This window comes from Synechococcus sp. CC9605 (genome assembly GCF_000012625.1).
In the GTDB taxonomy this organism is placed as follows: domain Bacteria; phylum Cyanobacteriota; class Cyanobacteriia; order PCC-6307; family Cyanobiaceae; genus Parasynechococcus.
This window is the reverse complement of record NC_007516.1, coordinates 2,398,812-2,454,443: the sequence shown is the minus strand read 5'-3', so window position 1 is coordinate 2,454,443 and position 55,632 is coordinate 2,398,812. Positions and strand designations below refer to the sequence as shown.

General features: G+C 58.8%; 56 protein-coding genes, 1 tRNA gene and 2 pseudogenes (1 of these 59 cut by a window edge). 27 read left to right on the top strand and 32 right to left on the bottom strand.

Going from position 1 to position 55,632, the window contains the following annotated elements:
• Positions 1-1,247, bottom strand: partial view of a NarK family nitrate/nitrite MFS transporter gene (locus SYNCC9605_RS13125; protein WP_011365562.1) — the 5' portion only. It extends 295 nt beyond the left edge of the window; the window shows 1,247 of its 1,542 coding nt (coding positions 1-1,247); its start codon is at positions 1,245-1,247; its stop codon lies off the left edge, out of view.
• A 298-nt stretch (positions 1,248-1,545) separates the two neighbouring features.
• Here SYNCC9605_RS13125 and SYNCC9605_RS13120 point away from each other — a divergent pair, with 298 nt between their 5' ends.
• From SYNCC9605_RS13120 to SYNCC9605_RS13110, 3 genes are all read left to right on the top strand, one after another.
• Positions 1,546-2,106 carry a molybdenum cofactor guanylyltransferase gene (locus SYNCC9605_RS13120; RefSeq protein WP_011365561.1) on the top strand — a complete coding sequence of 187 codons (561 nt, stop codon included), beginning with the start codon at positions 1,546-1,548 and terminating at the stop codon, positions 2,104-2,106.
• The gene (locus SYNCC9605_RS13115) at positions 2,103-3,146 is read left to right on the top strand and encodes a GTP 3',8-cyclase MoaA (protein ID WP_011365560.1); all 1,044 of its coding nucleotides are present in this window, start codon (positions 2,103-2,105) and stop codon (positions 3,144-3,146) included. The genes SYNCC9605_RS13120 and SYNCC9605_RS13115 overlap by 4 nt, the downstream gene beginning before the upstream one ends.
• Before the next feature lie 79 nt (positions 3,147-3,225).
• Positions 3,226-3,717 carry a hypothetical protein gene (locus SYNCC9605_RS13110; RefSeq protein ID WP_025362579.1) on the top strand — a complete coding sequence of 164 codons (492 nt, stop codon included), beginning with the start codon at positions 3,226-3,228 and terminating at the stop codon, positions 3,715-3,717.
• On the opposite strand, the gene SYNCC9605_RS13105 is transcribed toward SYNCC9605_RS13110, so the two are convergent.
• The 3 genes from SYNCC9605_RS13105 to SYNCC9605_RS13095 are packed head-to-tail and all read right to left on the bottom strand — an operon-like array spanning position 3,705 to position 7,041.
• Positions 3,705-4,604 (bottom strand): transglutaminase family protein, encoded by a 900-nt coding sequence (locus SYNCC9605_RS13105; protein WP_011365558.1) that lies wholly within the window; start codon positions 4,602-4,604, stop codon positions 3,705-3,707. The genes SYNCC9605_RS13110 and SYNCC9605_RS13105 overlap by 13 nt on opposite strands.
• Positions 4,577-5,572, bottom strand: coding sequence for an alpha-E domain-containing protein (locus SYNCC9605_RS13100; protein ID WP_011365557.1), 996 nt, complete (start codon positions 5,570-5,572; stop codon positions 4,577-4,579). Before SYNCC9605_RS13100 ends, SYNCC9605_RS13105 begins: the two co-directional genes overlap by 28 nt.
• A complete protein-coding gene (locus SYNCC9605_RS13095; protein WP_041435326.1) occupies positions 5,566-7,041 on the bottom strand; it encodes a circularly permuted type 2 ATP-grasp protein in 1,476 nt (491 codons plus the stop codon). Before SYNCC9605_RS13095 ends, SYNCC9605_RS13100 begins: the two co-directional genes overlap by 7 nt.
• A 201-nt stretch (positions 7,042-7,242) precedes the next feature.
• On the opposite strand from SYNCC9605_RS13095, the gene SYNCC9605_RS15660 reads away from it, so the two are divergent.
• The 7 genes from SYNCC9605_RS15660 to SYNCC9605_RS13070 all read left to right on the top strand — a co-directional run bounded on the left by SYNCC9605_RS15660 (position 7,243) and on the right by SYNCC9605_RS13070 (position 14,300).
• Positions 7,243-7,368, top strand: a complete 126-nt coding sequence (locus SYNCC9605_RS15660; protein WP_257929598.1) for a hypothetical protein — start codon at positions 7,243-7,245, stop codon at positions 7,366-7,368.
• Positions 7,358-8,788: a sodium:solute symporter family protein gene (locus SYNCC9605_RS13090; RefSeq protein ID WP_011365555.1), complete on the top strand. Its 1,431-nt coding sequence runs from the start codon at positions 7,358-7,360 to the stop codon at positions 8,786-8,788. The genes SYNCC9605_RS15660 and SYNCC9605_RS13090 overlap by 11 nt, the downstream gene beginning before the upstream one ends.
• Positions 8,785-8,934, top strand: a complete 150-nt coding sequence (locus SYNCC9605_RS15655; protein ID WP_257929596.1) for a hypothetical protein — start codon at positions 8,785-8,787, stop codon at positions 8,932-8,934. The genes SYNCC9605_RS13090 and SYNCC9605_RS15655 overlap by 4 nt, the downstream gene beginning before the upstream one ends.
• 161 nt (positions 8,935-9,095) lie before the next feature.
• Complete coding sequence (locus SYNCC9605_RS13085; protein WP_041435324.1) at positions 9,096-10,211, top strand: aspartate/ornithine carbamoyltransferase family protein; 1,116 nt, start codon at positions 9,096-9,098, stop codon at positions 10,209-10,211.
• A 9-nt stretch (positions 10,212-10,220) separates the two neighbouring features.
• Complete coding sequence (gene asnB, locus SYNCC9605_RS13080) at positions 10,221-12,245, top strand: asparagine synthase (glutamine-hydrolyzing) (RefSeq protein WP_011365553.1); 2,025 nt, start codon at positions 10,221-10,223, stop codon at positions 12,243-12,245.
• A gap of 94 nt (positions 12,246-12,339) precedes the next feature.
• A complete protein-coding gene (locus SYNCC9605_RS13075; protein ID WP_011365552.1) occupies positions 12,340-13,629 on the top strand; it encodes a Zn-dependent hydrolase in 1,290 nt (429 codons plus the stop codon).
• Positions 13,626-14,300: a DUF1028 domain-containing protein gene (locus SYNCC9605_RS13070; RefSeq protein ID WP_011365551.1), complete on the top strand. Its 675-nt coding sequence runs from the start codon at positions 13,626-13,628 to the stop codon at positions 14,298-14,300. The genes SYNCC9605_RS13075 and SYNCC9605_RS13070 overlap by 4 nt, the downstream gene beginning before the upstream one ends.
• A gap of 82 nt (positions 14,301-14,382) precedes the next feature.
• On the opposite strand, the gene SYNCC9605_RS13065 is transcribed toward SYNCC9605_RS13070, so the two are convergent.
• The 7 genes from SYNCC9605_RS13065 to SYNCC9605_RS13040 all read right to left on the bottom strand — a co-directional run bounded on the left by SYNCC9605_RS13065 (position 14,383) and on the right by SYNCC9605_RS13040 (position 19,096).
• Positions 14,383-14,601: a hypothetical protein gene (locus tag SYNCC9605_RS13065; RefSeq protein WP_011365550.1), complete on the bottom strand. Its 219-nt coding sequence runs from the start codon at positions 14,599-14,601 to the stop codon at positions 14,383-14,385.
• Between the two features lie 80 nt (positions 14,602-14,681).
• Complete coding sequence (locus SYNCC9605_RS14200) at positions 14,682-14,849, bottom strand: DUF4278 domain-containing protein (RefSeq protein WP_011365549.1); 168 nt, start codon at positions 14,847-14,849, stop codon at positions 14,682-14,684.
• A gap of 191 nt (positions 14,850-15,040) precedes the next feature.
• Positions 15,041-15,799, bottom strand: a complete 759-nt coding sequence (locus SYNCC9605_RS13060; RefSeq protein ID WP_011365548.1) for a type 1 glutamine amidotransferase — start codon at positions 15,797-15,799, stop codon at positions 15,041-15,043.
• Positions 15,796-17,505, bottom strand: a complete 1,710-nt coding sequence (gene ureC / locus SYNCC9605_RS13055; RefSeq protein WP_011365547.1) for an urease subunit alpha — start codon at positions 17,503-17,505, stop codon at positions 15,796-15,798. Before ureC ends, SYNCC9605_RS13060 begins: the two co-directional genes overlap by 4 nt.
• A gap of 3 nt (positions 17,506-17,508) precedes the next feature.
• Entirely contained in the window at positions 17,509-17,829 is a 321-nt protein-coding gene (locus tag SYNCC9605_RS13050) for an urease subunit beta (RefSeq protein ID WP_011365546.1), read from the bottom strand.
• Positions 17,830-17,839: 10 nt separating this feature from the next.
• The gene (locus SYNCC9605_RS13045; protein ID WP_011365545.1) at positions 17,840-18,142 is read right to left on the bottom strand and encodes an urease subunit gamma; all 303 of its coding nucleotides are present in this window, start codon (positions 18,140-18,142) and stop codon (positions 17,840-17,842) included.
• 18 nt (positions 18,143-18,160) lie between these two features.
• Positions 18,161-19,096 carry an urease accessory protein UreD gene (locus tag SYNCC9605_RS13040; protein WP_041435898.1) on the bottom strand — a complete coding sequence of 312 codons (936 nt, stop codon included), beginning with the start codon at positions 19,094-19,096 and terminating at the stop codon, positions 18,161-18,163.
• A gap of 108 nt (positions 19,097-19,204) precedes the next feature.
• On the opposite strand from SYNCC9605_RS13040, the gene ureE reads away from it, so the two are divergent.
• The 8 genes from ureE (at position 19,205) to urtE (ending at position 26,305) form a co-directional block, all read left to right on the top strand.
• Entirely contained in the window at positions 19,205-19,654 is a 450-nt protein-coding gene (gene ureE / locus SYNCC9605_RS13035; RefSeq protein WP_011365543.1) for an urease accessory protein UreE, read from the top strand.
• Positions 19,651-20,322 (top strand): urease accessory protein UreF, encoded by a 672-nt coding sequence (locus tag SYNCC9605_RS13030; protein ID WP_011365542.1) that lies wholly within the window; start codon positions 19,651-19,653, stop codon positions 20,320-20,322. Before ureE ends, SYNCC9605_RS13030 begins: the two co-directional genes overlap by 4 nt.
• Positions 20,322-20,927 carry an urease accessory protein UreG gene (gene ureG, locus SYNCC9605_RS13025; RefSeq protein WP_011365541.1) on the top strand — a complete coding sequence of 202 codons (606 nt, stop codon included), beginning with the start codon at positions 20,322-20,324 and terminating at the stop codon, positions 20,925-20,927. Before SYNCC9605_RS13030 ends, ureG begins: the two co-directional genes overlap by 1 nt.
• A gap of 117 nt (positions 20,928-21,044) precedes the next feature.
• Positions 21,045-22,343, top strand: coding sequence for an urea ABC transporter substrate-binding protein (gene urtA, locus SYNCC9605_RS13020; protein ID WP_011365540.1), 1,299 nt, complete (start codon positions 21,045-21,047; stop codon positions 22,341-22,343).
• 73 nt (positions 22,344-22,416) lie between these two features.
• Positions 22,417-23,577, top strand: a complete 1,161-nt coding sequence (gene urtB / locus SYNCC9605_RS13015; protein ID WP_011365539.1) for an urea ABC transporter permease subunit UrtB — start codon at positions 22,417-22,419, stop codon at positions 23,575-23,577.
• 21 nt (positions 23,578-23,598) lie between these two features.
• Positions 23,599-24,747 carry an urea ABC transporter permease subunit UrtC gene (gene urtC / locus SYNCC9605_RS13010; RefSeq protein WP_011365538.1) on the top strand — a complete coding sequence of 383 codons (1,149 nt, stop codon included), beginning with the start codon at positions 23,599-23,601 and terminating at the stop codon, positions 24,745-24,747.
• A gap of 31 nt (positions 24,748-24,778) precedes the next feature.
• A complete protein-coding gene (gene urtD, locus SYNCC9605_RS13005; RefSeq protein ID WP_011365537.1) occupies positions 24,779-25,528 on the top strand; it encodes an urea ABC transporter ATP-binding protein UrtD in 750 nt (249 codons plus the stop codon).
• 51 nt (positions 25,529-25,579) lie between these two features.
• Positions 25,580-26,305 (top strand): urea ABC transporter ATP-binding subunit UrtE, encoded by a 726-nt coding sequence (gene urtE, locus SYNCC9605_RS13000; protein ID WP_041435320.1) that lies wholly within the window; start codon positions 25,580-25,582, stop codon positions 26,303-26,305.
• A 65-nt stretch (positions 26,306-26,370) separates the two neighbouring features.
• On the opposite strand, the gene SYNCC9605_RS14195 is transcribed toward urtE, so the two are convergent.
• The 4 genes and pseudogenes from SYNCC9605_RS14195 to SYNCC9605_RS12980 form a co-directional block, all read right to left on the bottom strand.
• On the bottom strand, positions 26,371-26,646 hold the full coding sequence (locus tag SYNCC9605_RS14195) for an FmdB family zinc ribbon protein (protein WP_011365535.1): 276 nt from the start codon (positions 26,644-26,646) through the stop codon (positions 26,371-26,373).
• A 75-nt stretch (positions 26,647-26,721) separates the two neighbouring features.
• A pseudogene (fmdA, locus tag SYNCC9605_RS12990) lies at positions 26,722-27,927 on the bottom strand (formamidase).
• Between the two features lie 178 nt (positions 27,928-28,105).
• A complete protein-coding gene (locus SYNCC9605_RS12985; protein ID WP_011365533.1) occupies positions 28,106-29,155 on the bottom strand; it encodes a formamidase in 1,050 nt (349 codons plus the stop codon).
• Positions 29,156-29,273: 118 nt separating this feature from the next.
• Entirely contained in the window at positions 29,274-29,753 is a 480-nt protein-coding gene (locus tag SYNCC9605_RS12980) for a hypothetical protein (protein WP_011365532.1), read from the bottom strand.
• Positions 29,754-29,975: 222 nt separating this feature from the next.
• On the opposite strand from SYNCC9605_RS12980, the gene SYNCC9605_RS12975 reads away from it, so the two are divergent.
• Entirely contained in the window at positions 29,976-30,392 is a 417-nt protein-coding gene (locus SYNCC9605_RS12975) for a hypothetical protein (protein ID WP_011365531.1), read from the top strand.
• Between the two features lie 28 nt (positions 30,393-30,420).
• On the opposite strand, the gene SYNCC9605_RS12970 is transcribed toward SYNCC9605_RS12975, so the two are convergent.
• A complete protein-coding gene (locus tag SYNCC9605_RS12970) occupies positions 30,421-30,675 on the bottom strand; it encodes a DUF1830 domain-containing protein (protein WP_011365530.1) in 255 nt (84 codons plus the stop codon).
• A 316-nt stretch (positions 30,676-30,991) separates the two neighbouring features.
• Between SYNCC9605_RS12970 and SYNCC9605_RS12965 the strand changes: the two genes are divergently transcribed.
• Entirely contained in the window at positions 30,992-31,123 is a 132-nt protein-coding gene (locus SYNCC9605_RS12965) for a hypothetical protein (RefSeq protein WP_257929579.1), read from the top strand.
• A gap of 9 nt (positions 31,124-31,132) precedes the next feature.
• Here the strand turns inward: SYNCC9605_RS12965 and SYNCC9605_RS12960 are convergent, their stop codons facing one another.
• On the bottom strand, positions 31,133-32,383 hold the full coding sequence (locus tag SYNCC9605_RS12960; protein ID WP_041435886.1) for a glycosyl transferase: 1,251 nt from the start codon (positions 32,381-32,383) through the stop codon (positions 31,133-31,135).
• Positions 32,384-32,452: 69 nt separating this feature from the next.
• On the opposite strand from SYNCC9605_RS12960, the gene SYNCC9605_RS12955 reads away from it, so the two are divergent.
• Positions 32,453-34,180 (top strand): alpha-amylase family glycosyl hydrolase, encoded by a 1,728-nt coding sequence (locus tag SYNCC9605_RS12955; RefSeq protein ID WP_011365528.1) that lies wholly within the window; start codon positions 32,453-32,455, stop codon positions 34,178-34,180.
• Entirely contained in the window at positions 34,177-34,968 is a 792-nt protein-coding gene (locus SYNCC9605_RS12950; RefSeq protein ID WP_011365527.1) for an HAD-IIB family hydrolase, read from the top strand. Before SYNCC9605_RS12955 ends, SYNCC9605_RS12950 begins: the two co-directional genes overlap by 4 nt.
• A gap of 19 nt (positions 34,969-34,987) precedes the next feature.
• On the opposite strand, the gene SYNCC9605_RS12945 is transcribed toward SYNCC9605_RS12950, so the two are convergent.
• From SYNCC9605_RS12945 to gcvT, 11 genes and pseudogenes are all read right to left on the bottom strand, one after another.
• Positions 34,988-35,800, bottom strand: a complete 813-nt coding sequence (locus SYNCC9605_RS12945) for an aminotransferase class IV (protein ID WP_011365526.1) — start codon at positions 35,798-35,800, stop codon at positions 34,988-34,990.
• Positions 35,797-37,095 carry an anthranilate synthase component I family protein gene (locus SYNCC9605_RS12940; RefSeq protein ID WP_011365525.1) on the bottom strand — a complete coding sequence of 433 codons (1,299 nt, stop codon included), beginning with the start codon at positions 37,093-37,095 and terminating at the stop codon, positions 35,797-35,799. Before SYNCC9605_RS12940 ends, SYNCC9605_RS12945 begins: the two co-directional genes overlap by 4 nt.
• The gene (gene queC / locus SYNCC9605_RS12935; protein WP_011365524.1) at positions 37,092-37,772 is read right to left on the bottom strand and encodes a 7-cyano-7-deazaguanine synthase QueC; all 681 of its coding nucleotides are present in this window, start codon (positions 37,770-37,772) and stop codon (positions 37,092-37,094) included. Before queC ends, SYNCC9605_RS12940 begins: the two co-directional genes overlap by 4 nt.
• Entirely contained in the window at positions 37,769-38,623 is an 855-nt protein-coding gene (locus SYNCC9605_RS12930; RefSeq protein ID WP_011365523.1) for an NAD(P)-dependent oxidoreductase, read from the bottom strand. The genes queC and SYNCC9605_RS12930 overlap by 4 nt, the downstream gene beginning before the upstream one ends.
• Before the next feature lie 17 nt (positions 38,624-38,640).
• Entirely contained in the window at positions 38,641-42,588 is a 3,948-nt protein-coding gene (locus tag SYNCC9605_RS13500) for a S8 family serine peptidase (protein WP_011365522.1), read from the bottom strand.
• 250 nt (positions 42,589-42,838) lie between these two features.
• A complete protein-coding gene (locus SYNCC9605_RS12920) occupies positions 42,839-43,456 on the bottom strand; it encodes a 7-carboxy-7-deazaguanine synthase QueE (protein WP_011365521.1) in 618 nt (205 codons plus the stop codon).
• A 9-nt stretch (positions 43,457-43,465) separates the two neighbouring features.
• Positions 43,466-45,115 carry a CTP synthase gene (locus SYNCC9605_RS12915; protein WP_011365520.1) on the bottom strand — a complete coding sequence of 550 codons (1,650 nt, stop codon included), beginning with the start codon at positions 45,113-45,115 and terminating at the stop codon, positions 43,466-43,468.
• Between the two features lie 69 nt (positions 45,116-45,184).
• Positions 45,185-45,313: pseudogene (locus SYNCC9605_RS14190) on the bottom strand (DNA starvation/stationary phase protection protein); the annotation flags it as partial.
• Between the two features lie 49 nt (positions 45,314-45,362).
• Entirely contained in the window at positions 45,363-46,496 is a 1,134-nt protein-coding gene (locus tag SYNCC9605_RS12910) for an RpoD/SigA family RNA polymerase sigma factor (RefSeq protein WP_011365519.1), read from the bottom strand.
• A gap of 103 nt (positions 46,497-46,599) precedes the next feature.
• Entirely contained in the window at positions 46,600-48,429 is a 1,830-nt protein-coding gene (aspS, locus tag SYNCC9605_RS12905; RefSeq protein WP_011365518.1) for an aspartate--tRNA ligase, read from the bottom strand.
• A 49-nt stretch (positions 48,430-48,478) separates the two neighbouring features.
• The gene (gene gcvT, locus SYNCC9605_RS12900) at positions 48,479-49,582 is read right to left on the bottom strand and encodes a glycine cleavage system aminomethyltransferase GcvT (RefSeq protein WP_041435315.1); all 1,104 of its coding nucleotides are present in this window, start codon (positions 49,580-49,582) and stop codon (positions 48,479-48,481) included.
• A 130-nt stretch (positions 49,583-49,712) separates the two neighbouring features.
• On the opposite strand from gcvT, the gene SYNCC9605_RS12895 reads away from it, so the two are divergent.
• Positions 49,713-49,925 (top strand): hypothetical protein, encoded by a 213-nt coding sequence (locus tag SYNCC9605_RS12895; RefSeq protein ID WP_011365516.1) that lies wholly within the window; start codon positions 49,713-49,715, stop codon positions 49,923-49,925.
• 84 nt (positions 49,926-50,009) lie between these two features.
• Positions 50,010-50,405 (top strand): Crp/Fnr family transcriptional regulator, encoded by a 396-nt coding sequence (locus tag SYNCC9605_RS12890; protein WP_011365515.1) that lies wholly within the window; start codon positions 50,010-50,012, stop codon positions 50,403-50,405.
• On the opposite strand, the gene speB is transcribed toward SYNCC9605_RS12890, so the two are convergent.
• Both speB and speE read right to left on the bottom strand, forming a co-directional pair.
• Positions 50,402-51,277 carry an agmatinase gene (speB, locus tag SYNCC9605_RS12885; RefSeq protein WP_011365514.1) on the bottom strand — a complete coding sequence of 292 codons (876 nt, stop codon included), beginning with the start codon at positions 51,275-51,277 and terminating at the stop codon, positions 50,402-50,404. The genes SYNCC9605_RS12890 and speB overlap by 4 nt on opposite strands.
• Entirely contained in the window at positions 51,274-52,116 is an 843-nt protein-coding gene (gene speE / locus SYNCC9605_RS12880; RefSeq protein ID WP_011365513.1) for a polyamine aminopropyltransferase, read from the bottom strand. The genes speB and speE overlap by 4 nt, the downstream gene beginning before the upstream one ends.
• A gap of 269 nt (positions 52,117-52,385) precedes the next feature.
• Here speE and arfB point away from each other — a divergent pair, with 269 nt between their 5' ends.
• Positions 52,386-52,817, top strand: coding sequence for an alternative ribosome rescue aminoacyl-tRNA hydrolase ArfB (arfB, locus tag SYNCC9605_RS12875; RefSeq protein ID WP_011365512.1), 432 nt, complete (start codon positions 52,386-52,388; stop codon positions 52,815-52,817).
• Here the strand turns inward: arfB and mazG are convergent.
• Positions 52,814-53,647 carry a nucleoside triphosphate pyrophosphohydrolase gene (gene mazG / locus SYNCC9605_RS12870; protein WP_011365511.1) on the bottom strand — a complete coding sequence of 278 codons (834 nt, stop codon included), beginning with the start codon at positions 53,645-53,647 and terminating at the stop codon, positions 52,814-52,816. The genes arfB and mazG overlap by 4 nt on opposite strands.
• A gap of 33 nt (positions 53,648-53,680) precedes the next feature.
• Positions 53,681-54,190: a metal-binding protein gene (locus tag SYNCC9605_RS12865; RefSeq protein ID WP_011365510.1), complete on the bottom strand. Its 510-nt coding sequence runs from the start codon at positions 54,188-54,190 to the stop codon at positions 53,681-53,683.
• A 31-nt stretch (positions 54,191-54,221) separates the two neighbouring features.
• Between SYNCC9605_RS12865 and SYNCC9605_RS12860 the strand changes: the two genes are divergently transcribed.
• Positions 54,222-54,293, top strand: a tRNA-Val gene (locus SYNCC9605_RS12860).
• 161 nt (positions 54,294-54,454) lie between these two features.
• Positions 54,455-54,820, top strand: coding sequence for a hypothetical protein (locus SYNCC9605_RS12855; RefSeq protein ID WP_011365509.1), 366 nt, complete (start codon positions 54,455-54,457; stop codon positions 54,818-54,820).
• The last annotated feature ends 812 nt before the right edge of the window (positions 54,821-55,632 follow it).

The window sequence follows — 55,632 nt, the reverse complement described above, 5'->3', positions numbered from 1 at the left end:
TCACCGGACTGCACGAAGAAGGAGGCGAGCATGGTGATCACCACGGCAACAGCGATGCCGGTGGTGCCGGTAAAGGTGCCCGGCTTGATCATGCTCATTACCAGGTAGCCCACGCCGAGACCGGCGGTGAGGAAGCCCATGGTGTTCTTACGGCTGCCGACGCTGTCGGAGATAAGACCACCAGCAGGGCGGGCGACCAGGTTCACGAAAGCGAAGCAGGACGCAAGGATTCCGGCGGTGGCCTTCGGCAGATCGAAGGTGGTTTCAAAGAAGGTGGGCAGCATCGAAACCACGGCCAGTTCGGAGCCGAAATTCACGATGTAAGTGAGCTCGAGGATCGCAACCTGGCGGAACTCGTAGCGGTCTTCCTTGGGATAAACCTTGTTGCCGAGGATCAGGTCGCGGTTGGTACGAATGATTCCCCAGGTCTGGAAGGCAAACCAGACGGCAACAGCACCGAGTGCCAATGGATAGGTGCTTGGAGTGAGGAAGCCCACCTTGCCAAGACGCCAGCAGAGCACGCAGAGAATGGCTGCGAAGGGCACGTTCATGCCCAGCAGTCCCCAGAAGTCGCGCATGGAGGTGACTTCCAGACCTGCGGTTTTCTCAGGGCGCTGGTACGTCTTGCCAGGCGGGGTGTCGGTGACGTTGAAGAAGTAGAAGAGGCCGTAGACGGCGGAGACGATGCCGGTCAGGGCGATGGCACCGCGCCAGTTCAGAACAGCGCCGGTGGGCAGCTCGAAGCCGCCGGAGAAGGAGAGGAAGCCAGCGAGGGCCACCATGGTGAGGGCGGAGAAGGCGGAGCCGAAGTTCCCCCAGCCGCCGTAAATTCCTTCAGCCAGGCCGATTTCCTTGGGCGGGAACCACTCGGCCACCATGCGGATGCCGATCACGAAGCCGGCGCCAACGATGGAGAGCAGCAAACGTGCCACCACCAGCTGGTTGAAGTCCTGAGCGGACGCAAACAGCAGGCAGGGAATCGCCGAGAACACCAGGATCGAGGAGTAGGTGATCCGGGGTCCGAATTTGTCCAGGAGCATGCCGATCAGCACGCGGGCCGGAATGGTGAGAGCCACGTTGCAAATGGCCACGGTGCGGATCTGACCAACGGTCAGACCCAGGTCCGTTTTCACGGTGGTGGCCAGAGGGGCCAGGTTGAACCAGACCACGAAGGTCAGGAAGAAGGCGATCCAGGTCAGGTGAAGGGTTCGGTACCTGCCCTGGAACGACCAGAGGTCGCCAAGCATGGATGAGAAGAGAAGGAACCTCGGGCTTCAAAAGGAAAGGTGCCCGGGGATGGCAAAACGGTCGAAAAGAGAATCCGTTTGACCCGCGCAGTTAATCAATTCACCGGCCCCTTGTTTGGTCAGATTGGTTACCGATTTGCATTTTTGTGTTGCCAAGCAAACATCAATGGGGCTGATTGATCGGATCAGGTGATCTTGTGCCGCAGCGATTTGGTAGCGATTGCAACTTTTGCGGGTTGTTGGACTTCGCTGGTTCAGATTGTTGGTCGGCGATGTGAATCAAGGCTTGCGGGTTTGTTTGCTCAGTGGCGGAAGCAGCCGTCGCATGGGGCGTGACAAGGCTCTTTTGCCGCATCCCTCCGGTGGTGTCTGGCTCACGGCCCTGGTCGACCAGTTGTTGCCGCTCGGTTATCCGGTGCAGGTGTTGAGTCGTCATGCCGCCCACGCAGAACTCCTGGCCCACCGGCCGGGATGTTCCGTGGTGCTGGAGCCACCTCCCTGGAATGGCCCCCTGCAGGCGCTGGCCAGGCTGTTGCCGTCCCAACCTGGGGAGGCCTTGTTGGTGCTGCCGGTGGACATGCCCTGTTTGAACACCGCCGTTGTCCGGCGACTCATCGCAGCCTGGAAGCGTGCCCCGGAGCAGGCAGCGGTGGCCCATGACGGTCAACGGCTGCAGCCGTTGCTGGCGGTGATCCCCTCCGGTTCTCCCTTCCGCTCTTGCCTTGATCAGCAACTGCAACGCGGAGAGTTGCGCTGGATGGATTGGTTGGCCCGCGTTCCCCATCAGGCGGTGCGCTTGCCTGCAGAGGCGTTGGTGAATGCCAACTGCCCTGCAGATCTGGCAGCGTTGGAGGGATGAGCACGTCGCTGCCGCTTGCTGACCGCCTCAACCGGCCTATCGGGGTGCTGCGGTTGTCGCTCACGGCCCGTTGCAATCTCGCCTGTCCGTACTGCTGTCCGGATGTGGAGGAGCCCCCTGGCCTGCTCACCCTTGAGCAGCAGATTCGCGTTATTCGTGTGGCCACGCGCCTGGGGGTACAAACGTTGAGGCTCACCGGTGGAGAGCCGTTGTTGAGCCGGCGTTTGTTGCCTTTGCTGGAGGCGGTGGCGCAGGCCCGGCGGGATCGCTCGGATCCGATGGCCGGTTTACAGGCCGTGGCGCTCACCAGCAACGGGGTGCTGTTGTCGGAACCGATGGGGCGGGCGTTGCGTGCCGCAGGGCTGGATCGCATCACCATCAGCCTGGATGCAGCGGAAGGGGAAGCTGCGGCGCGCATGGCTGGTCTTCAGGGTGGTGCCGTGGCTGGGGAACGCCTGGTGCGCCAGGTGCAGGACGGCATCGCGGCGGCCTTCGCCGCTGGCTTTGACCCCTCACGCGGTGAGCTCAAGCTCAATGCCGTGATCCAACGGGGGATCAATGACGATCAGCTGTTGCCCTTGGCCGCTTTGGCGCGGCAGCGGGGGATGGAGCTGCGTTTGATCGAATATATGGATGTGGGCAACCGCAACCAGTGGACGCTGGACCAGGTGCTCCCGGCGGCGCAGATGGTGGAGCGTATTAATGCCCGTTGGCCTCTTGAACCGCTGGGTCGACCGCGGGGTGGGACGGCCCGGCGTTGGCGCTATGGCGATGGCGCCGGATCCATCGGTGTGATCTCTTCCATCAGCGAGCCGTTCTGCGGGGATTGCAACCGTTTGCGTGTCACCGCAGATGGGCAGGCGTTCACCTGCCTGTTCTCGGCTGAAGGCACCGATCTGAAGCCCGCACTCGCGTCGGATCTTCAGCTTGAGCAGGCCATGCGCCAGCTCTGGCAGCGGCGTCAAGACCGCTACAGCGAGGAGCGTGATCCAGCCGCCGCTGCGTCAACCCATGCGGAAATGGCGTATCTGGGGGGCTGAACCGTCGTGATCGTCACCGTTTTTGCGTGATGCCCTCGGTACAACGGGGCAGCTGAAGGGTCTCGCTGGATCCATCGACATGTTTGAACTGCTGGCTTACGAGCGCTTCCGCGACACCCCGTCGGTTCGTTTTTTCGACGTCACCGTGGACACCTCGAACGCGCGCGATCTGGTGATTCACAGCGGCCCGGCGGTGTCGCCCCCCAACGATCCGGAGAGCGGAGCCTGGCAGTTCTATCTGCATCCTCATCAAGAAGATAATCTGCTCGCGGCCAGTGGCGGCAGAACCTTCTTCCTCGTAAACCTGGCCTGGGAACAGCCGTTCCACATCGTCAGGCTCGAGAGCGGTGGTGACATCCTTCGCATCCCTCCTGGCACCTTCCACCGTTCGATCTCCGATCCCGATGGTTCCGTCGTTCTGAACCAGGCGGTTCGTGAGGAGGGCGCTTCTCTGGTGCGTGAATTCCGCGTCTACAACAGCGCCGAGATCCCGGCCTTGATGGCAGCCACCCACAGCTCGGCGCCGAAGCCCCAGTTGCACGGGGTGGAACCGTTGCTTCAGGCGGCCTGAACCAGGTTGTGTGGGGAGGCCTCCGTTGCCGAGGCTTCCTCGCTGATCTGAATCTCCCAGGTCAATTCACTGTTTGTTCCCGGGGGGCCGTTGAAGCTGCCGCTCACGGCTGCTGTGAGTTCCGGCTTGGAGGAGGTGGCCAGCACCACATAGCGCTCGTTGACCTCCATCCCGGCACTGGGGTCAAAGCCGCGCCAGCCCGCTCCCGGCAGGTAAACCTCCGCCCAGGCATGCAGGTCGTAATCCTTCGGGGGAGGCTGCTGCAGTTGATAGCCACTCACGAAGCGGGCGGGGAGACCCACGACACGGCAGCAGGCCACCATCAGCATGGCCAGATCACGGCAGGAGCCGATCCGTTCGCGCAGGGTTCGACCAGCCGGCCAAGCGGGGCCCACATGGCGTTGGGTGTATTTCACCCGCTCTTGAATCAGCTCAATCAGTTGCTTTAGAAAAGCCAGGGTTTGCTGGTTGCTGCCCATCAGTGCTTCCTGGGTGAGGTCGATGGCCGCGGGTTCGTGCTGGCCGTTGGGCAACCAGCCCTCCAGGGCCCCCTGAAGGTCGCTGTTGAGTTGGCCGCGTGGGTAGGGCAGGGGTGGTTCCAATCCGTTGAAGCAGCTTTCCAGCGGTGGTGCCGGTCGGGTCTCCACCAGGCTGCGAGCTTCAAAGATCAGTTCCTCAGTGCTGCCGAGAAAGCGAAGCCGTTGGATTTCATCGCCGCTGGCGGCCACCAGTTCCCGACGTTGCTCCGGTTCCGGCAGCACGCTGAGCTGATGTTCCACCAGGGTCTGAAACCCCTGCCCCCGGGGCCTCAGACACAGGCGATGTTCCCCGAGGAAAACAGGGGCGTCATACCGATACGTCAGGCGGTGAACGATGAGAGCACGCATGCAGGATCGGTGGGGATGGAACGGAGGTCGGCGCTGGTGAAGTAGCGGGTCTGGATCAGGTTGTGGAGTTGGTTGAGGTCCTGCTGAAGCTGGTCAATGGCTTCATGCAGACCGGCTTCGATCAGGTTGTCGATCCGCACATAGCTCCAGCGGGCCAGGAGTTGTCCGCGCAAACAGTCGAGGTCATCCGGTGTGTCTTGGTTTGGCTGTCGCTGGATCTGTTGCAAGGTGTCGCTGATGCCCTGTAGGCAGTAACGCACCGAGCGAGGAAAGGTGGGGTCCAGCAGCAAAAATCGGGCCACGGAGGCAGGGCTGATCGCGTGCTGCATGCTCTGGCGGTACATCTGATAAGCCCCCGCTGTGCGTAGCAGGGTGATCCATTGCAGTTCATCCAGCACGCCGCCCACCTCTTCAGGGGAGGGCAGCAGCAGGAAATATTTGACGTCGAGGATGCGGGAGGTTTTGTCGGCCCGTTCGATCAAACGCCCCAGCTGACTGAACAGCCAACTCAGATCACGGCTCAAGGTGGTGTCGGTGATCCCGTACACGAGCTGGCAGCCGCGGCGGATGATCCGCAGTTGCTCCTGCACCGGTTCCCGCCAGATGTCTTCGTCGTCCTGGAGGCTCCAGTGCAGATCATTGATCTGCTCCCACATTTCCGTGGTGATCACATCCCTGATCTGCCGTGCGTTTTCCCGCGCCATCGCAATGCAACTCACGATGCTGTTGGGATTGCTGCGGTCCAACAGCAGGAAGCGCACCACCTGTTTGGGCGTGGCACCGGGGTAGGCCCTATCGAAGCGGTGGCGATCTCCCGTCACCTCCACCAGCGGCAGCCACGGTTCGGCGCTGCCCGGAGGACAGTCCAATGCCATCGCTTCACTCACCTCCAGAAAGCGCGAGATGTTTTCGGCGCGTTCCAGATAGCGGTTGATCCAGTAGAGCGAATCGGCAACGCGACTCAGCACGGCACAGCCTCCTGGGCTTGCGGTGCTGCCATCGTTTGGTCGTCGACGATCCAGGTGTCCTTGCAGCCGCCGCCCTGGGACGAATTCACCACCAGCGAGCCCCGCTTGAGGGCCACGCGGGTCAGTCCGCCTGGGCTGACCCAGTTGCTTGCGCCGCGCAGCACGTAGGGGCGCAGATCCACGTGGCAGGGGTAGAGCTCACCGTCACTGAGGGATGGCACGGTGGAGAGTTGCAGCGTGGGCTGCGCGATGAAGTTGCGGGGATTCGCACGGATCTTCGTGTCGAAGTCCGCCAGCTCCGATCGGGTGGCTTGGGGGCCGATCAGCATTCCGTAGCCGCCGGCTTCCGCCACTGATTTCACCACCAGTTGCTCGAGGTGTTCCAGCACATAGCGCTGATCGTCTGGCCGGGCACAGAGGTAGGTGGGAACGTTCTCGATGATCGGCTCCTCATCGAGGTAGTAGCGGATCATCGCCGGCACGTGTGCATAGATCAGTTTGTCGTCGGCGATGCCGGTGCCAGGGGCGTTGGCGATGGCGACCCGTCCTTGCCGCAGCACGTCGATCAGGCCCGGCACCCCCAGCATCGAGTCCTTGCGGAACACGGTGGGGTCAAGGAAATCATCGTCGATGCGGCGGTAGATCACATCCACGGGTTCCAGGCCATTGGTGCTGCGCATCCACACCCGGCCGCCTTCGCACACCAGATCGCGCCCCTCAACCAGGTGAATGCCCATTTCTTGGGCCAGGTAGCTGTGTTCGAAATAGGCGCTGTTGAACACCCCGGGCGTCAGGATCGCCACGCGGGGGGTGTCACTCCAGGGCGCCAGGTCTTGAAGGGTGCGCAGCAGATGGGAGGGATAGTCGTCGATCGGTTGAACGGCACGGCCTTCGAACAGGCCAGAGAACAATCGCTTCATCACCCGACGGTTCTCGAGGAAGTAGGCCACCCCTGAAGGACAGCGCAGGTTGTCCTCCAGCACCCGCCATGTGCCCTTGCCGTCGCGGATCAGGTCGAGCCCGGAGATGTGGCACCAGCGGTTGAGGGGCAGGCTGATGCCCTGCATCTGAGGTCGCCAACCGGAGGAACTTTCAACGTCTTCCCGTGGGATCACACCGTCGTTGAGGATCTGCTGGGGGCCATAGATGTCAGCGAGGAAGCGGTCGATGGCTTCCAGGCGTTGCAGCAGTCCCTGCTCCAGGGTGATCCAGTCGCTGCGGCCGATCAGCCGAGGCAAGGGATCGAAGGGGAGAATTCGTTCGCTGCCTTTGAGCCCGGAATCGTTGAGGCGGAAGGTGGCGCCGAGGCGACGCAGCAGCTGGCTGGCTGAGGCATGGCTGCGGTTGAGCTCGGGCAAGCCCATCTGCCCCAGTGATGCAAGTAGTGGGGCCAGATCGGCGCGTGGTTTGGCCGTTTCACGGCAGAAATATTCGTCGAAGCCGACCGTCGGTTTGTAGTCGGTGAACATCCTGATCGCACAAGCGGGGCGCATCCAAGGCGTCGCCCCACTCCACTTTGGGTGGTGGTTGCTACACATTCCGCAATTTCAGGCAAGAGGACGCCGATCGCCTGTTGTTTGGGTATCCGTAGGCACCTGAATGGAGGGCACAGGGCCAGGGCAGGGTGCCTCCTTTGCTTATCTGTTTCTGGAGTTCAAACGCACTTCGCCTTGGATGAATTGCTCTGGGCGCGTCTGATCTTTGCCCTTGGTGCCGTTGTGACTGCGGCGACGGTGGTGATGATTCTGCGCGGACACCTGTATTGGAACCGCAGGGGGTCGAGGGATGTCCGCTGACTCGGTTCCCTTCCTTCAGCCCGGGATCGCCTGGGCGTTGGTGGTGCTGTTCTCTGTTCTCTGGGTGTCGCTGGGGATTGCCTGGGGCCGGCGCGGTCAAGGCAATGCCGACGACTACATGCTTGCGGGGCGCAACATCGGGCTGGCTCTAAGTACGGCCACGTTGATGGCCTCCTGGGTCACCGGCAACACCACCCTGCTCGCCCCTGAATTCGGTTACAAAACCGGCCTCTGGGGCATGTTCAGCTATGCCCTGGCCGGGCTTGGCCTGATTCTGTTCGCCCCCCTGGCCTCGCGGATCAAGCAGTTGATGCCCAACGGGCGCACCAGTGGCGACTTCATTCGCCTGCGCTACGGGCGTCTGGCCTGGTGGGTGTTCATGCTGATCACCGCGATCTATACCCTGGGCTTTCTGATGACCCAGGCGATGGGTGCTGGCCTGCTGCTGCAGGCCCTTTCAGGCTTTGATTACCACGTGGGAATGATGGTGGTGATTGGTGTTGCCACCTTCTACACCCTGTTCGGCGGAATGCGGGCCGTGATCGGCACCGATTTCATCCAGTCGCTGTTGATCATGGTGTTGCTGGCGGTGGTGGCGGTGCTCGCCTTCCGCCAATTCCCGATGCCCGAGGTGCATGCCTCATTGCTGGCCAGGCATCCCGATCGGCTTGATCTGCTGCTGCCGGCGGGCTTGTTGATCGCCTGGAATTCCGCCCTCTTTTCGATGGGCGAGGTGTTTCACAACAACATCTGGTGGTCCCGGGTCTTCGCCAGTCGGCGCTCGGTGGTGATGGCCTCTTTTGTTTTGGGGGGCATCGCCTGGATGAGCGTGCCGATGGTGACGGGCTCCATCGGCCTGGTGGCCCTGGCACGTGAGCTGCCTCTCGAGCAGGTGAACATGGTCTTCCCCGTGATGGCCGCTGATCTGCTCGGGGCCGGCGGCGCGGCCCTGGTGTTTGTGGTGGTGTTTGCCTCGCTCACCTCTACCTTGGATTCGTTGCTGGCATCCACCGCCGATCTGTTGGCGGAGGATGTGTACTTTCGCCTGTTGCGGCCTCAGGCCAGCGACCTGCAGCTCAAGCAGGCGGCGCGGCTGATGGTGGTGGGACTTGCCGTCGTCACCCTTGCGTTGTCCTGGCCGCGGCTTGATTCGCTGGCGTCGGTGCTGTTCTTCACCGGTGCCCTGGTGGCCTCCACGGTCTGGCCTGTGGCGTGTGGTCTCTACTGGCGCACAGCCAACCGCACGGCTGCCATTGCGGCCATGCTCGCCGGCAGCGTTGTGGGCCTGCTCGCCTATGTGCTGATCGCGCCCTATTGCGCTGCTGTGTTTTCGGCGGCCGTGTCGGCGGTTGTGATGCTGATGGGCAGTCGGATCTGGCCGGAACGCTTCGACTTCACCTTGTTGCAGGAGGAGGGATGATTCAAATGCTTCCTTTGATGGCCGGCCTTGTTGGTCTGTCTGGCTTTCAGTTTTTGCTGGTGGCCAGTCAGTTAGCCCTGGTGCTGTCGGTGCTCGTGTTGCTGCTGATCTGGTGGGTGGAGTGGCGCAATGGCCGGGTTTGGTGATGTCTCCTTTAGCCGTACACCCCAGCACAATCCTTTCCGGATCTTTGCTTAAGAAGCTGCTTCTTCGTGGACGCAGCAGTGTGGTTGTTGTTACCGGTGAAAGATGTAGTTCCTGGCTTTAGCACTCGGTTTGGCAAACAGAGTGTTGATCCGATCCCGCTATGGCACAGGCCAAAACAGCAGTTGTGGACGCGTCTTCGGTTCAGATTCGGTTTGAGCCGATGGGGCCTGATGTCTACGGGCAGAATCAACCCCAGGAGCTGCTGGCTGCCATTGCTGAAGATGTTGAACCTTTGAAGGATTTGGTGGATCAGCACGTGGTGTCGATCCAACCGTTTCGCCCCGAGGTTTTGTTGCAGGTGTTTCGCCTGGCGGCGAAGTTTGAGAGCAATCCAGATCGCTATTGCCGTCACAACACGCCACTCACCGGCAAGATTCTGATCAACGCGTTTTACGAACCAAGCACGCGCACCCGGCTGTCCTTTGACAGTGCCTGGCACCGACTTGGCGGTACCTCCATCAACATCACCGACAGGGCCACCACAGGGATCGCCAAGGGCGAGTCTCTCGAAGATGTCGCCCATATGTTCAACAACTACGGCGATTGTGTGGTGCTTCGGGACAGCGATCCCGGTGCCGTTTACGCGATGACGTCCACCCTTCGGATCCCGATCATCAACGCTGGAAATGGGATCGATGAGCATCCCACCCAGGCGATGGCCGATCTGTACACGATCTTCAAGTGGCGCCCCAAGCTTGCTGAAGCTGAAGTGACACCCGCTGATCGGATTCGCATTGGGATCGTCGGAATCCCTTCGCGGATGAGAACGGTTCGCTCCCTGTTGAGGATCCTGGCCAAATTCCCGCAGACCGTGGACGAGGTCGTGGTGATTCACGCCCCCGAGTTGGAGCCTGATCAGCCGCTGTTCGACCCAGGACAGTTGGAGGAGCTTGAAGCTTGTGGGATGAAGGTGCGCTCCAGCACGGATCTTCAGGCTGAAGTGCCCGACTTGGATGTCGTTTACATCAATGCCATTGCCTGGGTCGGCGACTCCTATGAAGTACACGGCGGAGGATTCCGCCTCACCCGCGACATGCCGTTCAAACCGGAAGCGATCGTGCTCCATCCCTTGGCGCGTGGAGCGGAACTCAGCACCTGCTTGGATGACACGCCCCACAACTGGTATTTCAGTCAGGCGAGGGGAGCTGTGTTCCTGCGGATGGCCCTCCTCACCTGCATGGTGGATCGGGCCGAACGCGTGATGGATGTGATCTGAGGTGGGCTGATGTGCGGAATCGGAGGTGTTTTCAACGCAGACCGTCAACAGACGGTGGATCGCCAGCTGCTGGTCAACATGGCGGCGATTCAGGCCCATCGCGGGCCCGATGGCTTCGGCGTTGAGGTGCTCGATCAGGCCGGCGTCGGCTTCTGCCATGCCCGGCTTTCGATCATTGACCTGAACGAGTCACGCGCCCGGCAGCCCTTCCTCACCGATGACGGTGAGGTGTTGATGGCTCATAACGGTGAGTTCTACGACTTCCAGCGAATCCGGGCTGACCTCACCGCCCAGGGGGTGCGCTTCAGCAGCAAGAGCGATTCCGAGATCCTGCTGCGGCTGTACCAACGTCAGGGCCTCGAGGCGACCCTGCCCCTGTTGCGCGGTGAGTTCGCCTTCGCCTTGTTTGATCGCTCCGAAGACTGCCTCTACCTGGTGCGGGATCGCTTCGGCATCAAACCGCAGTACTGGGCGATTACGCCGGAGGGTCTGGTGTTCGGTTCCGAATTGAAGGTGCTGTTCGCCCATCCGGCGGTGGAGCGACGTTTCACCTCGGAGGGTCTGTTCCACCAGTTGATGCAGACCATGGTGCCCGGCACCACCGCCTTCGCCGGGGTGCACCAGGTGAAGCCCGGCCACGTGCTCAAGGTGCAACGGGTGAATGGGCATCTGGAGGTGTCCGAGTCCACCTACTGGGACGTCGACTTTCCGCGCAAGGACGAGCGGGACCCCAAGCGAACCGAAGCCGACTACATCGCTGCCGTTCGTGCGGCATTGCTGGAGGCCGTTGAGCTGCGCATGGTGGCCGACGTGCCGGTGGGTTGTTATCTCTCCGGCGGCATCGACAGCTGTTCGATCCTCGGCTTGGCGTCAGCCGTGAGCCAGGCGCCGGTGAAGGCGTTCACGATCGGGTTTGACGACGCCCGTTACGACGAGTCGCCGATTGCCCGGGAGATGGCCGAAGCCACCGGCGCTGAGCAGGATCTGATGCGTCTCTCGGGCCAGGAGCTCTATGGCCATATGGAACGCACCATCTGGCATGCGGAGCGAACGATCTACAACACCCTGGCGGTGGCCAAGTTCTTGATGAGCCGCCATGTCAACGATGTGGATTACAAGGTTGTGATGACCGGTGAAGGCTCAGATGAGCTGTTCGGCGGCTATCCCGCCTTTCGCCGCGACATGTTCCTCCACGGTCTCGATGACCTGCCGCAGGAGGAGCGCGCCAGCTGGGAAAGCCTGTTGCAGCAGTCCAATGCCCTGGTGAAAGGGGCGATGCTGGCTGAAAACCAGGTGGATGACCCCGATCTCGATGCGGTGGTTGGTTTTACCCCCAGTTGCCTTCAGCCTTGGTTGGCCTGTGCGCCCTTGGTGCCGGAGCTTCTGGCGGAGTCCCACGCCGCAGCCCTGGAGGGTTACTCGCCGGGCAAGGCGATTGCCGAGCAACTGGATGCGGATCAACTGGACGGGCGCCACGCCCTGGACAAGGCTCAGTACGTCTGGATCAAGACCATGCTGGAGGGCCAGATCCTCACCTGGGGCGGTGATCGGGTCGACATGGCCAATTCCATGGAGGCGCGACCCGCCTTCCTCGATCACCATCTGGCTGCGGTGGCGGTGCAGGTGCCGCCCGAACTGCGGATCAAGGGGAAAACCGAGAAATATGTGCTGCGGGAAGCCATGGCGGGCCTGTTGCCGGAGGTGTTGTACCGGCGTGAGAAGTTCGCCTTCATGGCCCCACCAGCCCACACGGAGCCTGAGAAGTGGGGGCAGATGAAGCAGCTCGCCGACGACTACCTCAGTGATGAGGCGATCGATTCCGCTGGTTTGTTGAGCAAAGCCGGCGTGCTCGCCTTGTTTGAGCGTCACGAGGACCCGGCCACCACCGACGCGGAGCGTGTGCAGATGGATGCTGTGATCAATCACCTGCTTGGCGTGCAGATGCTGCACCGCATGTTTGTGGCGGAAGACGTGCCAGCCCTCGCCCGCCGGGAGGCGGACCGCCTGGGCTGGCGGGTGCTGATGCCCGTTTGATTTCTTTGATCAGGGTTAAATCGTTGCGCTAGCTACAGGCTGATCAGCCAGTTCGGGAGAAAGTGACATTTAGTTTGAACTGAAGGTCACGGCATTGCCAGCGCTCATCTCGGCTTCTCCGATCACTTCTGAATCGCAGATCGAACCAGCCAAGATTGCGGCGCGACCAATCCGTGAGCGTTTGGTCGCAACGATTGAGCAGTTGGCCAGCATTGGAGCCAAGCCCGATGGAAGCGTCTGTCGACGCGGATTCTCGCCGGAGGATGTGCAGGGCCGAGATTTGCTGGCCCACTGGATGAAGCAGCTCGGCATGCAGGTGCGTGTTGATGCGGCTGGCAACTTGATCGGACGCCTGGAAGGCCTCGATCCCCTCCGCCCTGCCCTGGTGACTGGGTCGCACCTCGACACGGTTCCCACCGGTGGACGTTTTGATGGAGCCCTCGGGGTGTTGGCCGGTCTGGAAGCCTGCCGCGCACTTCAAGACCAGGGCCTGCGCCTGCGGCACGGCATCGAGTTGATCGCCTTTGCCGACGAGGAGTCGACCATGGTGGGTTGCAAGGGCTTGTCGGGCACGGCCTCCAATGACCCGGAGAGTTATGCCACCAGCAACAGTCAGCCGATTCAGGACAACCTGGCGCGCATCGGCGGCCATTGGTCCTCCCTGGCCTCAGCTCGACGCTCAGATGAGGCCTATGCCGCTTTTCTGGAGTTGCATGTTGAGCAGGGCGGTGTCCTCGAGCAGCGCGGCGATGCCATCGGTGTTGTGGAGGGTGTTGTCGGTCAGCGTCGGTTCAGCATCAATGTGAAGGGCCAGGCCAACCACGCCGGCACCACACCGATGGGGTTGCGACAGGACGCCCTCGTGGCGGCCTCGCGTCTTGTTCTTGCCGTTGAGGCCATGGCCTCCCGTCATCCCGGAGATCCAGTGGCGACGGTAGGTCGACTGGAGGTTTGGCCCAATGCCGCCAACGTTGTCCCCGGCGCTGTCTCTCTGACCGTTGACCTCAGGGATGTGGATCCGACCGTTCTCGATCAGTTGGTGGAGGAGTTGATGCAGCAGGTGGAACGCATCGGTGCAGAAACAGGCTGCCCGATTGCGGTGGACCCCCAGTTCAGCGTTGATCCTACCCCTGCTGATGCGGTGGTGATGGCCACGATCGTTGAGGCCGCGGCCGATCTCGGCCTGTCCCACAGCCATCTCCCCAGCCGTGCCAGCCACGATGCGCAGGAGGTTGGCCGCCGTTGGCCGATGGGCATGATTTTTGTGCCCAGCCGGGGCGGCCTGAGTCATTCCGCTGCAGAGTTCACTAGTGACGAGCAGTGCTGGGCGGGCACCGCGGTGCTGCTGGAAACGTTGCTGCGGCTCGACCGTCAGCTGCCGTGACCTTTTCGATCCTGGCCCGGGATCCCAGTAACGGTCGTTTCGGCGTGGCCGTGGCCACCTGTCATTTGGCCGTTGGATCCACTGTGCCCCACATCCGCGCGGGGGTTGGTGCTGTCGCCACCCAGGCCCATACCAATCCGTATCTGGGGATTTGTGGCCTTGAGCGCCTGGAGCAGAGTTCTGATGCCGAAAGCGTTCTGGCCAGCCTTCTTGCAGATGATCAGCACCGTGACCGGCGTCAGTTTCACCTGATCGATCTGGACGGTCGCACGGCCTGTTGGACCGGGCAGGATTGCGGCCCTTGGGCAGGGCATCGTCATCACCGTGATCTGTCTGTTGCGGGCAATTGCTTGGTGGATGATGGTGTGTTGGCAGCCATGGAGCAGGCTTTTCTCACCGGCGACCCCAGCTTGAAACTGGGCCGCCGCCTGATGATGGCTCTCCAGGCTGGGGAAGCGGCTGGTGGTGACCATCGTTCTCCCTTTTGCACGTCAGCGGCGGTGCAGGTGAGCGGTGAAGCGGCTTTCCCGCTGTTGGATCTGCGCGTTGATTTCCACGAGCGCGCCGTGGAGCAGTTGATGGAGGTGTATGAGCGCAGTCAGGCCCTTTGGGCCCAGGAGTGGAGGGATGAACTGTCGGAGTTGCCGATGCTCAACCGTTTGGTGGCTTGAGCATTCACCATCGCGCACGCCATTAAAAAGTCTTGCAACACAGCCGTGTGCATGGCTTTTAGGGAAATCAATTTCTGAGTGTTCAGCTGGGGACGGATGCTTCCCACTCCACATTGAGGCCGGCCTGAAGTGCGTCTGTGATCAGGTCATCAATGCAGTCCATGCCAAAGGCAGCTTGCCCAGAAAGCAGGGCATCCCATTCCTGAGACGGAAAGTGGGTCTGCAGCCAGAACACGCCGTGCACGCTGGAGGGATTCACCTGCACGAGGCCTTGGTCGAGGCGAGAAGCGATGAGATCCAACGTCGTAGCTGAAGCTGGGTCTATTACGCCTCAGTTCTAGGAACTGGAATGTTCGAGTTGCTACGGATTGAGAAGTTGGCCTAGCGCGTGTAGCCCACACCGCGGTAAACGAGCTGCACCGGAATGCGGTGGTTGTTGATCTGGCGGGCTTGGTACGCGTTGCGGCGGTAAACCAGCTGCACTCCAGGCTTGCCCTGAGTGACGTTGTTTTGCTGGTACTGCTGCCCGCGGTAGAGAAGGGTGGTCATTGGATGGTCCTCGAAGCAAGCTCAGGTCCCCGTTCCATGGCCTGAGGCGAACTGCGCTTCGCGTGATGCGAAGTGAACGATCGGTAGCTGTTGCTACAAAAATATTGAAGCTCCTGCAAATCCCGAAGTGGTGTTCAAGCTGATACCTCTTCAGAAAAGTTTTTGATTTTGTTTATTTTTGTCTGTAGGAATTAGTGGGCCTGGCTGATCTCAATCAGTTGATCGAGCACAGCATTAAAGAAGTTTCGGCCTTGTTCCTGAAGCGTGGCGCCCAGCCTGCGCCAGTCCCGGCTCAGGCGATCGGGCCCTTCAGCTCCGAGGGCGCTCACCACGTAGTCGTGGTCGTTGGCGATCCAGCGCTCAAGCGCATCACCGTCGATCTCGAGGTGGCATTGCAGGCCAATGGCGTGGGCTCCGAGTCGAAACACCTGTTCGGCACAGTGCAGTGAAGAACCCAGCAGGGTTGCATCAGCCGGCAGGTGGATGCGATCGCCATGCCAATGCAGCACAAGGGTGCTGCTTGGTTGCCCCTTGAGCAGGGCCTCATTACTGGGATTTGCGACCCAGTGAATCGCGCCGAGCCCCAGTTCCCTTAGCTGCTGTGGTGGTGCTCCCACCTGCAGGGGTTGCACGCTGCCCCCCGCAGCCACAGCCAGGAGCTGCGCCCCTAGGCAGATGCCCAGTACCGGTCGGCGTTGCTGGTGCCAGGCCCTCAACCAGTCCAGTTCCTGCTGCAACCAGTCCATGCCCGGTTGGTCGCGATCGTTCACGCTCATCGGTCCGCCGAGCACAAGAGCGATGACGTTGGCACACGCCTTCGGGTCTGGAAGAGGGTCGCCCCGGTCGGGCCTCAGGATCTCGAGTGTCAGACCCCGTTGCCGCGCCAGCTCTCCCACCAGTGCGGCGTCTTCGTGGTCCACGTGTTGAACCACCACCAGCAGGGGGCTCAAAGCAACAGGTAGCGCTGGGCCAGGGGCAGCACTTCGGCGGGCTCGCAGGTGAGCAGTTCACCGTCGGCGAACACCTCATAGGTCTGCGGGTCCACGCTCACCTTGGGCAGCGCTGAATTCAGCTTTAGGGCGCTCTTGCCCACACTGCGGGTGTCCCTCACCGCCATGCAGGTGCGCTCCAGCCCCAGTTGGCGTTGGATGTCGGCATCCATCGCCGCTTCGCTCACGAAGGTGAGGCAACTGGGGGCGAGGGCTTTGCCGAAGGCGCCGAACATCGGCCGGCCGTGCACCGGGCCGGGGGTGGGAATCGAGGCGTTGGCATCGCCCATCTGGGCCCAGACGATCGAACCGCCCTTCACTACCAGTTCCGGGCGAATGCCGAAGAAGCCCGGCTTCCACAGCACCAGATCGGCGAGCTTGCCGGTTTCGATCGACCCCACTTCGCTGCTGATGCCGTGGGCCAACGCCGGGTTGATCGTCACCTTTGCGATGTAACGCTTGAGCCGGTGGTTGTCGTTGCGAGCGGAGTCTTCCGGTAGGGCACCGCGCTGCACCTTCATCTTGTGGGCGGTCTGGAAGGTGCGGGTGATCACCTCGCCCACGCGGCCCATGGCCTGGGAGTCGCTGGCGATGATTGAGAAGGAGCCGAGGTCGTGAAGGATGTCTTCGGCGGCGATCGTTTCGCGCCGGATCCGCGATTCGGCGAAGGCCACGTCCTCGGGGATCTTTGGATCTAGGTGGTGGCACACCATCAGCATGTCGAGGTGCTCCTCGAGGGTGTTGCGGGTGTAAGGCCGGGTGGGGTTGGTGCTGCTCGGCAGCACGTTGGCCTCGCCGCAGATCTTGATGATGTCTGGCGCGTGTCCACCGCCGGCGCCTTCGGTGTGGAAGGTGTGAATGGTGCGCCCTTTGATGGCGGCGATCGTGTCTTCCACGAAGCCAGCTTCGTTCAAGGTGTCGGTGTGGATGCAGACCTGCACATCCATTCGATCGGCCACCGACAGGCAGGCATCGATGGTGGCGGGGGTGGTGCCCCAGTCTTCATGCAGCTTCAGGCCGCAGGCGCCGGCGCGCACCTGTTCTTCAAGCGCTTCTGGGGTGCTGGCGTTGCCCTTGCCGAAAAAGCCCAGGTTCACCGGCAGGCCTTCAGCCGCCTGGAGCATCCGCCCGATGTGGAAGGCGCCGGGGGTGCAGGTGGTGGCATTGGTGCCAGTGGCCGGTCCGGTGCCGCCCCCCATCAGGGTGGTGACGCCGCTGGCCAGGGCCGTTTCGATCTGCTGGGGGCAGATGAAGTGGATGTGGGTGTCGATGCCGCCGGCCGTGAGGATGTGGCCCTCCCCGGCGATGGCTTCCGTGCCGGGGCCCACCACGATCGTCACCCCTTCCTGGGTGTCGGGGTTGCCGGCTTTGCCGATGCCCACGATGCGGCCGTCTTTGAGGCCGACATCAGCTTTGACGATGCCCCACCAGTCGAGGATCAGGGCATTGGTGATCACCGTGTCGACGGCGCCCTCAGCTCGAGGGGTCTGGGATTGCCCCATGCCGTCGCGGATCACCTTGCCGCCGCCGAACTTCACCTCATCGCCGTAGACGGTGTAGTCCTTCTCGACTTCCAGGATCAGATCGGTGTCGGCCAGGCGAATCCGGTCGCCGGTGGTGGGTCCGTAGGTCTCGGCGTAGGCCTGGCGGGAGATGCGGTAGGGCATGGGTCAGGCGTCGAGGGGTCCGTTGATCTGGCCGTTGAAGCCGATGACGCATCGCGCACCGGCGAAGGGAATCAGGTTCACGTCGCGGCTGTCGCCCGGTTCGAAGCGGATGGCGGTGCCGGCGGGGATGTCGAGCCGTTGACCGCGGGCTGCGGCCCGGTCGAACTGCAGGGCGGCATTGGCTTCGGCGAAATGGAAATGGGAGCCCACCTGCACGGGCCTATCTCCGCTGTTGGAGACGCTCAGCGTGGTGACGGGTCGGCCTGCATTTAGCTCTAGTTCACCCGGTTCGGTAAGCAGTTCGCCTGGAATGAGAGGTGCCATGGGTTCTGCCTCAGCGAATCGGGTCGTGCAGGGTGACGAGCTTGGTGCCATCGGGGAAGACGGCCTCCATCTGCACCTCATGGACGAGCTCGGGCACGCCCTCCATCACTTGGTCTTGACGCAGCCAGGTGGTGCCTTCCTGCATCAGCTCCGCCACGCTCTTGCCGTCACGGGCGCCTTCCAGCACCAGAAAGCTGAGCCAAGCCACCGCTTCGGGGTGGTTGAGCTTGAGGCCACGGTTCAAGCGCCGCTCCGCAAGCAGTGCCGCGGTCACGATCAGGAGCTTGTCCTTTTCCTGGGGACTGAGATGCATGGCGAAGCTCGGTCTTCTTCAGTGTGTCTCCGCTGCAGCCTCGAAAGCGTTCACAGTGGACGTTTGTCGGCGCAGAGGCTGTTCCTGCAGGGGCCAGACCCTGGGGATGCGAGGCCGTGTCAGCCCCCGGATCGTTCGCGTTCGCTCCCAGATCCGGCTGAACCAGAAGCGGGCATCACGGCTCGACTCGCCGGAATAGCGGGCGATCAGGCCCTGATTCAGGGCGCCGCAGCGCATTGTGCCCGTCAGGCCTTCGCGGTCGGCCCGCGCTCCCTCCAGCACTGATGCTGTTGTTTCGGCACCCATGGCCATCGGTGCGGCCCAAACCAGTGTTCCGAACACCGGTGCGCCTCCCAACCCATGCGGGCTTTCCAGGCTGGCGCCGCCGAGCTCCACCCGATCCGCCAGCTCCCAGGTTGAGCTCTCGCCTGCAAGGCGCTGAATGGTGAGGCTCGAGCGCCACCGTCCCTGTTGCAGGGTTTCGCCGGCGGCGGTGCGGCCCAAGCGCACGATCTCTGCACTAAGAAAGGAGGCGTCTTGGGGCAGGGTCACCGTCAGCTGCTGCTCGAACAGGGCATCGGCGTACAGCACCAGTTCCTGCGGCAGCCATTCGAGGTCACTGCCGCTGGCCAGTGAGCAGCGCACCTGTTGATGGGCAAAGCAGCCCTCGGGTTGTAGGCGGCTGCGGCCGATCGACCCGTAAACCTTCTGCGCCGCCACGCTGGTGATCAGGCCGCGGCTGTTGGCCTCAAGCTTGAAGTCCAGGCTGAGTTGATCGCCGCCCACCAGGCCTCCGGCGGTGTGCAGCACCGGCAGCTCGCAACGTCCGTCTTCACCGCGTTCACTGCGAAGCAGCTTGAACGGAGCCGTGCAGCCCCCCTGGTGTTTGGTGCTGCCGTTGGTGGCATGAAACTGCAGGTCGCAGCGGCCGTGCCAAGGATCAAGACGTTGCATGGCCTCACGCTCCGCCGCCACAGGCTTCGACTCTGTAGTAATCCACACCAAAGTGCTTCTGATTGATCGGCACGCTTTCGTTGTGGAACTGGAGAGGAGGTGCTGTTGATGGATGCGGTGGTCGTGCTGGAGCAGCGCCTGCAGAACAGCAGTGCCACGGCAACCCTGCAGTTGCCGTTAACGGCCGAAGAGCGGACGGTGCTGCGGGGCCGTCGCACCACGTCCTGCGGTCGTCCGGTGCTGTTGCAGTTGCCCCGTGTGGGATCGCTGCAGCCTGGTGATCTGCTGGGGGATCAGTCCGGTTCGACTGTTGTGGAAGTGACTGCAGCTCCGCAAGCATTGATGCGGGTGCAGGGTTCGCATCCTCTTGAACTGTTGCAGGCGGCGTATCACCTGGGCAATCGCCATGTCGCTCTGGAGCTGCATGAACATGAGCTGTTGCTGCCGGAGGATTCCGTTCTCGCCACGATGCTGGAAAGCCGTGGATTGACGGTCAGCCGCTGTCAGCAGCCATTTGCCCCTGAAGGGGGTGCCTACGGAGGTCATCAGCACGGATGACGTCCCTTGCGTTGCTGCAACTGGTCAGCCCGGCCCTGCCCGTGGGTGCCTTCAGTTATTCAGAGGGCCTGGAGGTGTTGATTCAAGCGGGTTCCATCGCCAATGAGCAGGCCATCCAGGCTTGGTTGGAGGCTGAACTGCAACGGGGCGCGGTGCGGTTGGAAGCTGCTGCGTTAAGGCCTCTGGCGGAGGCTTTGGTGGGGTGGACCACTCAGGCCGATGCGGCGGCCAAGGCGCGTCTGATCGATCTGGATGGTTGGCTGTTGGCCACCCGCGAGGCTGCGGAGCTGCGAGCCCAGCAGCGTCAGATGGGGATGTCGTTGCTGCAGTTGATGTCGGACATGGGTCAGGACCTTCCTGAACCTGTGGCCTTGAGCTGGCCAGCGGCCTGGGCCTGGGCTGCTCTTGGCTTGTCGGTTCCGTCGGGAGAAATGCTGGAGGGCTACCTCTACGGCTGGGTTGCCAATCAGCTCAGTGCCTCGGTGCGGCTGCTGCCGTTGGGTCCCTCCCGCGCGCAGGTGCTGCAACAGCGGCTGCTGCCGCTGATTGCTTCCCAAGCGCAGCTGCTTCAGGTGGCCGATCCGCAGCAGCTCTGGAGCAGTGGTGTGAGTGCGGGCATGGCTCAGCTTGCCCATGCTGAGCTGTATTCACGTCTGTTTCGAAGCTGATGAGCAGCAAACTGCGCCTTGGGGTGGCGGGTCCTGTGGGATCCGGCAAAACCGCATTGGTGGAGGCGCTCTGTCGCCGCTTGCGCGACGACCTCCAGCTTGCGGTAGTTACCAACGACATCTACACCCAGGAGGATGCCCAGTTTCTCACCCGTGCTGGTGCCCTGGATCCAGAGCGGATTCGTGGCGTAGAGACCGGTGGTTGCCCTCACACGGCGATCCGCGAAGACTGCTCGATCAACAGAGCCGCCGTGGCGGAGCTGGAGGCGCAATTCCCTGAACTTGATCTTGTTTTGGTTGAAAGCGGTGGCGACAACCTGGCGGCGAGCTTCAGCCCGGAACTGGTGGATCTCTGCATCTACGTGATTGATGTGGCGGCTGGCGACAAGATCCCCCGCAAGGGAGGGCCTGGCATCACCCGCTCTGATCTGCTGGTGATCAACAAGATTGATCTTGCTCCACAGGTCGGTGCTGACCTTGCGCTGATGGAACAGGACACCCGGCGGATGCGTGGCGACCGACCGTGGTGTTTCACCAACCTTCACAGCGGTGAAGGGCTGGAGCAGGTGTTGGCGTTCTTGTCGCAACAACTACCAAATTCGTAGTCAAAAAACTTGGAATCAACAAAAGGTGCGATTGAATACATTTCTGCAGTTCTCGCCCTCCATACCTTTTAAAAACGCCCCTCGGCGGTTCTTATCTCTTCGCTTGTCTTTCGGGAAATGACTAGTTCACTTTCAAAGCGAGTCCTTGCTGGCTTCGCTGCAACGGCTGTTGGCGTCACCATGACTGCTTGCGGTGGCGGCGGTGACTCTGCCGGCGGCGATTTCGACGGCGAAATCAAGGTGGGCATTCTCCACTCCCTGAGTGGAACCATGGCGATCTCTGAAACCACCCTCAAAGAGGTTGAGGAGATGGCGATCAAGGAGATCAATGATGCGGGTGGCGTCAAGATCGACGACAAGTCCTACAAGATCACCTACGTTTCTGAAGACGGGGCTTCTGATTGGCCCACTTTCGCTGAGAAGTCTCAGAAGCTGATCGACGCCGACAAGGTTGCTGTGGTGTTCGGTGGCTGGACCTCAGCTAGCCGTAAGGCCATGCTGCCCGTCTATGAAGCCAAGGATCACTTCCTCTTCTACCCGATTCAGTACGAAGGTCAGGAGTGTTCCAAGAACATCTTCTACACCGGCGCTGTGCCCAACCAGCAGGCAGAGCCCGCTGTTGACTGGTTGTTCGAAAAATTCGCCGAAAAGTACGGCAAGAAGGTCTACCTCGTGGGTTCTGACTACGTTTACCCCCGTACGGCAAACACCATCATCAAAGAACAGGTCAAGAGCCTGGGTGGTGTAACTGTTGGTGAGGACTACATTCCCCTGGGTAACACTGAGGTTGCTCCGATCATCGCCAAGATCAAGAAGGAATTTCCCGATGGTGGAATCATCATCAACACTCTGAACGGAGACTCCAACGTTGCTCTGTTCAAGCAGTTCAAGGCAGCTGGCATCACTCCTGACAAGTATCCGATCATGTCCTTCTCCATTGCGGAAGAAGAGATTCGCCAGATCGGTCCTGACTACGTCGGTGGCACCTACGCGGCATGGAATTACTTCATGTCCCTCGGAACTGAAGCGTCCAACACTTTCAATGAGGCCTTCATTGACATGTACGGCGACGATCGGGTGACCAATGACCCGATGGAATCGGCTTACAACATGGTCTACCTCTGGAAGGCTGCTGTTGAAAAAGCTGGCACCTACGAGGATCTCGATGCTGTCAGAGACACTCTGATTGGCATCAAGTTGGATGCTCCTCAGGGTCCGATCGAGATGTACCCCAACCACCATATCTCTCAAACCGTTCGCATCGGTGAAGCCAAGGCTGACGGTCAGTTTGAAATCCTTTGGGATAGCATAGATCCCGTTGCTCCGATCACTTGGAACCAGTACGTTCCTGAGACCAAGGGATTCGCCTGCGACTGGACTCTGGATCGTCCTGACGCTGGTAAGTTCAAGATGTGATTCTTGATTCAGAAATTTAGTCCAGGGTGGATCAAACTTTGTTTGATCCACTTTTTTATTATCCGATGAAACCATGGAGCTAGTTTTTTCACAGATTCTTGACGGCTTAAGCATCGGTTCTGTGCTTTTGCTTGCGGCGACTGGCTTGGCCATCGTCTTTGGATTGATGGGTGTGATTAACCTCGCCCATGGTGAATTTATGATGTTGGGCGCCTACGTTACGTTTGTGGTTCAAAACATATTCCGCCCTCTTGGGGGAACTGCTTTTGAGCTGTATTACATCGTGGCACTTGTTGCTTCCTTCGTGGTAACAGCCTTAGTTGGTGTTTTATTGGAGCGCACATTGATCCGTAGGTTGTATGGGCGCCCCCTCGAAACCCTTTTGGCTACGTGGGGTGTCAGCCTGGTCCTGATTCAGTTCGTTCGCAGTGTTTCACTGGCCATGGTGCTGGGAATCGGTGTTACGGCACTGCTGGGCTGGTTAGCCCAACGCTTTTTGCCTATGTCTTTGAAACAAGCATCGTTTTCAAATTATCTCGGTGGAGCTTTTTGGGCTTTGGCAGGCGTGCTGGGGATTTTTTCGATCAATATTTTCGTTTCGTTTGGGCGTTTTTTCTCCAATCCTTGGTTCGGGCCTAGAAATATAGATGTTACGGCACCCAAATGGTTACAGGGAAGCTGGGGTTCGGTTGCTGGAATAGAGCTGCCTGGCATCAGGATTTTCATTATTGTCTTGTCGGCACTTTTGCTGGCAGCTGTTGCCTGGTTCCTGACCAAAAGTGTCTGGGGCGTTCGCATACGCTCAGTGACACAAAACCGTGAAATGAGTAACTGCCTTGGTATTCCGACCGACAGCGTTGACAGCATTACATTCGGTATTGGATCGGGTCTTGCTGGTGTAGCTGGTTGTGCCATCACCCTGCTGGGCTCTGTAGGTCCAAACCTCGGGGCGTCTTACATCGTCTCATGCTTCATGGTGATTGTTCTTGGTGGCGTTGGTAACCTGGTTGGAACCGTGATTGCATCCATGATGTTGGGGATTATTCAGTCCATCATTGGATCGGGTTCTCTTTTAATTGCATTCCCAGATATGCCCTCAGGTTTGCAGGCGGTAACCGAGTTCTTTGCAACAACAAGTATGTCCTTGGTCCTCGTCTTTATCTTTATTATTGCCTTCCTTCAGTTCAAACCAACCGGTATGTTCCCTCAAAAGGGACGATCAGTTGATGCTTAATGACTTTGCATTTTCTTTTCAATGAAACTTTTTAAGCGCCTAATCCCCTGGATCCTCCTGGCTTTTGCCTTTTTCATATTGCCAGCTATGGCAGATAAAGACCTATTTGGTTTTTCACAGTTTCGATTAAATTTGTTTGGTCGCTACTTTTCCCTCGCTTTTGTTGCCCTTGGTATTGACCTCATTTGGGGCTATACAGGTTTGCTCAGTCTGGGTCAAGGGATTTTCTTCTCCCTCGGTGGTTACGCCATCGCGATGCACCTGTTGCTGGTCACCAAAAATGACTTTACAACTGGGGCCAACGGATTGCCGAAATTCTTTGAAAACTATGGTGTCGATCAGTTGCCATTCTTTTGGGAACCTTTCTGGTCATTCCCTGTTTCGATAGCTGCAATTTTTATTGTCCCGTCGATTGTGGCAGGACTCGTTGGCTACCTCATTTTTAGAAACAGAATCAAGGGTGTGTACTTCTCAATCATCACCCAGGCTTCGTTGATGGTTTTTTACCACTTCTTTAATGGACAGCAGAAACTTGTCAATGGAACCAATGGTCTTAAAACCAGCACCACTGAAATTTTTGGTCTGCAAGCTGGTTCAGACGATGCTCAATTACTGTTTTACCGCATCACGCTAATACTTCTCCCCTTCGCATTTTTGCTTTGCAAATACCTTACTTCTGGTCGCTTTGGTGATGCGCTTATTGGAATTCGTGATGATGAACCACGTCTTCGCTTTTCAGGATTTAATCCAACTCCATTTAAGGTGATTGTTTTTGTTGTGGCAGGCGGTCTTGCAGGTGTTTCAGGCGCTCTTTACACGGTTCAATCCGGTATTGTTTCTCCGCAATTCATGTCTATTTCAATGTCCATTGAAATGGTTATTTGGGTTGCTGTTGGAGGTAGAGGTACACTCGTAGGCCCAATTCTTGGCGCTGTAATTGTCAATTACCTCAGGAGTTTAGTCAGTGAAGCACTTCCAGAAGCGTGGCTATTTGTTCAGGGGGCACTCTTTGTGTTCGTTGTTGTTTTAATGCCTGATGGCATCTACGGCTGGTTCACCAAAGGTGGATTCCGAGCCATGCTTGCCGCCTTCGGTCTAGCCAAGAAGACTGCTACTTATCCCAAGCTAGACCTTGATGAGTCAGTTCAAAGTGAGTCTGCATCAGTCTAAATCTCTCTAATCTTCCTCTGAAGGTCTTCTTATGTCACAAACCATTCTTGATCTAGACGACGTCAGCGTCAGTTTTGATGGCTTCTATGCCCTCACAGATCTTTCCTTTTCGCTACGCCCCGGCGAGCTTCGCTCGATTATCGGCCCAAATGGAGCCGGTAAAACAACTTTCCTGGATGTGATTACTGGCAAAGTCCGTCCAACAAAAGGGGATGTGACACTCCGAGGCAAAAGCATCGTCGGCCTCTCTGAGCAAAAGATTTCTCGCCTTGGCGTCGGACGTAAGTTCCAGACTCCTCGTGTTTGGGAGAATTTGACTGTTCAGCGTAATCTTGAGCTTACGGCATCGCCTAACAAGAATCCCTTCGCGCTCCTCACTGAAACTTTGAGTGATGTAGTCAAAGACGAAGTCTTTAAGATCATGGAGTATGTCGGTCTTGCTCCTTATGCCAAGTGGCAGGCGGGTTCGTTGTCCCACGGTCAGAAGCAGTGGCTTGCTATTTCCATGTTAGTTGCCCAGTCTCCCGATATTATTCTTTTGGATGAACCCGTCGCTGGTCTGACGGATGAAGAAACGTCCAAAACTGCAGATCTAATCAAATCCCTTGCAGGCGAGCACACTGTTGTTGTGATTGAACACGACATGGAGTTTATCCGTGATCTTGGTGCTCCTGTTACTGTGCTTCATCAAGGACAGAAACTGACGGAAGGGATGCTGGAGGAGGTAAAGGCAGATCCCCGTGTTATTGAAGTGTATCTTGGTGAATCTGATGATGACTAAATATTATTTTCATTGAATTTTATGCCGACTGAAATTCCTGAATCATCCACCATGCACCCAACTTCTACTGACTTAATTCTTAAGGCTTCAGGTGTCAATGTTTACTATGGCGAAGGTCACATTCTCAGGGATGTCGATCTGCAAATTCCCCAGGGAGAAATGGTCTGCCTGATCGGTCGAAATGGTGTGGGTAAAACCACGTTCCTGAAAACATTGATTGGTCTGCTTCAACAGAAAAGCGGGTCTATTGAATACGAGTCAACCCAGCTACTTAAACAACCTCCATATCGCCGAGCACGTAATGGCATTGGCTATGTTTCCCAAGGTAGGGATATTATTCCGCGTCTGACAGTTCGTGAGAATTTGATGCTTGGTATGGAAGCATTACCTGGTGGAATGGGCAAAAATCGCCATATAGATCCTTTCATCTACGAACTCTTCCCTATTCTTGAAGAGTTTCTGAATCGTCGTGGTGGTGATCTTAGTGGTGGTCAACAGCAGCAGCTCGCCATTGCTCGTGCGTTGCTTGGCAAGCCCAAGCTGCTTTTGCTTGATGAGCCTACAGAGGGGATTCAGCCATCAATCATCCTGGATATTGAGAGGGCTGTTCAACGCATCATCAAGGAGACAGGGATCAGCGTTTTGTTGGTGGAACAGCACCTCCATTTTGTGCGTCAATCTAACTTCTACTACGCCATGCAGCGTGGTGGAATTGTCTCAAGTGGCCCTACGTCCTCTTTGTCCGAGTCTGTCATTCAGGAGTTTCTGACTGTTTGATTTTTGACCAAAAAACCTCCGCAACATTGGTTGCGGGAAGCTATGTATGATTTGATTTCAATTGTTCAGCAACCGCGATTTAGCATCCAAGGTCGTGCGGTGCTTTCTTGAAGCCGTGGTTTGGTGGAAGCTTCTCGTACTTTTTTGGTGACGAGTTGAGGTTCTTTCCGCTCAGTCTTCAATCGCAAGCCACCTGTGATCATCATTGGTGGATTGAACAGCCGCCGTCCCTGACTTCCGCACTCTGGACATTCCGTGCTGGTGTCACGATCTGAGATCGATCTCCACACTTCATAGGTCGGGCATTCGTTGGTGGAACAGGAGAATTCGTAAACGGGCATTGTCTCAAGTGAATCAAAAAGAAGGAGTCAATCGTTGGATTAACTCCTTTGCTGTTGAGCTGGGAGGGTTGTCCCTCAGCAAGGAAGAATGTCCTTGTCAAAGATGGACGTCGGCAACGCCAATGTGCAACAAGCATTGGGGATTTCGACAATGCCGCTGATCCTTCCTTCCACAGGTGCACAACTCAAGAGGAGATAGGCCTGTTCGCCGGTGTAGCCGAATTTCTTGAGGTACTCAATCGCATTCAAGCAGGCTCAACGGTATGCAATGTGCACATCCATGTAGTACTGCTTGCCTTGGAATTCATCCACAGAAATTCCCTCGAAGACGAGGTAGTCGCTGTAGTGGGGTTCCACAGGGCTGGTCTTGAACAAGGGATTGACCATCCCGTACTTGGCCATGCCTCCTTTGATCAAATCGACATGCAGATCGAGATAGCCCGACATCTCGATGGCACCACAGAAGGAGATTTCTCCATCACCCTGGGAGAAGTGGATGTCTCCCATGGAGAGTTTTGCCCCTTCCACATACACAGGAAAGTAGATCCGTGTGCCTTTGGTGAGGTTCTTGATGTCGCAGTTGCCGCCATGTTCCCGGGACGGAACGGTGCGGGCGGCCTCATTGGCGATGCGGTCGAATCACCCGCTGCAACATTGCCAAGAATGGCACTATTGGGGGTTGGGTAGAGCAGCCAGCACTGGATCACTGCCGGAAAGGCCAGCGGCGTAGGTCCGGCGATCCGGTGCGGTGTTGACCAGTTCTGTTTCCCTGCGGTTCCACTCGTTGAGCAGTTCTATGGAGTGGGCGCAGCCGATCAAACCTGGGTGCGTGATTCCCGCAAACCGCACACCGGGGATGTGGCGTGATTCGGTGTACACACCTTCCAGATCCCAGATGGCTTTAGCTGCCTTGGGGAAATGATCGGTGAGGAAACCACCGCCATTCTCTTTGGCGAAAATTCCAGTGAAACCCCATTCATCACCCTTGAGTGCTCCCACCTCGAGTATGTCCACGACGAGGATGTCGCCTGGCTGGGCACCGTTCACCCAGATAGGACCGCTCAGAACGTGAACCACCTCCAGATTGACGTCAGCAATATCTTGCGGATCGTCGTTGTCCTTGATCTGTCCATCGGTCCAGTCCTTGCACTCGATCCGGAAGACGTCGTCTGGATTGACTGAGGCAACAGCAGGAATGTCAGGGTCCCACCTGTTGTGACCAGGCATCTCCTGCTGGTCCATGGGCTTGGTGAGATCCACCTTGAACAGGGTCTCAGCCATAAATTGCATCAACTAACAACATTCAAATCAGGACAAAAATGCAGAGATGTTGAAGTTGATACTTATTTGATTTAAGACTTTTTGGGAATAAACATATTCGTATGAGCCGCGACTAAAACTTCTTTGTCGTTTTGATAAACGCCGAGGTTAGCTCAATGCCAACCTCGGGCAAACTTCATTAAACCGTCACTGCTTCAACAGGCTTTTCGCTTGTTGTTCCGTTTTTCGGCATTGGTCCCAGCTTCACGCCTTCGGGGTAGTACTTCCACCCGTCGCGGACCCGAATGCTGCTGTCCCAAGGGAGTTTGTATTCGCCTTTGGCTAGGTCTTCTACCCAGGTGAGGTAGTTCTCTTTTTCGCCACCTGGCTTGCCCACGTAGGCACGACATCCTAGATTAAAGATGTTGTTTTCAAGTGCCCAATTTTCTCTCGCCTTGTCAACAAGCCGTGGGAATAGTTCAGCTGTAACTATTTCCCATGGGTTCCGATGACCTTGCTGAATGACGTTGCCGTCGTAGTTGCAGACTGTTCCTTCGCCGAAGTAGTAGAAGACACCATCGTAACCAGCCAGGTTGACCGAGATGGTGTACATCAGGTTCTGCCAGGCATTGGTTCGGTTGGTCCAAATCCACTGGTCGTTGACCTGTGTCGAATAACCTGAAATGCGGATGTAGACATTCGCCCCCTTGTAAGCAGCTTCTCTTGCTAGTTCTGGGAACATGCCGTCATGGCAGATGCAGACTGCGAGCTTGGAGCCTTTGGGCCCATCACAGACAGGCATGCCGTAGTTGCCTGGTGACCAAGGCTCGATGGGTACCCAGGGCTGCAGTTTCCGGTAGTGCAGTGCTATTTCGCCATCTGAATTAATGATGATTGCTGTATTAAAGGGAGGTTTGCTTGGGTCGTCATTGACCTCCATTAATGAAAACACTCCCCAAACGTCGTTCTCTTTGCAGGCTTGCTTGAAACGGCCAATTTCTGGTGAATCGATGGTCAGGAGCATCTCATCGTATGTCCAGATTGATGTGTTGAGCCCCTGAGTCGAGTACTCCGGCATCACGATCAGGTCGGCTTCTGGATAGCCGGCTTTGGTTGTTGCAACTGCTTTGCAGATTTGATCAACCTGGGTCTGAATATCCTCCGGCCCTTTAATCACTGGGACCGGATACTGAATCATCGCTACGAGCAGAGATTCTTCCCAAGAGCTGACGCTGCCGGTGCTGGCCATAAAACGAAAATGGGAACCACACTCATTGTGCGTTCGCTGTTTTCCAGTTGTTGTATCTCTTGCTGCAGGTTTCAGGCTTCATGCCCTAGAAAGGGTCGTGATTAATACCTATAAATGCTCACTTGTCGCTGAAATCTCCTTTTCGGCAGGCGTTCTGGGCAAGGCGTTGCGCCCAAGGGGGTGCCTCTTCGCCGCCTTTGTTTTGATTGGTGCCGTCGAAGTAGATCAGCAGTTGCCAGTCGGTGTTACCGCCTTCTGCGCCAGGGGCTTCGCCTGTTTCCAGCCACCGGCCGTAGATGTTGTCGTAGTCGGGCCAATTCGGCAGGTCAGGCATGCTGCATACAGCGTTGACTTCGGCGCTTCTCTCCTCCACTCCTGGAGTGCTGACCAAAACCCCTCCGTCAAAGAGTCCGTTGGGTGTTCCCGGACGAAACGCTTGGGTCAGTGTGATCGTCGTTTCGCCATCGATCACTAGGGCGTCGCCGGGCTCTGCTTCGTGCAGTCGTGTCTCTGTGGGAGCGCCGTTGCAGGCTTGGCAGAGCAAGACCACGGCTGTGGCCAGCAGGATCCGAGGCGTTGTGGCGACTTCTTTTGGCATGACTTAGCGATGCCCGATAAAACGAAATTCCCTTCTGTCTACATCGCGGCCTAACCATTAAAAAAAGTTTTTTTTTGGCCGATGTGTAGCCATGTGAACGCCATGCCAAGAGAGCGAATCGTCAAACTGTGTCTGTAGCAACGGCTACACTGCGTTCACCCTGAACTAGGGCGCATCTACAACGAGTCAGGGAACGGGGGCTCGTCATTTGCCGTCGTCGCCATGTCAGTTCTCACTTTCCGCGGAGTCTGTTACGAACGGGGTTCTCTGCTCACCAACTCTGAAGCTCCTTTCCAGCAGCTGGTGTATCGCACTCCGGTACAAGAGACGCGGGTCATCCGCTCTGCTCCCACGGCGGCCCTGCTCAAGCTGGAGGGTCCAAAAGCGGATACGCGCCTTGTCTACCGCGGTGTCCCTGTTCGTTCTCTTCAGGCCAAGCGGCTCGACCGTGCTCCGATTCAGCGGGGCGGCGTCCTGCGCTCCCGCATGACAGCCGAATTGCTGGGCATCAACCCTGTGAAAGCCGCCGGTGCTCCGGTGCGGCCCCATGGGGTTGTGCGGTCCCGTGCCACCGCTGATCTTCTGAAGTTGGATTGCACAAGGGGGAAGTCGTCCCGCATGTATCGGGGCGTTGCCTAACGAGTGATGGATTGCTTCGCGCAATCGATCAGCTGGCCCAGAGGGATTTTGTTGCAAGCTCATCGTTCATGGCGTAATCGCTCACGTCAGCACGCACATGCAGCATCTGCCCTGTCATCGACATTTTCCAGATTTCAAGGCGCGCATCCTCGGGCGCTTCGAACCAAAAAACTTCTGTGGGCATCACCACCTTCTCTCGGTAGAAGTGGTCTGCACCAATACATTTCACGATCACCATCCGACTGGTGTCGTTTTTGTAAACACACTCAATCATCTTGACCATCTGGAATCATGTCAATATCGTTGTCTGAAGGCAAGAGGGGTGTTTGATTGGTCACCGAATCAGCACGCCTTTAGATTTGGCACAGATGAGTTGATACAGAATCGGTCGCTTTTGTATCGATCATCACGATCTGGGTCAGGCCTTGGTGGGGCGGGCGCCGCTCCGGGTTTTGGTCATTACAAATGGCTGCACTTTCGTTTCAACTGAAACAAATCTCTTTTGCGGCTGTTTGCATGATTGATTTGTTGAAATTGGAGATTGCCGGATGGAGAAATTAGTCAATTTGAGTGTCTCTCAACACTTTGGTGTTGAGCGGATGAATCGAGCGATCGAATCAACAATCGATCCACAGCAGCTGCAGGTGTTGGCCAAGCAATTGCTTCAGGACTGGCATTCTCAGCGCGCTGCAACGGTTTGGATCACGCGGCAGCGGGAGCAGCTGGGCTGAGAGCTGACTTCAAGCAGCGAGTTCAGAGGTGATGAGTTGCGGGTTGTGATTCGGCCGTTTCGGGGATGTGCGATCTGCCTGTCCTGCTGCGGCCAGGTCAGCTTGAAGGGCTGAATTGCAGCTCCGCAGTCGCGACCAGCTGGGAAGTTGATGGGCAATCGGTGCCTGCATCAGCTTGGCCAGGCCGGGGCGCAGCAGGCCGGCGAAATTTTGAACCGCCAGTTCTTCGCCATGGCGGTCATAAGGCAATCGATTGATCGCTGAATCAAGGCCGAACTGCCGTACGCGATCCTCACCAACCCGCCGGTACAGCACTTCCAGGGTTGGCAGTTGATCCATCGACATCACACAGCCTTCGTGTTCCATCAGGCCGCGCAAGACCGTGCCGAAAATCTCGCCTGCCATGCGCTGCAGGCCTTCGCTGGGTTGCTGACCCAGCTCCTTGTGTTTGTGGTCGAACAGCCCCAGATCCACTTGAGCGATTCGGCTGGAGGCCACATGCCGATACACCTCAGACAGCAGTCCCACCTCCAGTCCCCAGTCCGATGGAATGCGCAGATTCATGGCCAGATCGGCGGTGAAGGCGAATTCACCAGCCAGGGGATACCGGAATGACTGCAGGTACTCCAGGTACGGCAGAGGCCCGAAAACCTGCTCCAGGCTGGCCAGCAGTGGGCCAACAAACAGTCGGGTGGCTCGGCCCTGAAGCGCTTGGGTTTCGAGAGATAGACGGCTGTAGAACGCCTTGACGTAGGCAATGCCGTGGGATCGATCCAGAAGGGGACGGAGCATGCGCTCTGGATACGCCGATCCAAAGGTTCTGATGTCGGCATCGAACAGGCCAACCACCTCAGCATTCTGGCAAGCCACCCCGAGCCCCTGCCAAACGGCCCAGCCTTTGCCCGGTGGTCCGGTCACGTCGAGCCCCAGTTCGCCGACGGACTCGAGTAACTCACGGACGGCGGGTCCGTTGGTCCAGTGCACTCGAACAGGGAAGGGCATCCCTTCAAAGAATTTTTCTGCCGCTTTGACGTCTTCGGCGCTTTTGGCTGCCAGCGCCACCACCAGCTCGTTGAGTCCCTTCAGACCTGAGAGTGTGTCGCGAATCAGGCCGAGGGCCGGGCGGCTGAATTCCTCCATCAGGCAGGGGATCAGCAGGGTGGTGGGTCGCTGACTTAATTCCTGGTTGAAGGCAACCGCATCAAGATTGCCCAAGCTGTAATCGTGGACGGTGCTGATCAGGCCCTGTTGAAAATCCATGTGGTGTTCGATGCAACAACAGAGGTCAGAGTCCTGCCCCATACCTGAACGGTGTTGAGGAAGAACGTGATGCAGCCCCCGCGCGACGAGACGCTGCGGACCCTGCTTGGCGATCTGTACCCCGTTGATTCTTCCGGGGATGGCCAGGAGTTGTCGTCGCAATTGCTGCAGATCTTGAGCGAATCGTCAGGAGATGGCGATAAGGCAGAACCCACGGAGCGCTGGGATGGCCGCGATGTGGTCTTGATCACCTACGCCGACACCATTGGCGATGAGGGTGGGCCTGGTCTTCAAGCGCTGAAGTCGTTTGTGAATCGCCATCTGCAGCCCTTCGCAGCGGTGATTCATGTGCTGCCGTTCTTGGAATCCACCAGTGACGGCGGTTTTGCGGTGGCCAGCCACACGAAACTCGAGCAGCGTTTCGGCGATTGGAGCGACCTTGCTGCCCTCTCCCAGGGCCGACGGCTGATGGCCGATCTCGTTCTTAATCACGTGTCGGCCTCTCACCCCTGGGTGCAGCAGTTCATGCGCGATGAGCAGCCCGGCCGCTCCTGTGTCCTGGAAGCAGCCCCCGATCCCTGCTGGGCGGATGTGGTTCGTCCGCGCAGCTCAAATCTGTTCACGCAATTGAGGGGGGCCAAGGGGTCGCGACAAGTCTGGACCACCTTTGGTCCAGATCAGGTGGATCTCAACTGGCGCAGTGTGGAGGTGCTGCTGGGCTTTGCCCGTCTCATGCAGCGGATGGCCCGGCATGGGGTGCGTTGGATCCGTCTGGATGCCGTGGGTTTTGTCTGGAAGGAACCCCACACTTCATGCATTCATCTGCCGCAGGCCCATCAACTGGTTCGGGTGCTGCGTCTGCTGCTCGATCAGGTGGGTCCCGATGGCGTTGTGGTTACGGAAACCAACGTGCCGGAGCAGGAAAATCTCTCCTATCTGAGGAGTGGTGATGAAGCGCATCTCGCTTACAACTTTCCCCTGCCGCCCTTGCTGCTGGAGGCCAGTGTCAGTGGTCGGGCTGACTTACTCAATGCCTGGCTGAGTCGTTGGCCAGACTTGCCGCCGCAGACAGGGCTGCTCAATTTCACCGCCTGTCATGACGGGGTCGGTTTAAGACCCCTGGAGGGTCTGATGCCCCAGAAGCGCTTGCTGCAGCTGTTGATCGGCTGCGAGCAACGGGGTGGACTGGTCAGCCACAGGATGCTCAGTTCCGGTGAGGAGGTCCCTTACGAGATCAACATCAGCTGGTGGAGTGCCATGGCGGATGGGGGGATTGATCCCACGCATCTCCAAAGGGAGCGCTTTCTGCTCACCCAGCTGTTGATCCTGGCCTTGCCAGGTGTCCCTGCCTTCTATCTGCCGGCGTTGCTGGCGGCTCCCAATGATTTGACTCGCTTTCGCCGCACGGGCCATCGCCGGGATCTGAATCGGCCCCAATTCACGGCCCAGGCGCTGGAGCGTCGCCTGGCGGATCCCGATTCAGATGTCTTCGCGCTGCTGCCGGTGTTGCGGCGGGCTCTGGCTGAACGGGCTGTTCACCCGGCCTTGCACCCGGATGCCCCGATGACGGTGCTGAGCACGGACCGTAGTGATTGCGTCATTCTGCGGCGCTCCCGTGGGGGGGAAACGCTGGTGGCTGTTCACAACGTCACGTCAGCGCGCCTCAGCTTTCGCCTCAGGGGCCTGGGTGGTGATCTGAACCAGCCCTGGGCCGATTGCCTGAGCGGTCATGTGTTCGAACCACATCAGTCGCATTCGCTAGAGCCTTATGCGGTGCATTGGTTGGTTCAGCCATGACCGCGAGTGGCGAGCAGGCGTGGTGGGTGGTGACCGATCTCGACGGCACGTTGCTGGATCACAGCTACGACTGGTCGCCGGCCAAGGATCTGATCCGTCAGCTGCAACAGCACCGGATTCCAGTGATTCCCTGCACCAGCAAAACGGCCGAGGAAGTGCGCGGCTTTCGCGCCGAGGCGGGGCTTCATGACCCATACATCGTTGAAAACGGTGGCGCCGTGCACGGGGAAACCCCGGCAGGGGAGCCTTGGGAGCTGCCGTTGGGCCCGGATTGGACGGCGCTGAAACCTCAGTTGCAGCGTCTTGAGGCCGAGTTGGGTGAGCCCCTGCGTCCATTGGATGAACTCAGTGAAGAGGATGGGCAGCGGTTGTTGGGGCTTGGCGGTGAAGCTTTACGCCAGGCCCAGCGGCGCTGTTGCAGCGTGCCTTTTGTGCCGCCCTCGGCGGAGGGGCGTCACCGGCTTGAGGCCCTGGTGCAGCGGATGGGCCTGACGGTGGTGCAGGGCAACCGCATGGGTCACCTGCTGGGCCCAGACATCAGCAAAGGCAAGGCTTTGGCCACCCTGAAGCGACATCTGGGTGCTGAGCAGGTGCAGGTCTTGGCTTTGGGGGATTCACCCAACGATCTGCCGTTGCTCGAGGTGGCCGACATTGCTGTTGTTGTGCCCGGGCCCGATGGCCCCCATCCCGAGTTGAATTCCGGGATCGCTGCCGGACGTTTCCAGCTGGCGGCAGCCCCCCATGCCCATGGCTGGGACGAGGCTGTGCGCCGGATTCTTCGGATCTAGGCCATCGCTTGCTTTTGGCTCAATGGAGTAGTGATTGCCATAGATCCACTGCAGTCGACGTTGCCGCCATCGGTTTGCCGTTGTGGGATGCGATCGGTCGACAGCTGAGGCTGTTGATCAGAACAGCCTGATCGTCGGCATCGAACGCGGCCGCCAGCTCGGTTTCCACCGCGATGCCTCGGGCGAGTGCACGGCCCCGCATCACCCCCGGGAGACAGCCGCTGCTGAGGGGCGGTGTCAGCCACTGTCCGCGTCGCCGGACCAGCAGATTGGCCGCCGTTCCGCAGCACAGAGCTCCAGCCGTGTTCAAGAGCAGAGCGTCTTCGGCCCCTTGGTCCTGGGCTTCCCTGCGTGCCTGGATCGATTGCCCGTAGGCGAAGGTTTTGCATCGGCTCAAGCGGCTGGAAGCATTGCGGCGTTCATGGCGACTGGTGATGGTGCTGACGGCTGAAAACGTTGGTGCACAGGCCTGGAGCGTGAGCCAAAAGCGGTGGTGCCCTGGAGCCGGCAGTGCGATTCCGCGTTGGGGTGTGCTGCCCCGGCTCCAGTTGAGGCGCAGGGCTCCATCGGCTTCGCTCAGTTGGCTTCGCTGAATCGCTTCTGTAATCAGAGGCTCCAGCGCGTTTCGCTGCGGTGGTGGGTCCATGCCCAGCAGGGCCGCACTCTCGCTCCATCGCTGCAGATGTTCCTGCAGGAGTTGCGCCCCACCGTTGCGGATCAGCACGGTTTCAAAGAGGCCATCGGCCAGGAGCAGGGCGCGGTCGTCGAGGGGAAGCTGCAGGCTTGCAGCTGTTCCCCACTGGCCCTCGATCCAGGCGACTGATGTGGTCATGCCAGCGCCTCCAGCAATGGCTGCAGTTTCCACATCAACTCCTCTGCTTCGCCAAGGGGATCCGAGTCGGCGACAATTCCGCAGCCGGCATGGGCCCGCAGGGTGTCGCCTTGGCGCAGTAAAGATCGGATCAAGATGTTGCTGTCGAAGCTGCCGTCCCAGTCGATCCGCAGCAGTGATCCGCAGTAAGGCCCTCGGCTGGTGGGCTCGAGCTCATGCAAACGTTGGCAGGCCCGCAGTTTCGGCGCCCCGCTGATCGACCCCCCAGGCCAACTGGCTTCCAGGAGATCGACCCAGCTCAACCCGGCCTGCAGCTGTCCCTCCACGACCGAGGTGAGGTGATGCACGGAGGCGTAACTTTCGAGCCCCACCAGTTGGGGAACCTGGATCGAACCCGGCTGGCAGGCACGACCGAGGTCATTCCGCAGCAGGTCGACGATCATCACGTTCTCGGCCCGGTCCTTATCGCTGCACACGAGTTCCGTGGCGAGATTCGCATCCTGTTCGGGGTCGCCATGGCGAGGCCTGGTGCCTTTGATCGGCCGGGTTTGTACAGCTCCCTCGGCACTCACCTGCAGAAACCGCTCCGGGGACGATGACAACAACGCCTCGTTTTGGTCGCTGATGATCAGCCCTGCAAAGGGAGCAGGGCAGGCTTCCCTAAGGGTGACAAACAGCTCGAGGGCATTGCCTCCCTGGGGCCAAGCTGTGCTGCAACAAGCCGTGAGATTGGCTTGGAAGAGATCGCCTGCCGCGATCAGATCACGGATGCGCTGCACACCTGCGGCGTAGTGATCTGCTGAGGTGTGGTGATGCCAGGCCGTCAGGGGGATGGATGGGGGCTTGCCTTTGGGCTGCTCAGTGACGGAGGCCAGCTGTTGGGTGAGGCGGTCCAGAGCAGCCGTGCTGCTGGCTTCGATCCACAGCCTGCGCTTTTGCAGATCAAAGCGAAGCACCGGATCGTGGCGGGCGATCCACAGCGTGGCCATGCCGTCGCTGGCCCAGGGGTTTCCCGGTTCCACCCAGGCGGCGGCTTCATAGCTCAGCCAGCCGCACCAATGCCCTGGGGCCAGTCCCCGCAGTGCCTCGAAGGGATTGCTGGCTCCTGGCTCGTCGGGGAGACCGCGGCAGCAGATGATCTCCTGGGGTGCCACTGCCAGGGTGGCCCGTCGGCCCAGGCTGCTGCCGTCGCCATCCAGCCAGACCATCCCTTCCTCGCCGTAGGCATGGGCCAGTTGGTGCGCGAGGGATTGGGGCTCCTGCCAGGGCAGCTCAAGCCGGTGTGGGCGGATCATGCCGCTGTGGAACTGCAGAGGTCAGGCCGGCCTGCTTCGCGGAGCGCTGCATCACGGATGCGGCAGCTGTCGCAGACGCCGCAGGGGTGCGTGCCGCCGCTGTAGCAGCTCCAGGTTGTTTCGATCGGAACACCCAGGCGAAGGGCTTCCTCAACGATGCGCACCTTGCTCCACTGCACCAGGGGCGCCCAGAGTTGGGCACCATGGCCTTCCCGACCGGCTTTGCTGGCCAGGTCGGCCAGGGTCTGAAAGGCGTTGAGGTAGTCGGGCCGGCAGTCGGGGTAACCCGAGTAGTCGACGGCATTCACGCCCAGCACCAACCGCTCGGCTCCACGAGCCTCCGCCAGGCTGAGGCCCACGGAGATGAACACGGTGTTGCGCCCGGGCACATAGGTGGGCGGGATGCGGCCTTCCTCTACGCCATCGGTGGGTATCGAGATGCTGGCGTCGGTGAGGGCTGAGCCCCCCCAACTGGCCAGATTCACGCTGATGCAGTGATGCTCTGCCAAGCCAAGCTGCTGTGCAACGGCAGCAGCGGCGTCCAATTCGCGGAGATGGCGCTGACCGTAGTCAAAGGACAGGCCGATGACGCGGTCGCCCTGTTCAAGGGCAAGGGCTGCAGCGGTGGCGGAATCCAAACCCCCCGAGAGCAGCGCGATGGCAGTGCGTTGACTCATCTCAGAACCGTGAGTTCATGCAGAGCGCAGTAGTCCTGCTCATCCAGGTCGGTGTCCTTGGCTTGTTCAAGTAGGGACAGCAAACCGCTCAGCCCCTGGTCTTGGAGCCCAGCGGTTGTGGCTTCCTCCAGGAACAGGCGCAGGTCTTTGCGCAGCAGGGCGGTGCTGAAGTTGGGATCGGCGTAGGTGTGATCCAGCATCCGCTGCAACTTCTTGTCGAAGGTGGGGGCATAGAGCGCTGACGGCCGCAGGATGGCCATGAACGTTTCCACAGGCACGCCGGCCCGCTGAATCAGTTGCAGGGACAGGGAGAAGCTGTGGGTGAGGCTGGCGATCAACTGATTGAGAGCCAGCTTGGTGGCAGCGCCGCTACCTACCGGTCCCACGAGCAGGGGGTCCTGGCAGAGGTGGGCGAGAAGTGGCTGTTGCTCTTTGAAGACCTGCGCTTCGCCGCCGGCCATCACCAGCAGGGTGCCATTGAGGGCCTGGGGTTTGCTGCCGAGCACCGGAGCTTCCAGGCACTTTCCGTTTTGGCGTCGAATTTGTTGATCCAGGTTGCGGATTTCGCTCACGCCCATGGTTCCCATCGGGATCACGCAATGCCCACTTAGATCACCGAGTTCGTAGACAACCTTTTGGGTGACAGTGCCATCGCGGAGTGTTGTAATTAAGGCATCGGATTCGTTTGCGGCACCATCTAAATCATTAATCAACTTTGCCCCTCTGTTCAAGAGTCGTTCAACGTTTTTTGGGCTGCGATTCCAGACAGCTATTTCAAAGCCTTGTTTGAGCAATCGCAAACAGATAGATGTTCCCAGGTGTCCAGTTCCGAGTAAACAAATGCGGGGCATAACTTATAGGAGTAGGCTTAGACGATAGTGTATGTTTGGTCAAATTCGAAATAGTCAAATTGGTTGCTGGATAGAAGCTCTCTTAGTGTCTCTTTTGGGTCGGTATTGATGCTGTTATCGAAATCAAGACTGCTGAAAATATACTCATTGGTGTCCAATGTTTCGAAATTGTCTAGATCGGCGTAGTTTCCACGTTCAAGGTCAATTTTTTGTTTGATTGACTCAACGGTGTTTTCCCGATCATTAAGATTTCCGCTGAGGCTTCCGATGAGCGGGTCTCTAAGCGACTTTGAGCTGAAGTTGTCCAGTGTCTCTAGGGTAATTAAATTCTGATTATTGGCATTGAAGCTGCCGATCGATTCTTCAGCAGAATTTGCTTCTGTCAAGGAGTTGACGTTCGATTCCACATTGCTGGCGCTTTGCGTCAGCAATGTTTCAATCCTCGACGCTGACAAATTGGGGTCATGGCTTTTGAGTAGCCCGGCAATGCCCGCTACATGAGGAGCTGCCATGGAGGTGCCACTGAAATTGGCGTAACCACCACCGGGGATTGCTGAGTAGATGTTGACTCCCGGAGCAGTGACGTAATCCATGGTGTTGTGCCCGGCCCGGTTCGAGAAACTGGCCATGGCTCTGTTCTGGTCGACAGCGCCGATTGCCATGCCATAGGAAACGGCATGGGCGGCGGGATAGCCCGGAGAGCTTCCACCACTGTTGCCTGCTGCCATTACGACAACAGATCCACTTATAGAGGCATGTTCAACCGCGTCGAACATGGCTTGGCTATAACCGCCACCTCCAAGAGAGAGATTGATTACGTCGGCGTCATTGTCTGCAGCCCAGCGAATACCCGCGATGATGTCGGATAGGGAGCCGTAGCCCTGATTGTCAAGAACACGAATCGGCATGATATCTGCGTCATAGGCCACACCCGTGATGCCGAACCCATCGTTTGCTCCTGCGATGGTGCCGGCGACGTGGGTCCCGTGGCCGTGGCCATCTTCTGCTGTGGTGTCGTTATCAACGAAGTCGTAACCCGCCACCATGCGACCGCTGAATTCGCTGTGGTTGATGTCGACTCCGGTGTCAATCACCGCAATGGTGACGTCTTCACCTGTGGCTCCGGTGAAACCACTGCCTCCAGCCCAGACCTCTGGGGCATTCACATTGTCGAGTCCCCAGAGATTTCCCCCCAAGGCAGGCTGATCCGACAGCGAGATATCCAGTAGATTTTCGAAGGCCCGTTTGGCATTCGCGTGGCCATACCCGTCGGTGCTGTTGAAACCAGGTGCAGGTGGCGCTAACTGCGTAGCAGAGAGGGTGTAGGTGCCTGTGGTGTTGTCGGAATAGGCGCCCACATCAAGGAAATAGCGTCCGTCGGAGCTGGCTTGGAAGGTGATCTGTGAATTCAGACCGCTTCCGCCGTCGTCGTCAAATGTGAGGAGCTCACCAGCGGCACCGCGCAAATAGAGGTAGGGATCACGAAGGCTGTTGCCGACCAGATCAAAGCGATAAAGTTCGCCGGCTTCTAGTTCAATGGCAAACCAGTCACGATCAGCGAGCTCCTCCAACTCTCCTGTCGCAGACGTACCGATATGGACTACACCATGTGTATCGACAGAGCTAGGAAAGTCATCGCTATTGTCGATGACTTGAACGCTATTGGTGAATACCTGCTCGGAAAAGTTTTCACCGTCGACATAGGACACCGAAGCCCGAAGCTGCTTGTTGGCCAAGGCTTCGGTTAGCCTGAGTTGGTTGGTTGTGGCGACGGTGGACCAGTTGCTGCTGTCAGTGGATATCTGCCACTCGACTGATTGTGATGACCCATTGCCATCAGGATCATCTGCAGTGCGAGTGATGGAGAGTGTTTCGCCGACTTCTGGAATGCCGGTGATGGCGAAACTAGCGTCTCCGTCATCCACTGGAGCTAGTTCAACAGCAGAAATGATGTATTGCCCTTCGCCGCGGTCGGCCCATGCGCCAACATCGAGGAAGAAAGTGCCTGATGATGTGGCATTGAATAACAGCCGAGAATTCTTCCCTGCCCCGCCATCGTCGTCACTGCTGATTAGAGATCCGTTGGAACTCCTGAAATAGAGATAAGGATCATCAAGATTGATCCCGAAAACATCAAATTGATAGCTCTTCCCGGCGGTTAGGGTGATGGCGAACCAATCGTGGTCTCCTGCTATTTCGAGATCCCCCATTTCCGGATCGTTCAGTTCAACTTTCCCGTTGGTATTGATATTTTCAGCATAGTCGTCACTTATACCTATTTCCCCATCATCGTTGAAGTCAACGTTGAAGTTGATCTCAATGGTGTTGTAAGCAGAAGATCCTGGTGTCGCGGTTTGGCTATTGCGAACGAAGTTCCAGTTGCTATCCATCTCCCAGACGTAGACACGGTCAGGGGAGGCATCAACAACATAGTTGGTGCCATTGATGGTTTCAGCAGCACTGACTTTCCACCAGCCACGATCTTGGCTGACGTGTCCACCCAAATCATTGCGGTTGATTTGGATGAGATCGGAGCCGTTGTTGATCCAGGCCTTGCCATTGGAATCGACCTGAAGTTCGACGGACCCTTCTGATTCAATGGATGTAGGGACGCCGATCAGAGCATCATCGTTGAAGTCAACGTTGAAGTTGATCTCAATGGTGTTGTAAGCAGAAGATCCTGGTGTCGCGGTTTGGCTATTGCGAACGAAGTTCCAGTTGCTATCCATCTCCCAGACGTAGACACGGTCAGGGGAGGCATCAACAACATAGTTGGTGCCATTGATGGTTTCAGCAGCACTGACTTTCCACCAGCCACGATCTTGGCTGACGTGTCCACCCAAATCATTGCGGTTGATTTGGATGAGATCGGAGCCGTTGTTGATCCAGGCCTTGCCATTGGAATCGACCTGAAGTTCGACGGACCCTTCTGATTCAATGGATGTAGGGACGCCGATCAGAGCATCATCGTTGAAGTCAACGTTGAAGTTGATCTCAATGGTGTTGTAAGCAGAAGATCCTGGTGTCGCGGTTTGGCTATTGCGAACGAAGTTCCAGTTGCTATCCATCTCCCAGACGTAGACACGGTCAGGGGAGGCATCAACAACATAGTTGGTGCCATTGATGGTTTCAGCAGCACTGACTTTCCACCAGCCACGATCTTGGCTGACGTGTCCACCCAAATCATTGCGGTTGATTTGGATGAGATCGGAGCCGTTGTTGATCCAGGCCTTGCCATTGGAATCGACCTGAAGTTCGACGGACCCTTCTGATTCAATGGATGTAGGGATGCCGATCAGAGCATCATCGTTGAAGTCAACGTTGAAGTTGATCTCAATGGTGTTGTAAGCAGAAGATCCTGGTGTCGCGGTTTGGCTATTGCGAACGAAGTTCCAGTTGCTATCCATCTCCCAGACGTAGACACGGTCAGGGGAGGCATCAACAACATAGTTGGTGCCATTGATGGTTTCAGCAGCACTGACTTTCCACCAGCCACGATCTTGGCTGACGTGTCCACCCAAATCATTGCGGTTGATTTGGATGAGATCGGAGCCGTTGTTGATCCAGGCCTTGCCATTGGAATCGACCTGAAGTTCGACGGACCCTTCTGATTCAATGGATGTAGGGATGCCGATCAGAGCATCATCGTTGAAGTCAACGTTGAAGTTGATCTCAATGGTGTTGTAAGCAGAAGATCCTGGTGTCGCGGTTTGGCTATTGCGAACGAAGTTCCAGTTGCTATCCATCTCCCAGACGTAGACACCGTCAGGGGAGGCATCAACAACATAGTTGGTGCCATTGATGGTTTCAGCAGCACTGACTTTCCACCAGCCACGATCTTGGCTGACGTGTCCACCCAAATCATTGCGGTTGATTTGGATGAGATCGGAGCCGTTGTGGATCCAGGCCTTGCCATTGGAATCGACCTGAAGTTCGACGGACCCTTCTGATTCAATGGTGGACATCTTTAACCACTCATAGTTGGTGAGTTTCGGGTGGGATAATCGAACAGAGATTCTTGGTCTTTGATGTCTTTAGGCTTGAAGATTATTTTCTGAACTTGGAGGTGAAAGATTTTTTAGTAAAGCCATTTGTAAACAATAATACCCTTTGAGCTTTGTTGAGCGGTTTGCCCGTATTTGTGATCTACTTACACCCAATCTTAAATTAGATCAGACGTGGTGGTGAAATCTGCTGCGAAAGCTTGAAAAATTCTTAGCGAATGCGCAGCCATTTGTGGCTTTGCATGCTGAGGCGCCAACGGGAGTGTTGACGCACATGCTCCACCGCCAAGGCTTCTCCGATGCTGCACTCCCAGCCCGGCTGAAGCAGTCGTTCGGTGTCGTTCTCGCACTGGGACGCCATCGCTGCAGCGAAGCTGATGTCTTCCGGGCCATGCACCACAACTTTCAGCTCATGGCAGGCCTGCAAAAGCTCTTGCCGTGGGGGCCGGTGGCGTTTCGGCGAAAGGGTGATCCAGTCGAAACGCCCGCTTATTGGATCCACCCCGCTGGTTTCCAGGTGCAGGGGGAGGCCACATCGAGCATCGAGGGCCTGGGTGAGGGGCTGCAGATCGTGATGCAACGGCTCGCCACCGGTGATCACAACGAAGCCGGCCCCGACTTCACCAGCCATCTGGGCAGCGTCAGCCAAGGCATCGATGGGCTGCTCAGGGTGTCCCTTGCTGGGCCATGAGTGCTTGGTGTCGCACCAGGGACAACCCACCGTGCAGCCAGCGAGGCGAATGAAAAAGGCACTGCGTCCGGCATGGTGGCCTTCTCCCTGCAGGGAATGGAACGTTTCCACCACCGGGAGATGCTGGGAGTCAACCATCGACGCGGTTCATGGAATCGCAATATCCCCCTGTTGACGCAGGGCCTCAGCCGGCGAATCGGGAAGACGTTGTTGGGCTGCCTCGATCAATCCCCGGAACAAGGGATGGGGTTGTCCAGGGCGGGATAGGAATTCTGGGTGGTACTGGCAGGCCGTGAAGAAGGGATGCCCTTTCAGTTCGATCAACTCCACCAGGCGACCGTCCGGGGACGTGCCGCTCACCACGTATCCGGATTCCAGGAACAGATTGCGATAGGAATTGTTGAATTCGTAGCGGTGGCGGTGCCGTTCGTAGACCACCTCATCCCCGTAAAGCCTTTGGGCCAGGGTTCCCGGTGCAATCCTGCAGGGGTAGACCCCCAGACGCATTGTGCCGCCGAGATCTACCACGTCCTGCTGCTCCGGCAGGAGGTGAATCACGGGATGCGGTGTGTTTTCGTCCAATTCAGCACTGGTGGCACCGGTTAAGCCGGCCTGGTTGCGAGCCCACTCGATCACAGCGGTTTGCATCCCAAGGCAAAGCCCCAGGAAGGGCACGCGTTGTTCCCGGGCGCAGCGAATCGCTGCAATCTTTCCATCGACGCCACGGTTGCCGAAGCCACCGGGCACGACCACGGCGTCCATCCCGCGCAGGAGCGTATCGGCACCGTCGGCTTCAATCTGTTCCGCGCAGACCCAGTGCAGGTCGAGGGAGGCATCCTGGGCAATGCAGGCATGCTGCAACGCTTCGACGACCGACAGATAGGCATCGTTCAGCTGCACGTACTTGCCCACCAGGGCAATCTTCACAGACGGGCCGGGGTTGCGCAGCTTGTTGACCAGTTGCTCCCATGCCGCCATGTCGCTGTCGTGGTCGGTCAGGTTCAGCACGTCCAGAACTTCACGGCACAGACCCTCCTGTTCGAGGATCAGCGGGACGGCATAGATGCTGTCGGCATCCAAGGAGGGAATGACGGCGCGAGTGGGCACGCCGCAGAAGCCGCCAATTTTCCGCTTGAGATCGTCGCTGATGTCCCGATCACTGCGGCAGATGAGCACATCAGGCTGAATGCCGATGGAGCGCAGCTCCTTGACTGAGTGCTGGGTTGGCTTGGTTTTTAGTTCGCCGGAGGTGCCGATGAAGGGCAGGAGGGTGACGTGGATGTAGGCCAAATCGTTGCGACCCACGTCCTCCCGGAATTCACGGATGGCTTCAAGGAAGGGCAGTGATTCGATGTCACCGACGGTGCCGCCGATTTCGGTGATCACCACATCGGCATTGCTGTTGGATGCAACGCGGTGGATGCGCTCGCGGATTTCGCCGGTGATGTGGGGAATCACCTGAACGGTGCCGCCGTTGTAGTCGCCGCGGCGTTCCTTGTTAATCACCGATTGGTAGATCGAGCCGGTGGTCACGCTGTTCAGACGTGACATCGCGGTGTCGGTGAAGCGCTCGTAATGGCCCAGGTCGAGATCGGTTTCGGCGCCGTCTTCGGTGACAAAGACCTCACCATGCTGGAACGGGCTCATCGTCCCGGGATCCACATTCAGGTAGGGATCCAGCTTGAGGATCGAAACGTTGTAGCCCCGCGACTTCAGCAGCCGGCCGAGGCTTGCCGCCACGATCCCCTTGCCAATGCTGGACACCACACCACCGGTGATGAAGACGAATTTGGCCATGACCTGTCGGGCGATTCTTCAAATTAGCTGGCGTCGGTCATGGTCTCCAGGGCCCACGCACGTAATGCGTCAGGTCTCGAGCAGGCTGCGCAACATCCAGGCGGTTTTTTTATGCAGTTGAAGGGGTTGGGTCAAGAGATCTGCATTGGGTTGATCGTCGGCCGCATCAGCCAGGGCGAACATGCTGCCCGCTGCTCTTGGGAAAGACCAATATCTATAGCGTGGTCGGGAGAGTTGGACTGTTGGTTCAGGAATCAAGGCTCTGGATGTAATCCCGGATTTTGCTGCGTCGTTGGGGTTGCCGCAGCTTGAGCAGGGCGCGGGTTTCGATCTGACGGACGCGCTCCCTTGAGAGTTTCAGTTCTTCCCCGATCTGGGCCAGGGTCTGGGGCGTGTCGTCCTCCAAGCCGAAGCGCCGGCGCAGGACAGCGGCTTCCCGACTGGTGAGTTCATCCAGGAGATGCTCCAGGTCGTTGTGGAGTTCGTCGTGGGTGAGGGTCTGCTCGGGGGTGGCGTGGCCGTCCTCGATCAGATCTCCGAGCTGGGTGTCCTGTTCGCGGCCGACACGGGTGTCCAGAGACACCGAACGGGGCACCCGGGCCAGGGTCTGGCGCACGGTGTCTTCACTGATGCCCAATTCGCGAGCCAGATCCGCAATCGAGGCAATGCGCCCTTCGTTGCTCGCAATCTCCTGCTGGACCCGTTTGATCCGGTTCAGTTTTTCGGTGACGTGAACGGGCAAACGGATCGTGCGGCTCTGGGTGGCGATGGCCCTGGTGATGCCCTGACGAATCCACCAGTAGGCGTAGGTGCTGAAGCGGAAACCACGGGTGGGGTCGAACTTCTCCACGGCCCGTTCCAGCCCGAGCGTTCCCTCCTGGACCAGGTCCAGGATTTCCATGCCCCGCTGTTGGTACTTCTTGGCCACCGCCACCACCAGGCGCAGGTTGGCCTGAATCATGTGGTCTTTGGCTCGCCGTCCGTTGCGGAGGGCAAGTTTCAGATCTTTGGCTTCCAGCTGGGCCTGTTCCGCCCAGGCCTGATAGCCCCGGTCAATTCGCTGCTGCAACTCGGGCAAGGGCAGATCGGCCGCGCGGGCCCATTCCTGCTTGGTTGGCCAGTGGCTGTGCTGGTTGGCTTCCCGGCGTTGCAGTTCTTCGAGACGGTGCAGTTCACCGATAGCGGCATCGCTTTCAGCCAGCTTCTGTTGCTGGCTGAGCAGTGCTTCGCGGCGCTGCACCAAACGGGCCAGGGTGACCTCCTCCTCATTGGTGAGCAGGTCGACCCGGCCGATGTCCTGGAGATAAAGCCGCAGCAGATCCGTGGTGCCGCTGCTGCGGCGCTCACGGGTCCCCCCGGTCCTTCGGGGCTTGCTGGGCAAAAGCTGGCCTTGGTGAAGTCCAACTTCAGGGTTCCTCGCCGTTGACCGCGGTGCGACAAATGCGCTGATTCCCTTCGGGATCTGCTCAGTCCCGCTGCAGAGGTCAGTCCTCCTGGTCGGGCTCGACCCAGGTGCTGGCCACGTGCAGTTCTTCCAGCTGTTTGTCGGCCACGCCCCCTGGGGCACTGGTCATCAGGCAGCGGGCCTGCTGGGTTTTGGGGAAGGCAATGGTGTCGCGGATCGATTCCTCTCCCGCCAGCAGCATCACCATCCGGTCCACACCGAAGGCAAGGCCCCCGTGGGGGGGTGCGCCCACATCGAGAGCGTCCATCAGGAAGCCGAACTGTTCCTGAGCCTCCTCAAGCGTCAAGCCAACCGTCTGCAACACCTGGCGCTGCAGTGTGGAGTCATGGATGCGCAGGGAGCCACCGCCGAGCTCAAGGCCATTGAGCACAAGGTCGTAGGCCTGGGCCCGAGCTCCTGGCAGGGTTTCGGACCACTTCGACGCATCGCCGCCGAGATCCTCAGCATTGGGAGCGCAGAAGGGGTGGTGCAGGGCCTCGTAGCGGTTCTCGTCGCCGTTGAACTCGAACATCGGGAAGTCCACCACCCAGAGGAAGTTCCACTGGTCGTTGTCCCGGTCGGCCTTAACCATGCCCAGCTCCTTGGCCAGGTACTGGCGCACCCGGTCGAGAGCCTTGTTCACCGTTGCGGTGTCGCCGGCGCCGAACAGCAGCAGGGTGCCGGGTTCCGCGCCGGTGCGGCTGAGCAGCTCCTGCCTCTGCTCATCGCTGAGGTTGTCCTTGATGGCGCCGATCGTGTCGATTTCACCGCCGTCGCGCACGCGGATGAAGGCCAGGCCACCGGCACCTGCTTTCTGGGCCTCGCTGAACACATCCCCGCCCGGCTTGATCCGCACGTTGCTCACTGCATCGTTGCCGCCGGGCACCGCGATGCACTTCACAGCGCCGCCGGCCTTCACGGCACCGCTAAACACCTTGAAGCCCATGTCCTTGACGATGTCGCTCACGTTGGTGAGCTCCATGCCGTAGCGGGTGTCGGGCCTGTCGGTGCCGTAGTGCTCCATGGCGTCATGCCAGGTAATGCGAGGGAAGGGCCGCGGCAGTTCGATGCCCTTCACGGTCTTCCAGATGGCGCAGATCAGTGATTCGTTCAGCTCAAGGATCTGCTCCTGATCCATGAAGCTCATCTCGATGTCCAGCTGGGTGAATTCCGGCTGGCGATCGGCCCGCAGGTCTTCGTCGCGGAAACAGCGGGCCATCTGGTAATAGCGCTCGATGCCGCCCACCATCAGCAGCTGCTTGAACAACTGGGGGGACTGGGGCAGGGCGAACCATTCGCCGCCGCAGACCCGGCTGGGCAGCAAGTAGTCGCGGGCGCCTTCCGGCGTGGAGCGGGTCAGCACCGGGGTCTCCACCTCGATGAAGCCTGCGTCCTCCAGGAAGCGACGGGCGGCCTGGATGGTCTGGGCCCGCAGCCGCAGGTTGTCGTTCATGCGCTTGCGGCGCAGATCCAGATAGCGGTGGCGCAGCCGCAGTTCTTCGCGAGTGTTCTCCTCGTCGTGCACCGACACGGGGAAGGGCAGGTTGCCTTTCACGCTGTTCAGCACGGTGATGCCGCTGGCGAGAACTTCAACAGCCCCCGTGGCCAGCTTGTCGTTCAGCGATTCGCCAGGCCGGGCCCGCACTTTCCCCTCAACCTGCAGCACGGTTTCGCTGCGCAGATGCTCGGCGACAGTGAAGGCGTCGGCGCCCAGATCCGGGTCCACCGTGATCTGCACCGTGCCGCTGCGGTCGCGCAGGTCGATGAAAATCACCCCGCCGTGATCACGGCGTCGATCCACCCAGCCGCACAGTTGCACCTGCTGATCGATGTTCTGTTCGCGCAGGTCGCCGCAACCGTTGCTGCGCATGGGATATCTCAACTGGAGAAAAGTGAGTTTCCCACAGCAGCGGTGAGCTTCAGGCGCGTTTGTAGAAGGGCTTGCGAACGACCGTTGCCGGTTGGGCCTTACCGCGGATCTCCACGCTCAGTTCTGTGCCGAGCTTGGCGAGGGACGGCGGAACGTAGGCCAGGGCGATCGCTTCTTCCAGGGTGGGGGACCAGGTGCCGCTGGTGACGATGCCCACCGTCTCACCGTTATGGACAACGGGGTAGTCGTGGCGGGCGATGGCACGACCCTGCAGCTTGAGCCCCACGAGGCGTTTGGTGGGTCCGGATTCCGCAGCTTGCTCCAGTGCCTGCCGGCCCACAAAATTCACGGGCATTTCCAGGTGCACGAGCCAACCCAATCCCGCCTCGAAGGGGTTGGTTTCGTCGTTCATATCCTGGCCGTAAAGGTGCATAGCGGCCTCCAGCCGCAAGGTGTCCCGCGCCCCCAGGCCGCAGGGGGTGACACCGCGATCGAGCAAGAGCTGCCAGAGCTTTTGTCCGTCATCGGCGTTGAGCAGCAGCTCGGCACCGTCTTCGCCGGTGTAGCCCGTGCGAGCACTAAACACCGGTTGTCTAAGTCCTTTGAGGTTGAGCATCCGGTGGCCGAAGCGGGGCAAGCCGCTGAGCTCTTCGCCGCTCAGCTCCTGAAGCACCCCTATGGCTTCAGGGCCTTGTAGAGCGAGCAGCACGCCGTCCTTTTTGATGTCGGTCACCTTCAGGCCAGCGGGCTCCATCTGTTCACGGATCCAGGCGGTGTCGCTGTCGGCGCAGGCGGCATTGATCACCAGCATCAGCGCACCCCGTTCGGCATCGATGGCCCCGCAGTCGTAAACGATGAGGTCGTCGCGGATGCCGCCACGCTCGTTCAGCAGAACGGAGTAGCAGGCTTCGCCGGGCCCGATGCGGTGCAGATCGCTGGGGAGCAGCCGTTGCAGCGCATCCTTGGGATTGGCACCTTCGAGGCGCAGCACTCCCATGTGGGAGATGTCGAACATGCCGACCCGTTCGCGAACGGCCTTGTGTTCCTGGATCAGGCCGCTGAACTGAACCGGCATCTCCCAGCCGGCAAACGGCACCATGCGGCCCCCGGCGCTGCGGCAGGACTCGAACAGGGGAGTGCGCTGCAGGGACATGGGGGCGGCCGATGGGAAGCGCATTCTTATGGAGGGCTTCACGATCCGGAAGGGAACCCGGAAATTTGCCCCTATCCATGGTCCGTTTTGTAGGCCGTCACTAGCTTGAGCGCGTTTCCGGGGCGCTTTTTTGGCCACCAGCTCCTGCTGTCGCAGCTGTCAGTACTGCACTCTTCCGGCAGGTGCCAAGGGGTGGTGCCGTCTGCGCCGGTTGGAGGTGCACGCCGAGATTGCGGATCTGATGGTCTGTCACCACTGGACCCCCCGTTCCCCCAAGCTTCCGGTTCTGCAGAGCAGCAGCGTTGGTGAGCGTCAGCTGGAACTGGATCGCAGCTTGACGTGAGTTCGGATCCATCCACGGCTCAGCCATTGGTCATGGCCACCACCGGATGATCGCGGGATACTGCAGCCACCCCCCGTTGTTGCCTTGTCCGCCTCGGCTCCGCTGACTCCTCTGGAACTCATCCAGGAACAGGCTGAGGTGGATCGCCTGACGCTTCCCACCGGCACAACCGTGTTCTGCGCCGGCGAGCCGGTGCAGTTCATCCATGTGATTGAACGGGGATGGGTGGAGCTGAGCAGCGGTCCGTTGAACCGCATCCGCTTTGGTTCCGGTGAATTGTTTTTCTACGAAGATCTGGTGGATGGCACCGAGTGCCACAGCCGAGATGCCACAGCGGTGTCGCCTGTTTCGCTGTTCCGCTTGAGCCGTACCAACTTTCTGGCACTTATCCACCGGCACCCAACGCTGGTGCTGCAATTGCTCAGCAAACAGCACAGCCGTTTGCGGCAGCAGCGGATTGATGCGCGGCACTTTTATTAATCGGCACCGAGGAGGAGAAGCAGGCTGCGGGTCACCTTGGCGGCCAGGACTGAGCTGATGCCGCTGGTGTCGAGTTGTGGGGCCAGTTCCACCACATCGGCCGCCACCAGGTGATGCTCCTGGAGCATCGCGATCAGGCTGGCGAAGTCAGACCAGTGGTAACCACCGGGTTCAGGGGTGCCCGTGCCCGGCAGAACTGAAGGGTCAAACCAGTCGAGGTCGACGGTGAGATAGATGGGTTTTCCCTGCAAGGGAGCGAGCGCCTGTTGAAGGGCATCGATGCTGGGCATCAGCCGTCCGCTCTCGTGCAGTTCGGTGAATTCCTCGCGCGTGCCACTGCGGATCGCGAGCTGAAACAGCGTCTGGCTGGGAAGGACCTCCAGACAGCGGCGCATGGCGCAGGCATGGCTGTGGCGGGCCCCCAGCCAGTTGTCCCTGAGATCGGCATGGGCATCCAGTTGCACCAGCACCAGATCGGGGTTGCGTTGTGCCACGGCTTCCACGGCTCCGGAGCTGATCGAATGCTCTCCGCCCAGCATCAGGGGCCTGAGGCCCAGGGCGAGCACGGCTTCGGTTGCCTGCTTCACCTTGGTCAGAACCGGCTCAGGGTTGCCGAAGGGAATCTCCACGGCACCGAGATCGGCAAAGTTGAGGTCCTCCAGATCCAGGTTGAGTTGCGGGCAATAGGTCTCCAGGCCAGCGCTCACCTCTCGGATGGCGGCGGGGCCAAAGCGGGTGCCCGGTCGAAAGGAGGTGGTGCCGTCGTACGGCACACCAAAGAGGCCAACGCGGCAGTCGGCAGGGTTGCGCCGGGATCCCATGAAAATGGTGCCGTCAGTGTCGAACAGCCCACTCGGCGGATGTGCGGTCATGACTGCAGCTCCCGTTCGATGAAGGCGGGGATGGCGTCCATGGCCCCCCGCTGCCAGCGCGGTGACCAGATCTCGCAGCCTGCAGCGATGGCCTGGCTGCGCTCGAGGTCGGGAGTGCAGTAACGGGGTGTGCCCATGGCAGCGAAGGTCCAGCTCCACCAGCCGCTGGGGTACATCGGCACCCAGCCATAGAGCGGGTCGGCATGGTCAAACACCTCGCGCAGCAGGCGCACCATGGCGATGTGAACATCGCGGAAGGCTTCCGGAGATTCGCTCTGCGTGCCGAACACGCCCCCGGGCTTGAGCAGCCGTCGGCAGTTTTCAAAGAAGGCGCGGTTGAACAGGCCTTCGGCGGGTCCGGCGGGATCAGAGCCATCCACCAAGACAACGTCATAGCTCTGGTCGTCAGCCTGCGCGGCCCAGGCGATGCCATCGCCCACCGTGAGCTGGAACCGCGGATCGGACCAGGCGGATCCACCGATGTCGGGAAGGTGTTCTTGGCTGAGTTCCACCACACGCCCGTCAATTTCCACCATGTCCAGCCACTGGACGTCTGGGTGGCGCAGGCATTCCCTCGCGGTGCCGCCGTCTCCGCCGCCAATCACCAGAATTCGCGCGATTGAGCTGGCACTGCACAGGGCTGGATGCACCAAAGCCTCGTGGTAGTGGCGTTCCTGCTGTTCCGCTGTCATCCAGCAGCCATCCAGGAGCAGCCCCCGCCCGTAGCGCTCACTGCGAATCACGCTGATCCGCTGGAACGGACTGGTCTCCTCGACCAGCACCTCTCCCCTCAATCCATAGCGGACTCCGCGGTGTTCTTCGTCAATCCAGCTGCTCATGGGCTGTGGTGGGCACCTCTCCAGCTAAGGACCCGGGGGTGCTGCTCTCAAACACCAGATCTAGTGCTTTTGGGATTGACGAACACAACATGTAGAGGTTAAATGTGTTTGGTTGGGGAGCTGCTGTGGAAGAGGGCAGCTCCAAAGCCTTTTTCGTCAGATCAAGGCTTTTGTTTTACCGATAGGGCTCAGGGTTGATGCAGGTGTTTCCTCTGCGAGGCATCAACCCGGTGGGACCATCCTGTTGTCTTTAAGCCAGGAGACGGCTGGTGCAGAACCTGGAGGTGAACGAGCGGTTGACCATTCCTTCCAGGGAGCTGCGCTGGCGGTTCAGCCGCTCATCCGGTCCCGGCGGGCAGGGGGTCAACACCACCGATTCCCGTGTGGAATTGCTTCTGGACTTGGCGAACTGCTCCTGTCTGGGTCCATTTCACCGCACCCGATTGCTGGAGCACTTCCAGGCCCGGTTGGTGGAGGGTTGCCTACGGGTTGTGGTCGCAGAAGAACGCTCCCAATGGCAGAACCGTCAGAAGGCTTTGCATCGCATGGGGGAGCTGCTGCGGGAGGGCTTGCAGCCACCGCCGCGTGCCCGAAAGGCCACCCGGCCGGGTCGTGGTGCCGTGAAGCGACGTTTGGACACGAAGAAAAAGCGTGGGGACCTCAAACGTCAACGGCGCAGCCGGCCATCCCTGGACGATTAAACGGTGTCGCTTGGTGAGGACTGCTCCGCCTTGATGGCTGCCTTGGCCTGTTTCCAGAGGGTCTCCAATTCGTGGATGCTGCGGCCCTGAAGATCCCCTTCCAGGGCAGCTTCAACACGGGAGAAACGATCTAGGAAGCGCTGGTTCGTGCCGGCGAGTCCTTCTTCGGGTTCGATTTGGCACCAACGGGCCACATTCACCAGGGTGAAGAGGAGATCGCCCAGTTCCTCCTGGGCATGGTCTTTGTTGCTGCTGGCCACCGCTTCCTTGAGTTCGTCCAGCTCTTCATGGACCTTCTCCCAGACGCCGTCCATGTCATCCCACTCGAAGCCGGCTTTGGCTGCTTTTTTTGAGATGGTCATCGCTCCAGCCAGGGCCGGCAGGCCGCGCACCTTGGTTTTAAGCCTGTCGCTCAGTGGACTGGTGGAGCCAGCCAGGGCCTCCGCCTGCTCTTCCAGCTTGATGGCGTCCCAGCTACGTCGAACGTCGTCACTTGTTTTGGCGTCGGCGTCCCCGAACACATGGGGGTGACGGCGGATCAGCTTGTTGCTGATGCCATCGGCGATCGCATTGAGATCAAACCGTTGCTCCTCTCCAGCGATCTGGGCGTGCAGCACCACCTGCAGGAGAAGGTCGCCGAGTTCTTCCTTGAGGTGCTGGTCATCACCCTGACGGATGGCATCAGCCACCTCGTGGGCTTCCTCCAACACGTAGGGCACCAGGGATGCATGGGTCTGTTCCAGGTCCCATGGACAACCCGTTGCTGGGTTCCTGAGTTGTGCTACGACATCGACCAGTCGTTGCACTGCAGCAGAAGGAGCGTTGGCCATGCCTGGGCAACAACAGGGGCAACGCCCACCTTCTCATCGCTGTCGTTTTGTCGACCATTCCTTGGGCCAGGGGTCGCCATCCAGGATTAAGTGCATCCAGGCACTGCCCTCCAAACCCACCAGACACGCGATGAATTCGCGTGGGTGCTGACGCATCAGTTGCTGAAGCGTCGTCAGCAGCATCGCTGGTGAGAGTGCAGGAACCACCAGGGTCACAATCAGGCACCAGATGAGCAGCACCCCCAGGCGCGCGCCCATTCCCAGCACGGGTCCATGGGACCAGAGCGAGCGATGGGGGATTAGGAGGCGATAGGGCCACCAGAGGAAACCGAGGGGGCCCCACCGCCGCAGCGCATTGGAACGGGTATCAAGATCGGGGGACAGCCAAAGTCCTCCTGCCAGACAGCTGGCTGCGGCAATCAACGCTGCAACCCATCCCAGCACCAATCCAACGGCAATCCCGAGCGGGAGGCTCAGGGTCCAGATGCTTTGGTCGTGGCGGCGACCCGCTGCCAAGCTTTCGGAGCTTTCGTGTGCCCCCAACCTGACGCGTTAGGGCAGAATTTGCCGCATCGGGCGATTAGCTCAGCGGTAGAGCACCTCCCTTACAAGGAGATTGTCACTGGTTCGATCCCAGTATCGCCCATTCCTCCAAAGTAACGACCAGCATTGGCTTTATGCTCTGAGCAGGGAGGCCACTTTTCTTGATTTTCATCTAGGTGTACTCTAAAACGTGCTCCAAATAGTCCTATCGTTGAGTCGGCCCAAAAGTTCGCATTACCAGCGGCTTTCACGAGTTGATCGGCTATGCCGCGAGCTACCGCAACAGAGACACTGGAGCGAGTCGAACACCTCCAGGGAATGATCCTGGAGGGGCAGCCAAATACCGCTTGTCTCACTTTTGCGAGACAAGCGTGGGGGGTCTCCAGAGCGCAGGGCTACCGGCTTCTGAAGAAGGCATGGGCGCAGATCAAGGACGACATCGATGAGAGCGGCATCGACCGGCAGGAGCTGCTGTCGTGGTCAATCCAAACGCTGATGGCCGCGGCTGGGCAGGCGATGCAGCAGAAGAACCCTGGCGCCGTGGTGAGCGCCATCCGCCAGCTCGATCACATGACCGGCACCGGATACCACTCCCACCGCGGTTACGGCATCAACAGGCGCAAATGCTGAACAAGCTCCTCATTTGATCGATGACTCAGCACGCAAAAGCCCCGACGTAGTCGGGGCTTTCACTGACCTTGGACGGATAATTAGTTATAGATCCAATCAACACAAGTATGTGTAGATTGATTCAAAAGATACTTTTCGAAGTAGCCAAGGGGCCATCTCCTCTTTCGCTGGGCTAGCGAAAGAGGAGAGTGCATTGGCCCGTCGATCCCGTCCAAGGACGACTTAGGAATCTTGACCGATGGTATTCATATTGGATGTGATGAATATTTTCAATTGATGTGGCATGCAGCACAAATTATTCTCGCTTATGAAGCCTTAGGGTCGACTAGCTGAAGAATTCGAGAAATTGCTTGATGCAGTACATTTTCTTGCTTATGGCCCATATTTTACTCAAATTAACCAATTACATCACATTCTTTGGTTAATTTTGGATGAACTCGATTTAATCAATGTTTAGATTATTTTTAGTGATTTGTTGAAGGTGGTTAAACCTAATTGGGATTATTTCGTCCATGCACCTTTGGAAGAAGGTTTAGTGCGCTTTGAAACCAAAACTGAGCGTGCACTTTACGCAAATGTTGTTGCCTCTGAAGCGAACTGGATGGAATCTCAAAGTTGTGAACGTCTCATCGTTTATTTGAGAGCAAGGCAAGATTTGGAGTCTTTTCGAGAAGGATTTAGAGCCAAGGGAAGTTAGTTCTATAAGTCAAGATATAGTTAAATACATAGCTTCTCACTTGCAAAGCTGCTAATGGGCATGCCTCGTCTTTTATTTTTTGGTGATTTGCAGGCAGTTTATTGATGCCTAATGA

Coding starts and splice junctions, on each gene's coding strand:
- SYNCC9605_RS13115 (WP_011365560.1), top strand. CDS start 2,103: ATGAGCACGTCGCTGCCGCTTGCTGACCGCCTCAACCGGCCTATCGGG.
- SYNCC9605_RS13110 (WP_025362579.1), top strand. CDS start 3,226: ATGTTTGAACTGCTGGCTTACGAGCGCTTCCGCGACACCCCGTCGGTT.
- SYNCC9605_RS13105 (WP_011365558.1), bottom strand. CDS start 4,604: ATGCGTGCTCTCATCGTTCACCGCCTGACGTATCGGTATGACGCCCCT.
- SYNCC9605_RS13095 (WP_041435326.1), bottom strand. CDS start 7,041: ATGTTCACCGACTACAAACCGACGGTCGGCTTCGACGAATATTTCTGC.
- SYNCC9605_RS13090 (WP_011365555.1), top strand. CDS start 7,358: ATGTCCGCTGACTCGGTTCCCTTCCTTCAGCCCGGGATCGCCTGGGCG.
- SYNCC9605_RS15655 (WP_257929596.1), top strand. CDS start 8,785: ATGATTCAAATGCTTCCTTTGATGGCCGGCCTTGTTGGTCTGTCTGGC.
- SYNCC9605_RS13085 (WP_041435324.1), top strand. CDS start 9,096: ATGGCACAGGCCAAAACAGCAGTTGTGGACGCGTCTTCGGTTCAGATT.
- asnB (WP_011365553.1), top strand. CDS start 10,221: ATGTGCGGAATCGGAGGTGTTTTCAACGCAGACCGTCAACAGACGGTG.
- SYNCC9605_RS14200 (WP_011365549.1), bottom strand. CDS start 14,849: ATGACCACCCTTCTCTACCGCGGGCAGCAGTACCAGCAAAACAACGTC.
- ureC (WP_011365547.1), bottom strand. CDS start 17,505: ATGCCCTACCGCATCTCCCGCCAGGCCTACGCCGAGACCTACGGACCC.
- SYNCC9605_RS13050 (WP_011365546.1), bottom strand. CDS start 17,829: ATGGCACCTCTCATTCCAGGCGAACTGCTTACCGAACCGGGTGAACTA.
- SYNCC9605_RS13045 (WP_011365545.1), bottom strand. CDS start 18,142: ATGCATCTCAGTCCCCAGGAAAAGGACAAGCTCCTGATCGTGACCGCG.
- SYNCC9605_RS13040 (WP_041435898.1), bottom strand. CDS start 19,096: ATGCAACGTCTTGATCCTTGGCACGGCCGCTGCGACCTGCAGTTTCAT.
- ureE (WP_011365543.1), top strand. CDS start 19,205: ATGGATGCGGTGGTCGTGCTGGAGCAGCGCCTGCAGAACAGCAGTGCC.
- SYNCC9605_RS13030 (WP_011365542.1), top strand. CDS start 19,651: ATGACGTCCCTTGCGTTGCTGCAACTGGTCAGCCCGGCCCTGCCCGTG.
- ureG (WP_011365541.1), top strand. CDS start 20,322: ATGAGCAGCAAACTGCGCCTTGGGGTGGCGGGTCCTGTGGGATCCGGC.
- urtA (WP_011365540.1), top strand. CDS start 21,045: ATGACTAGTTCACTTTCAAAGCGAGTCCTTGCTGGCTTCGCTGCAACG.
- urtB (WP_011365539.1), top strand. CDS start 22,417: ATGGAGCTAGTTTTTTCACAGATTCTTGACGGCTTAAGCATCGGTTCT.
- urtC (WP_011365538.1), top strand. CDS start 23,599: ATGAAACTTTTTAAGCGCCTAATCCCCTGGATCCTCCTGGCTTTTGCC.
- urtD (WP_011365537.1), top strand. CDS start 24,779: ATGTCACAAACCATTCTTGATCTAGACGACGTCAGCGTCAGTTTTGAT.
- urtE (WP_041435320.1), top strand. CDS start 25,580: ATGCACCCAACTTCTACTGACTTAATTCTTAAGGCTTCAGGTGTCAAT.
- SYNCC9605_RS14195 (WP_011365535.1), bottom strand. CDS start 26,646: ATGCCCGTTTACGAATTCTCCTGTTCCACCAACGAATGCCCGACCTAT.
- SYNCC9605_RS12985 (WP_011365533.1), bottom strand. CDS start 29,155: ATGGCCAGCACCGGCAGCGTCAGCTCTTGGGAAGAATCTCTGCTCGTA.
- SYNCC9605_RS12980 (WP_011365532.1), bottom strand. CDS start 29,753: ATGCCAAAAGAAGTCGCCACAACGCCTCGGATCCTGCTGGCCACAGCC.
- SYNCC9605_RS12975 (WP_011365531.1), top strand. CDS start 29,976: ATGTCAGTTCTCACTTTCCGCGGAGTCTGTTACGAACGGGGTTCTCTG.
- SYNCC9605_RS12970 (WP_011365530.1), bottom strand. CDS start 30,675: ATGGTCAAGATGATTGAGTGTGTTTACAAAAACGACACCAGTCGGATG.
- SYNCC9605_RS12965 (WP_257929579.1), top strand. CDS start 30,992: ATGAATCGAGCGATCGAATCAACAATCGATCCACAGCAGCTGCAGGTG.
- SYNCC9605_RS12960 (WP_041435886.1), bottom strand. CDS start 32,383: ATGGATTTTCAACAGGGCCTGATCAGCACCGTCCACGATTACAGCTTG.
- SYNCC9605_RS12955 (WP_011365528.1), top strand. CDS start 32,453: ATGCAGCCCCCGCGCGACGAGACGCTGCGGACCCTGCTTGGCGATCTG.
- SYNCC9605_RS12950 (WP_011365527.1), top strand. CDS start 34,177: ATGACCGCGAGTGGCGAGCAGGCGTGGTGGGTGGTGACCGATCTCGAC.
- SYNCC9605_RS12945 (WP_011365526.1), bottom strand. CDS start 35,800: ATGACCACATCAGTCGCCTGGATCGAGGGCCAGTGGGGAACAGCTGCA.
- SYNCC9605_RS12940 (WP_011365525.1), bottom strand. CDS start 37,095: ATGATCCGCCCACACCGGCTTGAGCTGCCCTGGCAGGAGCCCCAATCC.
- queC (WP_011365524.1), bottom strand. CDS start 37,772: ATGAGTCAACGCACTGCCATCGCGCTGCTCTCGGGGGGTTTGGATTCC.
- SYNCC9605_RS12930 (WP_011365523.1), bottom strand. CDS start 38,623: ATGCCCCGCATTTGTTTACTCGGAACTGGACACCTGGGAACATCTATC.
- SYNCC9605_RS13500 (WP_011365522.1), bottom strand. CDS start 42,588: ATGTCCACCATTGAATCAGAAGGGTCCGTCGAACTTCAGGTCGATTCC.
- SYNCC9605_RS12920 (WP_011365521.1), bottom strand. CDS start 43,456: ATGGTTGACTCCCAGCATCTCCCGGTGGTGGAAACGTTCCATTCCCTG.
- SYNCC9605_RS12915 (WP_011365520.1), bottom strand. CDS start 45,115: ATGGCCAAATTCGTCTTCATCACCGGTGGTGTGGTGTCCAGCATTGGC.
- aspS (WP_011365518.1), bottom strand. CDS start 48,429: ATGCGCAGCAACGGTTGCGGCGACCTGCGCGAACAGAACATCGATCAG.
- gcvT (WP_041435315.1), bottom strand. CDS start 49,582: ATGTCCCTGCAGCGCACTCCCCTGTTCGAGTCCTGCCGCAGCGCCGGG.
- speB (WP_011365514.1), bottom strand. CDS start 51,277: ATGACCGCACATCCGCCGAGTGGGCTGTTCGACACTGACGGCACCATT.
- speE (WP_011365513.1), bottom strand. CDS start 52,116: ATGAGCAGCTGGATTGACGAAGAACACCGCGGAGTCCGCTATGGATTG.
- mazG (WP_011365511.1), bottom strand. CDS start 53,647: ATGGCCAACGCTCCTTCTGCTGCAGTGCAACGACTGGTCGATGTCGTA.
- SYNCC9605_RS12855 (WP_011365509.1), top strand. CDS start 54,455: ATGCCGCGAGCTACCGCAACAGAGACACTGGAGCGAGTCGAACACCTC.